Source organism: Micromonospora sp. NPDC049004 (assembly GCF_040649315.1).
Taxonomy (GTDB): domain Bacteria; phylum Actinomycetota; class Actinomycetes; order Mycobacteriales; family Micromonosporaceae; genus Micromonospora.
Window position 1 is genome coordinate 495,901 of record NZ_JBEZFG010000005.1, and the last position, 52,933, is coordinate 548,833.

52 protein-coding genes, 1 tRNA gene and 3 pseudogenes (1 of these 56 cut by a window edge) are annotated in these 52,933 nt (G+C 70.8%); 22 read left to right on the forward strand and 34 right to left on the reverse strand.

Features of this window, described 5'->3' with window-relative positions; all coding sequences use genetic code 11:
* The 9 genes and pseudogenes from AB0B97_RS18555 to AB0B97_RS18595 all read right to left on the reverse strand — a co-directional run.
* A protein-coding gene (locus AB0B97_RS18555) for a GvpL/GvpF family gas vesicle protein (RefSeq protein ID WP_234583337.1) crosses the window boundary here: on the reverse strand, nucleotides 1-208 show its beginning. Its footprint begins 548 nt before the window's first position; the window shows 208 of its 756 coding nt (coding positions 1-208); it begins with the start codon at nucleotides 206-208; the stop codon falls past the left edge of the window.
* A 169-nt stretch (nucleotides 209-377) separates the two neighbouring features.
* Nucleotides 378-596, reverse strand: a pseudogene (gene gvpJ / locus AB0B97_RS18560) (gas vesicle protein GvpJ); the annotation flags it as partial.
* Complete coding sequence (locus AB0B97_RS18565; RefSeq protein ID WP_357494872.1) at nucleotides 593-1,822, reverse strand: SRPBCC family protein; 1,230 nt, start codon at nucleotides 1,820-1,822, stop codon at nucleotides 593-595. The gene AB0B97_RS18565 and the pseudogene gvpJ, both read right to left, overlap by 4 nt.
* Nucleotides 1,823-1,824: 2 nt before the next feature.
* Entirely contained in the window at nucleotides 1,825-2,265 is a 441-nt protein-coding gene (locus tag AB0B97_RS18570; protein ID WP_357494874.1) for a hypothetical protein, read from the reverse strand.
* Nucleotides 2,266-2,545: 280 nt separating this feature from the next.
* The gene (locus AB0B97_RS18575; RefSeq protein WP_234583340.1) at nucleotides 2,546-3,055 is read right to left on the reverse strand and encodes a GNAT family N-acetyltransferase; all 510 of its coding nucleotides are present in this window, start codon (nucleotides 3,053-3,055) and stop codon (nucleotides 2,546-2,548) included.
* Between the two features lie 126 nt (nucleotides 3,056-3,181).
* On the reverse strand, nucleotides 3,182-4,072 hold the full coding sequence (locus AB0B97_RS18580; RefSeq protein WP_234583341.1) for a hypothetical protein: 891 nt from the start codon (nucleotides 4,070-4,072) through the stop codon (nucleotides 3,182-3,184).
* Nucleotides 4,041-4,640 (reverse strand): DUF3618 domain-containing protein, encoded by a 600-nt coding sequence (locus AB0B97_RS18585; RefSeq protein ID WP_357494876.1) that lies wholly within the window; start codon nucleotides 4,638-4,640, stop codon nucleotides 4,041-4,043. Before AB0B97_RS18585 ends, AB0B97_RS18580 begins: the two co-directional genes overlap by 32 nt.
* Nucleotides 4,641-4,664: 24 nt before the next feature.
* Complete coding sequence (locus tag AB0B97_RS18590) at nucleotides 4,665-5,060, reverse strand: phage holin family protein (RefSeq protein ID WP_234583343.1); 396 nt, start codon at nucleotides 5,058-5,060, stop codon at nucleotides 4,665-4,667.
* Nucleotides 5,057-5,734 carry a hypothetical protein gene (locus AB0B97_RS18595; RefSeq protein ID WP_357494878.1) on the reverse strand — a complete coding sequence of 226 codons (678 nt, stop codon included), beginning with the start codon at nucleotides 5,732-5,734 and terminating at the stop codon, nucleotides 5,057-5,059. The genes AB0B97_RS18590 and AB0B97_RS18595 overlap by 4 nt, the downstream gene beginning before the upstream one ends.
* A 279-nt stretch (nucleotides 5,735-6,013) precedes the next feature.
* Between AB0B97_RS18595 and AB0B97_RS18600 the strand changes: the two genes are divergently transcribed.
* Entirely contained in the window at nucleotides 6,014-6,229 is a 216-nt protein-coding gene (locus AB0B97_RS18600; protein ID WP_234583345.1) for a hypothetical protein, read from the forward strand.
* 11 nt (nucleotides 6,230-6,240) lie between these two features.
* Here the strand turns inward: AB0B97_RS18600 and AB0B97_RS18605 are convergent, their stop codons facing one another.
* The 4 genes from AB0B97_RS18605 to AB0B97_RS18620 form a co-directional block, all read right to left on the reverse strand.
* Entirely contained in the window at nucleotides 6,241-6,663 is a 423-nt protein-coding gene (locus AB0B97_RS18605; protein WP_357494880.1) for a DUF3263 domain-containing protein, read from the reverse strand.
* A gap of 112 nt (nucleotides 6,664-6,775) precedes the next feature.
* Nucleotides 6,776-7,792, reverse strand: a complete 1,017-nt coding sequence (locus AB0B97_RS18610) for an ABC transporter permease subunit (protein ID WP_234583347.1) — start codon at nucleotides 7,790-7,792, stop codon at nucleotides 6,776-6,778.
* Entirely contained in the window at nucleotides 7,789-8,799 is a 1,011-nt protein-coding gene (locus tag AB0B97_RS18615) for an ATP-binding cassette domain-containing protein (RefSeq protein ID WP_357494883.1), read from the reverse strand. The genes AB0B97_RS18610 and AB0B97_RS18615 overlap by 4 nt, the downstream gene beginning before the upstream one ends.
* A gap of 120 nt (nucleotides 8,800-8,919) precedes the next feature.
* Nucleotides 8,920-9,705, reverse strand: coding sequence for a DeoR/GlpR family DNA-binding transcription regulator (locus AB0B97_RS18620; RefSeq protein WP_357494885.1), 786 nt, complete (start codon nucleotides 9,703-9,705; stop codon nucleotides 8,920-8,922).
* Nucleotides 9,706-9,907: 202 nt separating this feature from the next.
* Here AB0B97_RS18620 and AB0B97_RS18625 point away from each other — a divergent pair, with 202 nt between their 5' ends.
* The 3 genes from AB0B97_RS18625 to nagA are packed head-to-tail and all read left to right on the forward strand — an operon-like array spanning nucleotide 9,908 to nucleotide 13,000.
* Entirely contained in the window at nucleotides 9,908-10,837 is a 930-nt protein-coding gene (locus AB0B97_RS18625) for a sugar isomerase (protein WP_234583348.1), read from the forward strand.
* Nucleotides 10,838-10,892: 55 nt separating this feature from the next.
* The gene (locus tag AB0B97_RS18630) at nucleotides 10,893-11,894 is read left to right on the forward strand and encodes an ROK family protein (RefSeq protein ID WP_357494887.1); all 1,002 of its coding nucleotides are present in this window, start codon (nucleotides 10,893-10,895) and stop codon (nucleotides 11,892-11,894) included.
* The gene (gene nagA, locus AB0B97_RS18635; protein WP_357494889.1) at nucleotides 11,891-13,000 is read left to right on the forward strand and encodes an N-acetylglucosamine-6-phosphate deacetylase; all 1,110 of its coding nucleotides are present in this window, start codon (nucleotides 11,891-11,893) and stop codon (nucleotides 12,998-13,000) included. Before AB0B97_RS18630 ends, nagA begins: the two co-directional genes overlap by 4 nt.
* Before the next feature lie 292 nt (nucleotides 13,001-13,292).
* On the opposite strand, the gene AB0B97_RS18640 is transcribed toward nagA, so the two are convergent.
* Nucleotides 13,293-14,516 (reverse strand): DUF4032 domain-containing protein, encoded by a 1,224-nt coding sequence (locus AB0B97_RS18640; RefSeq protein ID WP_234583351.1) that lies wholly within the window; start codon nucleotides 14,514-14,516, stop codon nucleotides 13,293-13,295.
* A 120-nt stretch (nucleotides 14,517-14,636) separates the two neighbouring features.
* Here AB0B97_RS18640 and AB0B97_RS18645 point away from each other — a divergent pair, with 120 nt between their 5' ends.
* The gene (locus tag AB0B97_RS18645) at nucleotides 14,637-15,374 is read left to right on the forward strand and encodes a phosphatase PAP2 family protein (RefSeq protein WP_357494982.1); all 738 of its coding nucleotides are present in this window, start codon (nucleotides 14,637-14,639) and stop codon (nucleotides 15,372-15,374) included.
* A gap of 9 nt (nucleotides 15,375-15,383) precedes the next feature.
* Nucleotides 15,384-16,628, forward strand: a complete 1,245-nt coding sequence (locus AB0B97_RS18650; protein WP_357494891.1) for an APC family permease — start codon at nucleotides 15,384-15,386, stop codon at nucleotides 16,626-16,628.
* Between the two features lie 108 nt (nucleotides 16,629-16,736).
* Here AB0B97_RS18650 and AB0B97_RS18655 read toward each other — a convergent pair.
* Nucleotides 16,737-18,467, reverse strand: a pseudogene (locus AB0B97_RS18655) (NAD-binding protein); the annotation flags it as partial.
* Nucleotides 18,468-18,573: 106 nt separating this feature from the next.
* Here AB0B97_RS18655 and AB0B97_RS18660 point away from each other — a divergent pair.
* The 4 genes from AB0B97_RS18660 (at nucleotide 18,574) to AB0B97_RS18675 (ending at nucleotide 22,622) form a co-directional block, all read left to right on the forward strand.
* Complete coding sequence (locus tag AB0B97_RS18660; protein WP_357494893.1) at nucleotides 18,574-19,056, forward strand: MSMEG_6728 family protein; 483 nt, start codon at nucleotides 18,574-18,576, stop codon at nucleotides 19,054-19,056.
* 30 nt (nucleotides 19,057-19,086) lie between these two features.
* The gene (locus AB0B97_RS18665) at nucleotides 19,087-20,640 is read left to right on the forward strand and encodes an FAD-dependent oxidoreductase (RefSeq protein WP_357494895.1); all 1,554 of its coding nucleotides are present in this window, start codon (nucleotides 19,087-19,089) and stop codon (nucleotides 20,638-20,640) included.
* A 66-nt stretch (nucleotides 20,641-20,706) separates the two neighbouring features.
* Nucleotides 20,707-21,963, forward strand: coding sequence for a hypothetical protein (locus tag AB0B97_RS18670; protein ID WP_357494897.1), 1,257 nt, complete (start codon nucleotides 20,707-20,709; stop codon nucleotides 21,961-21,963).
* A 215-nt stretch (nucleotides 21,964-22,178) separates the two neighbouring features.
* The gene (locus tag AB0B97_RS18675) at nucleotides 22,179-22,622 is read left to right on the forward strand and encodes an HNH endonuclease (RefSeq protein ID WP_357494899.1); all 444 of its coding nucleotides are present in this window, start codon (nucleotides 22,179-22,181) and stop codon (nucleotides 22,620-22,622) included.
* Between the two features lie 67 nt (nucleotides 22,623-22,689).
* On the opposite strand, the gene AB0B97_RS18680 is transcribed toward AB0B97_RS18675, so the two are convergent.
* From AB0B97_RS18680 to AB0B97_RS18690, 3 genes are all read right to left on the reverse strand, one after another.
* A complete protein-coding gene (locus AB0B97_RS18680) occupies nucleotides 22,690-24,210 on the reverse strand; it encodes a serine/threonine-protein kinase (protein ID WP_357494901.1) in 1,521 nt (506 codons plus the stop codon).
* Between the two features lie 344 nt (nucleotides 24,211-24,554).
* Nucleotides 24,555-25,328 carry an enoyl-CoA hydratase-related protein gene (locus AB0B97_RS18685; RefSeq protein ID WP_357494984.1) on the reverse strand — a complete coding sequence of 258 codons (774 nt, stop codon included), beginning with the start codon at nucleotides 25,326-25,328 and terminating at the stop codon, nucleotides 24,555-24,557.
* 139 nt (nucleotides 25,329-25,467) lie between these two features.
* Nucleotides 25,468-27,855 (reverse strand): M4 family metallopeptidase, encoded by a 2,388-nt coding sequence (locus AB0B97_RS18690; RefSeq protein WP_357494903.1) that lies wholly within the window; start codon nucleotides 27,853-27,855, stop codon nucleotides 25,468-25,470.
* A 168-nt stretch (nucleotides 27,856-28,023) separates the two neighbouring features.
* Between AB0B97_RS18690 and AB0B97_RS18695 the strand changes: the two genes are divergently transcribed.
* On the forward strand, nucleotides 28,024-28,569 hold the full coding sequence (locus AB0B97_RS18695; RefSeq protein ID WP_357494905.1) for a hypothetical protein: 546 nt from the start codon (nucleotides 28,024-28,026) through the stop codon (nucleotides 28,567-28,569).
* Nucleotides 28,570-28,577: 8 nt separating this feature from the next.
* On the opposite strand, the gene AB0B97_RS18700 is transcribed toward AB0B97_RS18695, so the two are convergent.
* The 4 genes from AB0B97_RS18700 to AB0B97_RS18715 all read right to left on the reverse strand — a co-directional run bounded on the left by AB0B97_RS18700 (nucleotide 28,578) and on the right by AB0B97_RS18715 (nucleotide 31,205).
* Entirely contained in the window at nucleotides 28,578-29,228 is a 651-nt protein-coding gene (locus tag AB0B97_RS18700) for a histidine phosphatase family protein (RefSeq protein ID WP_357494907.1), read from the reverse strand.
* 66 nt (nucleotides 29,229-29,294) lie between these two features.
* Nucleotides 29,295-29,714 (reverse strand): VOC family protein, encoded by a 420-nt coding sequence (locus AB0B97_RS18705; protein WP_030327852.1) that lies wholly within the window; start codon nucleotides 29,712-29,714, stop codon nucleotides 29,295-29,297.
* Nucleotides 29,715-29,748: 34 nt separating this feature from the next.
* Nucleotides 29,749-30,150, reverse strand: coding sequence for an AraC family transcriptional regulator (locus AB0B97_RS18710; RefSeq protein ID WP_357494909.1), 402 nt, complete (start codon nucleotides 30,148-30,150; stop codon nucleotides 29,749-29,751).
* On the reverse strand, nucleotides 30,147-31,205 hold the full coding sequence (locus AB0B97_RS18715) for a hypothetical protein (protein WP_357494911.1): 1,059 nt from the start codon (nucleotides 31,203-31,205) through the stop codon (nucleotides 30,147-30,149). The genes AB0B97_RS18710 and AB0B97_RS18715 overlap by 4 nt, the downstream gene beginning before the upstream one ends.
* Nucleotides 31,206-31,316: 111 nt before the next feature.
* Between AB0B97_RS18715 and AB0B97_RS18720 the strand changes: the two genes are divergently transcribed.
* The 4 genes from AB0B97_RS18720 (at nucleotide 31,317) to AB0B97_RS18735 (ending at nucleotide 36,514) form a co-directional block, all read left to right on the forward strand.
* Nucleotides 31,317-31,586: a hypothetical protein gene (locus AB0B97_RS18720; RefSeq protein WP_357494913.1), complete on the forward strand. Its 270-nt coding sequence runs from the start codon at nucleotides 31,317-31,319 to the stop codon at nucleotides 31,584-31,586.
* Nucleotides 31,587-33,690: 2,104 nt separating this feature from the next.
* Nucleotides 33,691-34,482: a hypothetical protein gene (locus tag AB0B97_RS18725; protein WP_357494915.1), complete on the forward strand. Its 792-nt coding sequence runs from the start codon at nucleotides 33,691-33,693 to the stop codon at nucleotides 34,480-34,482.
* A 968-nt stretch (nucleotides 34,483-35,450) separates the two neighbouring features.
* The gene (locus AB0B97_RS18730) at nucleotides 35,451-36,002 is read left to right on the forward strand and encodes a transposase (RefSeq protein WP_357494916.1); all 552 of its coding nucleotides are present in this window, start codon (nucleotides 35,451-35,453) and stop codon (nucleotides 36,000-36,002) included.
* Between the two features lie 47 nt (nucleotides 36,003-36,049).
* Nucleotides 36,050-36,514: a hypothetical protein gene (locus AB0B97_RS18735; RefSeq protein WP_357494918.1), complete on the forward strand. Its 465-nt coding sequence runs from the start codon at nucleotides 36,050-36,052 to the stop codon at nucleotides 36,512-36,514.
* A 140-nt stretch (nucleotides 36,515-36,654) separates the two neighbouring features.
* Here AB0B97_RS18735 and AB0B97_RS18740 read toward each other — a convergent pair whose 3' ends face one another.
* Entirely contained in the window at nucleotides 36,655-37,758 is a 1,104-nt protein-coding gene (locus AB0B97_RS18740; protein ID WP_357494920.1) for a hypothetical protein, read from the reverse strand.
* A 371-nt stretch (nucleotides 37,759-38,129) separates the two neighbouring features.
* On the opposite strand from AB0B97_RS18740, the gene AB0B97_RS18745 reads away from it, so the two are divergent.
* Nucleotides 38,130-38,693, forward strand: coding sequence for an HD domain-containing protein (locus AB0B97_RS18745; protein ID WP_357494922.1), 564 nt, complete (start codon nucleotides 38,130-38,132; stop codon nucleotides 38,691-38,693).
* On the opposite strand, the gene AB0B97_RS18750 is transcribed toward AB0B97_RS18745, so the two are convergent.
* Nucleotides 38,681-39,076 carry an NUDIX domain-containing protein gene (locus AB0B97_RS18750; protein WP_357494924.1) on the reverse strand — a complete coding sequence of 132 codons (396 nt, stop codon included), beginning with the start codon at nucleotides 39,074-39,076 and terminating at the stop codon, nucleotides 38,681-38,683. The two genes, AB0B97_RS18745 and AB0B97_RS18750, sit on opposite strands and share 13 nt — an antisense overlap.
* A 41-nt stretch (nucleotides 39,077-39,117) precedes the next feature.
* Here AB0B97_RS18750 and AB0B97_RS18755 point away from each other — a divergent pair.
* A pseudogene (locus AB0B97_RS18755) lies at nucleotides 39,118-39,708 on the forward strand (site-specific integrase); the annotation flags it as partial.
* 73 nt (nucleotides 39,709-39,781) lie between these two features.
* Here AB0B97_RS18755 and AB0B97_RS18760 read toward each other — a convergent pair.
* A tRNA-Thr gene (locus AB0B97_RS18760) sits at nucleotides 39,782-39,858 on the reverse strand.
* Nucleotides 39,859-40,200: 342 nt separating this feature from the next.
* Between AB0B97_RS18760 and ugpC the strand changes: the two genes are divergently transcribed.
* Nucleotides 40,201-41,292: a sn-glycerol-3-phosphate ABC transporter ATP-binding protein UgpC gene (gene ugpC / locus AB0B97_RS18765; RefSeq protein WP_357494926.1), complete on the forward strand. Its 1,092-nt coding sequence runs from the start codon at nucleotides 40,201-40,203 to the stop codon at nucleotides 41,290-41,292.
* A 170-nt stretch (nucleotides 41,293-41,462) separates the two neighbouring features.
* Nucleotides 41,463-42,044: a hypothetical protein gene (locus tag AB0B97_RS18770; protein WP_357494928.1), complete on the forward strand. Its 582-nt coding sequence runs from the start codon at nucleotides 41,463-41,465 to the stop codon at nucleotides 42,042-42,044.
* 51 nt (nucleotides 42,045-42,095) lie between these two features.
* Here the strand turns inward: AB0B97_RS18770 and rlmB are convergent, their stop codons facing one another.
* Nucleotides 42,096-43,229: a 23S rRNA (guanosine(2251)-2'-O)-methyltransferase RlmB gene (gene rlmB, locus AB0B97_RS18775; protein ID WP_357494930.1), complete on the reverse strand. Its 1,134-nt coding sequence runs from the start codon at nucleotides 43,227-43,229 to the stop codon at nucleotides 42,096-42,098.
* The gene (gene cysS / locus AB0B97_RS18780) at nucleotides 43,229-44,644 is read right to left on the reverse strand and encodes a cysteine--tRNA ligase (protein WP_357494932.1); all 1,416 of its coding nucleotides are present in this window, start codon (nucleotides 44,642-44,644) and stop codon (nucleotides 43,229-43,231) included. The genes rlmB and cysS overlap by 1 nt, the downstream gene beginning before the upstream one ends.
* Nucleotides 44,645-44,707: 63 nt before the next feature.
* Between cysS and AB0B97_RS18785 the strand changes: the two genes are divergently transcribed.
* The gene (locus AB0B97_RS18785) at nucleotides 44,708-45,364 is read left to right on the forward strand and encodes a helix-turn-helix domain-containing protein (RefSeq protein ID WP_234583368.1); all 657 of its coding nucleotides are present in this window, start codon (nucleotides 44,708-44,710) and stop codon (nucleotides 45,362-45,364) included.
* A 311-nt stretch (nucleotides 45,365-45,675) separates the two neighbouring features.
* Here the strand turns inward: AB0B97_RS18785 and AB0B97_RS18790 are convergent, their stop codons facing one another.
* Entirely contained in the window at nucleotides 45,676-45,903 is a 228-nt protein-coding gene (locus AB0B97_RS18790; RefSeq protein ID WP_357494934.1) for a hypothetical protein, read from the reverse strand.
* 297 nt (nucleotides 45,904-46,200) lie between these two features.
* Here AB0B97_RS18790 and AB0B97_RS18795 point away from each other — a divergent pair, with 297 nt between their 5' ends.
* Nucleotides 46,201-46,641, forward strand: a complete 441-nt coding sequence (locus tag AB0B97_RS18795; protein ID WP_234583370.1) for a DUF559 domain-containing protein — start codon at nucleotides 46,201-46,203, stop codon at nucleotides 46,639-46,641.
* A 154-nt stretch (nucleotides 46,642-46,795) separates the two neighbouring features.
* On the opposite strand, the gene AB0B97_RS18800 is transcribed toward AB0B97_RS18795, so the two are convergent.
* The 3 genes from AB0B97_RS18800 to AB0B97_RS18810 all read right to left on the reverse strand — a co-directional run bounded on the left by AB0B97_RS18800 (nucleotide 46,796) and on the right by AB0B97_RS18810 (nucleotide 50,328).
* Nucleotides 46,796-48,538 (reverse strand): S8 family serine peptidase, encoded by a 1,743-nt coding sequence (locus tag AB0B97_RS18800; protein WP_357494936.1) that lies wholly within the window; start codon nucleotides 48,536-48,538, stop codon nucleotides 46,796-46,798.
* 97 nt (nucleotides 48,539-48,635) lie between these two features.
* The gene (locus AB0B97_RS18805; protein ID WP_357494938.1) at nucleotides 48,636-49,358 is read right to left on the reverse strand and encodes an HAD family hydrolase; all 723 of its coding nucleotides are present in this window, start codon (nucleotides 49,356-49,358) and stop codon (nucleotides 48,636-48,638) included.
* A 13-nt stretch (nucleotides 49,359-49,371) separates the two neighbouring features.
* Nucleotides 49,372-50,328, reverse strand: coding sequence for a DMT family transporter (locus AB0B97_RS18810; protein ID WP_357494940.1), 957 nt, complete (start codon nucleotides 50,326-50,328; stop codon nucleotides 49,372-49,374).
* An 86-nt stretch (nucleotides 50,329-50,414) separates the two neighbouring features.
* On the opposite strand from AB0B97_RS18810, the gene AB0B97_RS18815 reads away from it, so the two are divergent.
* Nucleotides 50,415-50,960, forward strand: coding sequence for a CGNR zinc finger domain-containing protein (locus AB0B97_RS18815; RefSeq protein ID WP_234583374.1), 546 nt, complete (start codon nucleotides 50,415-50,417; stop codon nucleotides 50,958-50,960).
* Here AB0B97_RS18815 and AB0B97_RS18820 read toward each other — a convergent pair.
* From AB0B97_RS18820 to AB0B97_RS18830, 3 genes are all read right to left on the reverse strand, one after another.
* Nucleotides 50,927-51,511, reverse strand: coding sequence for a GNAT family N-acetyltransferase (locus tag AB0B97_RS18820; protein ID WP_357494942.1), 585 nt, complete (start codon nucleotides 51,509-51,511; stop codon nucleotides 50,927-50,929). The genes AB0B97_RS18815 and AB0B97_RS18820 overlap by 34 nt on opposite strands.
* Before the next feature lie 81 nt (nucleotides 51,512-51,592).
* Nucleotides 51,593-51,775 (reverse strand): DUF397 domain-containing protein, encoded by a 183-nt coding sequence (locus AB0B97_RS18825; RefSeq protein WP_234583376.1) that lies wholly within the window; start codon nucleotides 51,773-51,775, stop codon nucleotides 51,593-51,595.
* Nucleotides 51,766-52,578, reverse strand: coding sequence for a helix-turn-helix transcriptional regulator (locus AB0B97_RS18830; RefSeq protein WP_357494945.1), 813 nt, complete (start codon nucleotides 52,576-52,578; stop codon nucleotides 51,766-51,768). Before AB0B97_RS18830 ends, AB0B97_RS18825 begins: the two co-directional genes overlap by 10 nt.
* Nucleotides 52,579-52,933 lie beyond the last annotated feature (355 nt).

The following is a 52,933-nucleotide window of genomic DNA, read 5'->3' on the forward strand; positions in this document are numbered from 1 at the left end:
TCCCGTCGAGCAGCTCCTGGTACGCCCGCAGGTCCGCCGACTGGCCCAGCGGCGCGTCCAGCGGCACCTCGCTGACCAGGGCCGCGAGGTCTCCGTGCCGGATGACAGTCACCTCGCCGGGTGGGTCGCCGACCCCGGCCGCGTCGGGTGTCGCCTCCACGTCCGCCGGCACCAGCCCGTAGATGAACAGTCCCGTGTCGTCCGCCATGTCAGCTCCTCCCGAGGTCCCGCACCGTGCCGGTGGCGTCGTCGGTGACGTCCCGCACGGAGCCCGTGACGTCCCGGACCGAACCGGTGACCTCGCGGACCGCGCCGGTGACGCCACCGACGAGGCCGGCCAATCCCTCGCCCTCGCCCGGGTCGAGGTCGAGCCGGTCGACCGCCTCGGCGAACCGCAGGTACGTCTCGATACTCGCCACGGTCACCCGGGCGTTGATCTCCACGAGGGGAATGCCGATGACCCCGACCGTCACCTGCGCGTCGATCACGATGCCCTTGTCGAGCACCGTCTCCACGACGTCGGCGAGCCCGCCGGCGGCACCCCCCACACGTTCCAGGGCCCCGCCAACGGCGTCACCGCCGGAGGCGAGCGTCACTCCTCCTCCTCCCGGCGGCGGCGTACCACGGGTCGGCGCGGCGGCTCCGATCCCCGGCGCACCGGCGGCCGGGGCCGCTGCGGCTCCTCGCGCGGCTGCGGGCGGCGGGCCCGCTCGGGAGCACGACGACGGGGTGGCGGCGGCGGCTCCTCCTCGTCGGGCTCGTCCGCGTACCCCTCGTCGTAGCCGTCCTCGTACGCCTCGTACTCCTCGTCGTACTCCGGCTCGGCCGGTCGCCGGGGTGGCCGCTGACGCAGTCGCCCGCCGGGCCGGCGGCGCGGCTCCTCCTCGGGCGGCTCCTGGTCGGCGTACTCCTCGTCATCCGGCTCGGTCGGAGCCTGGCCGCGCCCTTCCCGGCCGCGCTCCCGCTGCTCGCGCTGCTCCCGGTCTTCGCGCAGGCCGGTTTCGTGGTCCTTGACCACCTGGGAGTCGCGGATCTCGCCGCGCCAGCCCTGCACCTGGTCCGGGTCGAGCGCCACCTCGGTCATGACGTGCCGGACGAAGTGCTTCAACTCCAGCCGCACCCGCCGGCCCTGGGCCCGCCACAGGTTGCCGGTGTGCTCGAAGAGGCCCTGCGGGTGGTACTCGAGCACCACCAGGATGCGGGTCAGGTCGGGGGTGATCCCGTGGAAGCTGACGGTGCCGTCGACCGAGCCCTTCTCGCCCTTCGAACGCCAGTGGATGAGCCGGTCCGGCACCTGGCGGATGATCGTCGACTCCCACGTCCGGTGCGACCAGAAGACCTGCGCCTTCCAGGTCATCTTCTCGGCCTCGTCGTTCTCCGCCTGCTCGACCTTCTTCATGAAGCTCGGGAAGTCGCCGAACTGCGTCCACTGGTTGTACGCGGCTCGCACCGGGACACCGACCTCGATCGTCTCGACGATGTTGGTGACCTTCTGCTTCTTGCCGCCCTTACCGCCCTTGCCGCCCACGCGGCCGAGAGCCGACATCACCTTCTCCTTACCGCCGGCCACCCCGGCATGCACCATCGCCTTCATCGGTGAGCCGCCCTCGGCCAGCTTCTGCGCGCCGGTGGCGGCGGCGATCAGGCCCGGTCCTCCGCCCTGGCGCGCGTACTCGCTCAGGCGGCCCGTCGCACCGGTGATCCGCTCCGTCACCACGCTCACCGCGCGATCGCCGATCGCCCCGGCCAGGTTGCGCACCTCGTCGGCCAACTGGCCGCGGAGCTTGTCGCCGAGGCCTCCCGGTTTGGTGTCTCCCGCCATGGTCACCGCCCCCGTCGCTGCCCGGCCGCGTCGTTCCGGTCGCTCGTCGCGCCGCGATCGGCGCTCTGGTTGCCGTTGCCGCTCCGACTGCCGTCACCGCCGTTGTCGCCGTCGCTGTTGCCGCTCTGGTTGCCGGTGCGGCGGCGCAGCGCGTCGGCGGAGCCGCGCAGCCGGCCGGTGAGCGCGTCGACGCCGCTGCCGGCCGCGGCGGTCGCGGCGGACCGACCGGCGTTGACCAGCGGCCCGCCCAGCCGGCTCAGGTTGCTCAACTGCGGGGACGACTGGAGGAGGTCGCCACCTCGTTTCAGCAGACCGCCCGGGTCGCGGCTCGCCCGGCCGGCGGCCACCGCCGCGGCCAGGGTCAGGGCGGTACGCAGTTTGCGACGGCGGCCCAGCAGGTAGCCGAAGCCCACCGCCAGCCCGATTCGTGTTCCGGTCTTCATCAGGTCTCCCTCGCTCCCCGGTGGGTCCGGGACCGTCTGCCCGCGCAGGGGCCGGAGAAGGGCTACCGGGGAATAGCGCGCGCCACGCCCTCGATCAGACGTCCCGTATCTGCGGACCCGGCGGGCAGTACCCGGGGGAATTGCCGCGAAACCGCTCCGACAATTTCCGTGAGCGCGGCACCGGAGACATTCGGAAAGACGGCACCCAGCGGCACAGACAGGACTTTCAGGCGCTCTTGAGCAGGGAGGACACCAACGACGACGAAAGAGTGGAGCAGTTTCAGAGAGCGGGAGGCGTCGAATCGAGGCAGATTTCGGCGTGCACCTTTCCGCCGTCCTCACGCAGTTTCGCACCGCATTTTTCGAGAACTGCTACCGCGCCGACATTGTCCGACGTCGTCTCGGCGACCACGGCTCGCATGCCCGCGCGGGCGGCGACGTTGAGCAGTTCCCGCAGGGCCGCCGCGCCGATCCCCTGACCGCGCGCCGACAGGCCGAGCCACATGCCGGTCTCCACCGTGCCCGGCTCGTCACAGCGCGTCATCCGGATCATGCCGACCACCTCGCCGCCGACGAGGATCGCGTACATCTGGGAGCCGGTCGGGCCGTCCAGACCGGCGAAACTCGCCCGGTGGAACTCACGGAACGCCTCCCGGCGGGCGAGCGACCAGCCAGCGGGAGCCTCGACCGGAGGCATCACCTCACCCGGCTCGGCCTCGGCAGCCGCTACGGAGAGCAATGGCTCCAAGTTCTGCTCGTCCACCGGCTCAAGCCGGACCGCACCCGCCACGTGCCGCAGTCTGCCGGCCTCATCGGCCGAAGTCCACCCCATTGGACATCCACTGGCGGTCCGGCTACCCGTACCGGCCGGTCGGCCGGTTAGGGTGTTTCTCCTCACGCTCCGTCGTCATCTGGCCTATGGGGCGACCACCCCGAAGTCGCAGAACACCACCGAGGCGTCGTCGGTGGGCTTGTGCCTTCGCAGCCGGTCGGGATGATCGCGCTCGGCGTCGCGGACCCGGCCCAGCAGCCCGGCTGGCCCCTCGACGCTCAGCAGGTCCAGCAACCCCGCCCAGTCGGTCAGCCCGAACTGCTCGACCGCACTGGACGCGCCGTCGCTGAGCAGCGCGGCCCGGCGCAGGGCAGCCGGACCGCGCCGGGGCGCCGTCCCGGTCACCGCGTGGAAGGCCGCGTCGGGGTCGGCGGCGGCCACCCAGTAGCCGTGGGTGCGGTTCATTCGTTCCCGTTGGACGCCTACCGCGTGCCGGAACCGCGCGACCGGGTCCGCCGCGCCGGCCGGCACGGTCGCGACCGTCTGCCGCAGCTCGGCCATCGCCGTGTCCAGCCGGTCGTCGGTCACCACGCTGACCTGCCCGCCGACGTCCAGCACCAACGGGCTGTCGCAGAGCACCAGGTAGTCCACCTGGTCGCCGCAGTCCCGCAGCAGGCAGACAGTGCTGGACGGGGTGCCCGGATGGTCGAGGTCGCACTGCCCACCGTGGTCGGCGCGGACGGCGAGGATGGCCGCTGCCAGGTTGCTCGTCAGGCGGGCCGCCGGACGGGCCGCCTCGGCCACACCGAGCCGGGCCGCCAGGTGTCGGACGTACCACTCCGGGCCGTGGACGCAGCCGGTGTCGAAGCCGTCCGGCACTGTCGCGCCGTCCAGGACGCCGACCAGCGGGCCGAACTGAAAGACCAGGTCCTCGTTGACCGACCGGCCCGGGGCCGGCGCGGACGCGGAGCGTACCCGCATCATCGGCGCCGGCCCCGTCGCATCAGCGCTGCCGAAGCTGGTCGGCGGACGCATGCGCCTGTCCCTGCACCTGACCGGCGGCCGAGCGACCCTGGTCGCGTACCGCGGACATCCCCTGCTGGGCGCTGGAGCGCACCGACTGGGCCGCCTGCTGCGCGGGCTCCCGCAGGTTGTCCTGCATCTGGTGGCCGACCTGGCTCGCCTGCTCGCGCAGCTCACCCGAGTGCTCGCTCACCATCTCCCTCGCCCGGCCGGCGAGTTGCCGTTCCCGCCCGCTCGGCGGAATCAGCGATGCGGCCAGCAGACCGACGCCGAAGGCGACCAGCCCGGCTGCCAACGGATTGCCCTGCGCCTGCTCGCGGGACTGCTGCCCGAGCGACCGGGTCTCGTCGCGGACGGAGCCGGCGGCGTACGACATCCGCTGGCCGGCCTCCTGCCCGAGGTGATTCGAGCTGCCCATCATCTTCTCCTTCGCTCGGGTGAGAGCGCCGCGAGCCTGCCCGACGCTGTCACCGGCGATCCGACGCGGGTTGACCTTGTCGGCCAGGGCGTCGACGTCACTGCTCAACTCGTTGCGGGTGGTCTCGATCTCCCGCCGGATCCGATCCGGATCACTGGACATGGTGTGCTCTCCCTACCGACTCGGTCACCGGCCCCGCAGGGCGTCCGGCAACTCCCGGGCGGTCTGCTTCGTTCGGGGCAGGACCGCACGTGCCCGCTTCAGCTGGGTCCGCGCGTTGAGGAACAGGCCACCGGCGACGGCGGCCCAGAGGATCGCGACGATCAGCGCCGCCCACCCCTGGTCCATCGCGTTGGAAAGCCCCCACCACACGGCGTACGACACGAAGAGCACGGCGAGGAACCCGGCCAGCCCCGCAGCGCCGAACATACCGCCGGACTTGCCCGCCTGGGTCACCTCCTCGCGCAGCTCGGCCTTGGCCAGTTCGACCTCCTTGCGCACCAGGGTGGACATGTCCCGGGTCACGTCGCCGAGGAGGTCGCCAACCGATGCCTGGGTCCGCTCCTTCTCCGGGGCGCTCACGGTGCCACCCCGCCGGGCAGGTCCGACTGCGGCCGACCGGCGGGCGAGACGTTCTGCGCCCGCGCCGCCCCCACGTACGGCTGCTGTTGACCGGTCTCCGCCGGTGCGCCCTGCGGGGCGGGCTGGGCTGCGCCCTGGGGCGCGGGCTGGGCGCTCGGCGTGCCCGGGCTCCCGCCGTTGCCGGAGGCCGACGCCGTCAGGCCACGGGTGAGCCGTCCGACCAGCAGCCCGGCCACTGCCGCGCCGGCCAGGAAGGTCCCCGGGTGGCGCCGCGCGTAACTGCGCACGTCGTCGAGCACCTCGCCGGGTTCACGCTCGTCGAGCCAGCCCGCGGCCTGCTGGGCGGCGTCAGCCACCCGCCGTACCGCCTGGCCGGCCAGCCCGGAATCACCGTCGCGCTCGGCCATCGACCCCAGTTCACGACCAACGTCGCGCAGGCCCTCGGCGGCCCGCCGCTGCTGCGTCTGTGCCTGCTCTCGAAGCTGTCCGCCGGCCTGGCCGGTCAGCTGCCGGGCCTGTCTGCGCGCCTCGGCGGCCACCTGCCCGCCCTGGTCGGCGGCGGTGTGGGCGACCTGCCCACCGGCCTGCGTGGCCTGGTGGCCGACTCGGGACGCCTCCTGCCGGGCCTGCTGCCCGCTACCGCTCGGTGTGCCGCTCTGGTTCGTTGCCGTCATGCCCCGCTCCCCTCCTGGGTGCTCGGTCGCCTGGCGACCCCGGAACGTCCGTCGCCTACCCGCCGGGCCCGCCGACATGCGAACCGGTCGACGCGCCGACGGGGAAAGACCACCGATCAGGGCCAACGGACCGCATCGGAGGCAGCACGGACGGTAGCGTCAGCAACAGCCATCTCCGGAGTCTCCGGACGACCGGACCCGGCAGGAACGGTGAGTCCGGCGGATCGCGGACGGCGGTGTCCGGACCGCGCAGACCGTCCACAGCGTCAGGGGGATCGCATGTTGAAGCGGTTGCACGAATCGGGGCTCAAGGCGGAACACATGTACATGGCGGGCTTCGCCAGCATCGGCCTGTCGTTCACCAGCTGGTTCCTGTCCAGGCACCTGGAGCGGGCCGGTGTGGCGCGCGCGGACCGGTGGGGCATCTTCATCGGCGAGTGGGCGCCGACCTTCTTCGCCATCGGCAACGGCCTGCAGGGGTACGAGAAGAAGTAGGGCCGGCGGGCTCAGCGACGGCGGTTGCGGGCGCGCGACGAGCGGAGCCGGCGGAGCCGGCCGATCAGTACCGGGTCGGCGGCGAGCGCCGCCGGATTGTCCAGCAGCCCGTTGAGCAGTTGGTAGTACCGGGTGGAGGAGACGCCGAAGGTGTCCCGGACGGCCTGCTCCTTGGCGCCGGCGTGCCGCCACCACTGCTGCTCGAAGGCGAGGATGGCCAGTTCGCGCGCGGTCAGGCCCGCCGGGGGCGCGGCCGGGGCGGTGGCCGTCTCGTCGTCTGCCGCTTCGGTGTCGGCCGGCGGGGCGTCGTCGGTGCTCTCGACGGGCGGTGCCGGGCGGGGGGTCGGGACGCTGGGCGCGACACCGCCGGCCAGCTCGCCCGGACGAGCGTCGGTGGACGGCTCGGGAGCGGTCGGCGCGGCGTCGGCGGGCATGACGTTCAGCCTAGCCAGGGCCGACCACTGTCGCAGCAGCCGGCACGGCCGGCTCCGCACGTCGGAAAACCCGACGGTGGGGCCGGCCGTGCCGTTGACTCCGTGACGTCGATCAGGTGATGTCGCGTCGACGCATCGTCCAGAGCGCCGCGCCGAGGATCACCACGACCCCGATCGAGAACAGTACGGACGACTGCTGCCAGGTGATGTCCATGGTGTCCGGCTTGCACTCCCCCGAGTAGGTGGCGTTGCAGGCATCCCAGTCCTGCAGCGTCACCTTCTTGGTCATCCACGCCAGGGCGTAGGTGGGCAGCAGCCACGCCTCGGCGAACTTCACGCTGGCCATCGACAGCAGAATGCCCAGGCCGAACTGGCCGACCACCATGAGCGCCACGACACCACCGAGGGCCATCGCGGTGTGCCGGCCCAGCGAGGCCAGCGCGAAGCCGATGGTGGTGAGCACGAGCACCAGCGCCACGCCGCGTACCCCGGTCAGGGCGAACGACTGCCAGGCACCCGAGGTCATCTTCTCGGTGCTGCCCCGGAAGCTGGCCACCGCCCAGAACCCGGCGAACCACAGCACCGCGGCGGGCAGCGTCACCGCCAGGATGCCGGTGAGCAGCGCGGCCAGCTTGGTGAGCAGTACGGTGAGCCGCTTCGGCCGCCAGAGCAGCAGGTTCATCATGCCGCCGGTGCTCCACTCGGCGCCGACGAAGGACGCGCCGATGACGAACCCGACCAGGGCGAGGATCGCCGCGAACGGGACCAGTGTCTCGTCGAACGTCTTGCGGAAGTTGAACGTCGAGGGCAGGAACCACTCCGCCTCGATCTGGTCCCGCGACGGCGCCGTGATCACCGAGCAGTCGTCGGGGTAGCGGCCGTCGTTCGGCGTGCCGGCCGTCTTGGCCTGCTCGCAGTTGACCCGCTCCTGCTCGCTCCAGCGGACCTGCTCCTGGTACTGCTGGTCGGCCTGACGCTCGGCCTTGGCGAGCTGACCGGCGTCGATCTTGTGGTTGGTGAAGAAGACACCGACCACTACCGCGGCCAGCACCAGCAGGCCGAGAAGCGTCATGTAGCGGGTGAAGCGCCGCTTGGTCAGCCGGCGCAGCTCCGTCCGAAAGAGGCTCACGCGCCCCACCCTCCCGCGGTGGCGCCGGGCTGACCCGTCCCACCAACCTTCGTGGACTCGTCGACCTGGCGGTGCTGGCCGGGGACCGGCGCGGTGGCGGTCAGTTCGAGGAAGACGCTCTCCAGGTCGACCGCGATCGGGGCCAGCTCGCTGACGTACAGGTTGTGCTCGGCGAGCAGCCGGGTCACGGTGGCCGGCTTGTCGACACCGCTCAGCATCAGGTGGTCCGCGTGCCCGGTGACCCGGATCCCGGCCCGGGTGAGGGCCTCGGTGGCCGTCGGCAGGTCGCTGACCGCCTCCAGGCGGACCCGGACCGCGCCGGACGAGTGCTGGGCGAGCACCTCGTCGACCGGGCCGAAGGCGACCCGTCGGCCGAGCGAGATGATGGTGACCGAGTCGCAGATCAGCTGGATCTCGCCGAGGATGTGGCTGGACAGCAGCACTGTCATCCCGGATTCGGCGAGCGTCCGCATCAGCGTGCGCATCTCCCGGATGCCGCCCGGGTCGAGGCCGTTGGCCGGCTCGTCGAGGATGAGCAGCGTCGGGTTCTTCAGCAGGGCGGACGCGACGGCGAGCCGCTGCTTCATGCCCAGCGAGTACGTCTTGACGCGCTCGCCGGCGCGGTCGCGCAGCCCGACCAGCTCCAGCACCTCGTCGACCCGCGTGGCGGGCACCTCCCCGGCCCCGGCCAGCAGGGACAGCGTGTCCCGGGCCGAGAAGTGCGGGAAGAACTGCGGGCTCTCGACGATCGCGCCGACGTTGCCGGCGACGGTGGGCAGCGCGGCGGGAACCTCGTGCCCGAGCAGCGTCATCCGGCCACCGTCGGGCCGGATCAGGCCGAGCAGCGTACGCAGCGTGGTCGTCTTGCCGGACCCGTTGGGGCCCAGGAAGCCGTGCACCTGCCCCGCGTCGACCCGCATGTCGAAGCCGTCGAGCGCGTTGCGGGTGCCGCGTCGACGACTCTTGTACGTCTTACGTAGACCTTCGATCTCCAGGACAGCTGGCAAGCTGCACCTCCCCCGATGGTGGGCGTGACAGCCGACACCATACGCGGTATGCAGCGCCGCGCAATACCCGGTATGCATCGACACGCCGATCGATGCGTTTCAGCTACGGAGTGTCACCATTCAGGCGCAGACGACCTGCACGCCGGCCGCCCGGAAGGCGTCCACGAGCTCCGGGGCCGCCCCCGAGTCGGTCACCAGCGTCTCGACCCGCTCGACCGGGCAGATGCGGGCGAAGGCGTGACCGCCCAACTTGGACGAGTCCGCGATGATCACGACCCGCTTGGCGCGGGCCACCATCAGGTTGTTCATGGCCGCCTCACCCTCGTGGTGCGCGGCGGCGCCGAGTTGCGGGTCGATCGCGTCCACGCCGAGCAACGCGACATCCAGGGTGACCTCCCGCAGCAGCGCACCGCCCAGCGGGCCGACCAGCTCGAACGACTTCGGCCGCACCACCCCGCCGGCGACCACCACCTTCATCCGCGACCGCACGAGCAGCTCGTTGGCGATGTTCAGCGCGTTGGTCACCACCGTGAGCTGGGCACCCTCGGCGCTGGTGTTCAGGTCCGGTCGTACGGCGAGGGCCCGGGCCACCTCCGTGCTGGTGGTGCCACCGTTGAGGCCGACCACGGTGCCGGGCGTGACGAGCGCCGCGGCGGCGGCGCCGATCCGCTGCTTCTCAGCCGAGTGCTTGGCCGTCTTGTAGCGCAGCGGCAGGTCGTACGAGACACCGTTGGCGACCGCGCCACCCCGGGTCCTGGTGATCATCTGCTGCTGGGCGAGCTGGTCGAAGTCACGTCGGATGGTGGCCTGGGAGACGTCCAGCCGCTCGGCGGCCGCCTCGACGCTGACCCGGCCGTTGTCGGTCAGCATCTCCAGCAGGGCGTTCCATCTGGCGTACCGGTCCACCGCGGGGGCCCTCCCAGCAACTGCACGCTCGGTGATTGATTGCGTGCACACTAGTGCGCGAAACTAGCCTGGCGCAAAAGGCTCATCTGCGCGATCGGCCGGGCGGTTGCCACGACGACCCCGCTTCGCGCAGAATAACGCGCGAAATACGGGTGTAACGAGCCGTATTGCGCAGACAGGTCGGCCCGGCGAGGAGTTTCCCATGGCGTACGTGGACGCGGAGATCGCGAGCCAGCCCGACTGTTGGCGGGAGGCCGCCGAGCTGTCCGGTGCCGTACGCGGCGACCTTCCCCGCCCCGGCGAGCGGGTCGCCGTCGTCGGTTGCGGCACGTCGTGGTTCATGGCGATGGCGTACGCGGCCCGCCGCGAGCAGGCCGGCCAGGGCGAGACCGATGCGTTCCAGGCGTCCGAGTTCCCGGCCGGCCGCCACTACGACCGGCTGATCGCGATCACCCGCTCCGGCACCACCACCGAGGTGCTGGAGCTGCTCGCCGCGCTGCGCGGACGTACACCCACCACAGTCATCGTCGGCGACCCGGCCGCGCCGGCGGTCGACCTGGCCACCGCTGCGGTGACCATGCCGTTCGCCGACGAGCGGTCGGTGGTGCAGACCCGTTTCGCGACGACCGCGCTGGCCCTGCTCCGGGCACACCTCGGCGACCCGGTGACCGCGCTCGCCGCCGACGCCGAGGTGGCGGTGCGCTCCCCGCTGCCGATCGACCCGGCCACCATCGGCCAGGCCACCTTCCTCGGCCGGGGGTGGACGGTCGGCCTCGCCCAGGAGGCCGCGCTGAAGTGCCGCGAGGCGGCCACCTTCTGGGCCGAGGCGTACCCGGCGATGGACTACCGGCACGGCCCCATCTCGATCGCCGCACCGGGGCGGCTCGTGTGGGCGTTCGGCGAGCTGCCCGAGGGGCTGCCCGAGGACGTGGCCGCGACCGGCGCGGCCTTCGTGCACAGCCGTACGCACGGCTGGCGCACGGTGCTCGGCAGCTGGTCCGCCGGTCGTACGCCGGTGGACCCGATGGCCGACCTGATCCTGGCCCAGCGCTTCGCGGTCGCCCTGGCGACCAGCCGGGGCCTCGACCCCGACGCGCCCCGGCACCTCAGCCGGTCCGTGGTGCTGGCATGAGCGCGAGGAGTGAGCCGGGGTTGCGAGCCCCGCAGTCGCGAACCGAGCCTGCGCCGTGAGCGGTGCCGTGAGCGATGACCGGGTGGTCGTGGCGCTGGACGTCGGCGGCACCGGCATGAAGTGCGCCCTGGTCCGACCGGACGGCGTCGTCGTACACACCGAGCGACACCCCACCGACGCCGCGCGCGGCCCGGCCCCCGTGCTCGACACCATCCTCGACGTGGCCGACGGGCTGATCGGCAAGGCCCGAGCCGACGGCCTCACCCCGGTCGCGACAGGCATCGCCGTCCCCGGGGTGGTGGACGAGGCGCGCGGGGTCGCGGTCTGGTCGGCGAACGTGGGCTTCCGGGACGTACCGCTGCGGGACCTGGCCGTGACGCGGCTCGGGCTGCCCACAGCGCTCGGCCACGACGTGCGCGCCGGCGGCCTCGCCGAGGCCCGGCTCGGCGCCGGGCGCGACGCCGACCACGTGCTCTTCGTGGCGATCGGCACCGGCATCGCCGCCGCGTACGTCGTCGACGGCTCGGCCGCCGTCGGCGCGCACGGCGCCGCCGGGGAGATCGGCCACATCCTGGTCCGTCCCGACGGCCCGCGCTGCGGCTGCGGGCGACCCGGTTGCCTGGAGGCGGTCGCCTCGGCGGCCGCGATCGGCCGCCGCTACAGCGAGCTGGCCGGCGACGGCGCGGAGCAGACGCCCGGTGCCGCCGTGACGGCCGCCATGGTGGCCGAGCGGGCGGCCGCCGGTGAGCCCCTCGCCAGCCGGGTCTGGCAGGAGGCGGTCGAGGCCCTCGCCGACGGCCTCGCCACCGGGCAGGCGCTGTTCGACGTGTCGACGATCGTGCTCGGCGGCGGCCTGGCCCAGGCGGGCGACGGCCTTCTCGGCCCACTGCGGGCGGCGCTGCACGAGCGGATGACCTTCCACCGGGAGCCGCGGCTGGTCGCGGCGGCCCTCGGTGACGAGGCGGGCTGCCTCGGCGCCGCCCTGCTCGCGCTGGACGCCGCGGGCGTCCGTGACACGGACGCCGCCCGCGTCCTTGACCATCAGGAGGAGCGATGACCGTACGGGTGAACGGCAAAGTGGTGACCCCGACCGGTGTCATCCGGCAGGGCTGCGTCGAGTGGGACGGCGACCGCATCACGGCCGTGGCCGAGTATCCGTCGGTCCGCGACGGACACTGGATCCTGCCGGGCTTCGTCGACATGCACACCCACGGCGGCGGCGGGCACACCTTCACCACCGGGGACGCCGACCAGGCGCGCGCCGCGGCCGGCTTCCACCTGGCGCACGGCACCACGACGCTGCTGGCCAGCCTGGTCAGCGCGCCCTTTGCGGTGATGCGCTCGGCCACCGAGGCGTTCGCGCCGCTGGTCGACGAGGGCGTGCTGGCGGGCGTCCACTTCGAGGGCCCCTACCTCTCCGCGGCCCGTTGCGGGGCACAGAACCCGGAGTACCTGCGCGACCCGTCGACGGACGAGCTGACCGAGCTGATCGAGTTGGGTCGGGGCGCGATCCGCATGGTCACCCTCGCCCCGGAACGCGACGGCGCGCTGGAGGCGATCAAGCTGCTCACCACCCACCGCGTGGTGGCGGCCGTGGGCCACACCGACGCCACCTACGAGCAGACCGGCGCCGCCATCGCTGCCGGCGCGAGCGTGGGTACGCACCTGTTCAACGGCATGCGGCCCGTGCACCATCGCGAGCCGGGCCCGGTGGTGGCCATGCTCGACGCGCCGACCGTGATCTGTGAACTGGTCGCCGACGGGGTGCACCTGCACGACGGCATCCTGACCTTCACCACCGCGACAGTCGGCCCGGACCGCGCCGCGCTCATCACCGACGCGATGGCCGCCGCGGGAATGGCCGACGGCGAGTACGAGTTGGGCGGTCAGGCCGTCACGGTGACCGACGGGGTGGCCCGACTCGCCCGCGACGGCGCGATCGCCGGCAGCACACTGACCATGGACGCGGCGCTGCGACACGCCGTGCACGCCGGAATCCCGATGGCCGACGCCGCCCGGATGGTGGCCACCACCCCGGCCCGCGCCATCGGCCTGGGCGACCGGGTCGGTGCCCTCCAGGTCGGCCTCCGCGCCGACCTGGTCGTGCTCGACGACGACCTCAACGTGGTGCGGGTGCTGCGCGGCGGCTCCTGGGTGGAGTGACGCGCCTGGGCTGCCCCTCCCGTCGCGCTCGCCGCGCGCTCCCGGACGGGCAACGCCCCTTGCTACTGCACACGCTGTCGAGCTGCCCCATAGGTGGGGCTAGGACCTGGGGCGGCGACTGCCCCATATCTGGGGCAGCTCGACAGGACGCGTCTCCATCCCTGTCGAGGGGCTGGCCGTCCGGGACGTGTCGGACTCAAGGCTCCGGTCGCGACGACCGCAACAGCACCAGAGGGCGACGGGCGGCGACAAGCGGCGGCCAGCACGGCGGCGCCGTGAAGCGGAGGCCGTCTCAGCCCAGGGCGGGGACGTCGACGCCGAGCACGGCCTGTTCGTCGGGGCGGTGCACCAGCACGTCGGACAGGTACGACTGCACTGCGGGCGCCATCCCGACGTCCCGGCCGGCCTGCTCGGAGAGCAGCCACTTGTGCTCGATGATCTGGGCGAACAGCTCCTGCGGCTCCAGCTTGCGGCGCAGGTGCGCGGGCACGGCCCGGACCACCGGCTCGAAGACCTCGGTGAGCCAGCGGTGCGCCGCCTGCTGCTCGTCGGTCAGATCGCTCTCCGCCCGGTACGCGTCCAGGTCGTTGAGCAGCTTGCGGGCCTGGTTCTCCTCGGCGTCGAGACCGGTCAGCCGCAGCAGTCGCCGGGTGTGGTAGCCGGCGTCGACCACCTTCGGTCGCACCAGGTAGCGCCCGTCGTCGATTGTCGACATGGCGACCTCGGCCACGTCGAAGCCCAGCTCGTTGAGCCGGCGGATGCGGCCCTCGATGTCGTGCCGCGCCTCCCGTTCGACCGCCTGCTCGTAGGTGATCTCGTGCCAGAGCCGCTCGTAGCGCTGCACGACCTCCTCGCAGACCACCTCCGGGTCGATGGACTCGTGCAGCAGGCCGGCGGCCTGGAGGTCCAGCGCCTCACCGAAGATGTTCACCCGGGCGATCTCCAGGTCCTCGCCGCGCTGCCCGTTGGAGAGCGAGTTGTGCAGGGCGCCCGTCTCCGCGTCGACCAGGTAGGCGGCGAACGCGCCCGCGTCGCGGCGGAACAGCGTGTTCGACAGCGAGCAGTCGCCCCAGAAGAAGCCGGTCAGGTGCATCCGCACGATCAGGGCGGCGAGCGCGTCGAGCAGCCGGCTCATCGTCTCGGGGCGCAGGGTGTGCGAGAAGAGCGCCCGGTACGGCAGCGAGAACTGCAGATGCCGCGTGATCAGCACCGATTCGAGGGGCTCGCCGTCGTCGGTCTGCCGGTCGGCGACCACCGCCACCGCCTCGACGGACGGGAAGTCGATGCGCTCCAGGGCCCGCAGCAGGTCGTACTCCCGCTCGGCGATCCGCTCGCGGGTCTCCTTGAAGGCGTAGACGTAGTCACCCAGGCGGACAAAGCGGACGATGTGTCGGGAGATGCCCTGGGGCAGGGCCACCAGGTGCTGGGCAGGCCACTCCTCCAGCGGTGTCGACCAGGGCAGGTCGAGCAGCGCCGGGTCCACGAGGGCAGACGTGATCCGCACGGGCACAAGCATGACGGGTCGCCCCCCGCATCCGCCTCACATCGTGGCTCGGCCCACAACGCCGAACACCCCGGCCTCGCGTCGGCCCGGTAGCGTGGTCGCGTGCTCAAACCCACGGCGGTACGACGTGACCTGCGGCTACGGCCCGTCCGCCCGGCCGGTTGGTGGTTCGACGCCCTGCTGCTGGCCGCCCTGGTCGGGTTGACCGTCGCCCTCGTCGCCCACCAGCTCTTCGGGTTGGACCGGGCCGTCGCCGACTGGGCCGAGGCGCACCGGCCGACGGTCGCGTACTGGGTGGCCCGGGTGTTCAACCTGCTCGGCCAGGGCACCCCGCTGACTCTCATCGCCGCCGGGTTGGGCGTGCTGCTGGCCGTCCGGCTGCGGTCGGTGCGGCCGATCCTGCCGCCGGTGGTCGGCTTCGTGCTGACCTACCTGACGATCGGCCCGCTCAAGGTCTGGACCGCCCGGGCGGCACCGAGCGCCAGCGTCAAGGAGCCGTTCCTGCCGCCCGAGCAGACCCTGCCGCTGTTCCACGACGACCTGCCGGTGCGGTTCGCCCAGTCCTACCCGTCCGGGCACGTCGCCAACGCGATCGTCTGGTACGGCGTCATCGCCCTGCTGCTCGCCCCCCTCGCGCGCAGCTTCGGCCGGCACCTGCCGCCCCGGCTGGTCACCGTGATCCGGGTGGTGCCACCGTTGGTGGTCCTCACCACCACCACCTATCTGGGCTGGCACTGGCTGACCGACTCGGTGGCCGGGCTGCTGCTCGGGCTTCTCCTGGACCGGCTGCTGCACCGGGTGCCCTGGGACGATCTGCCACTGGGCGGCCGGCTACGCCACTGGGACCAGCCGTTCACCTCGTACCCCTAGGGTCGAAGCGTGGATCAACTGGCGCGGCGGCTCGGCGTACACGATGCGGTTGTCATCGGGTTGGGCTCGATGCTCGGCGCGGGCGTCTTCGTGGTGTTCGGTCCGGCCGCGGCGGCGGCCGGCGGCGCCGGCCTGCTGCCCGCGCTGGTGCTCGCCAGCTTCATCGCCTTCTGCAACGCGACCAGCTCGGCCCGGTTGGCGGCCCGCTACCCGGAATCCGGTGGCACCTACGTCTACGGCCGGGAACGGCTCGGACCGTTGGCCGGCTTCGTGGCCGGCTGGGGTTTCGTGGTCGGCAAGACGGCGAGCTGCGCGGCGATGGCGTTGACCATCGGGGCGTACCTGTGGCCGGGGCAGGCGCGGTTGGTCGCGGTCGGCGCAGTGGTCGCGGTGACGGCGGTGAACCTGCGCGGCATCGGCAAGACCGCCACCGCCACGAAGGCCCTCGTCGGCGTGGTGCTCGTGGTGCTGACGTTTGTCGCTGTCGTCGGCGTGGTGGGTGGGCCGGTGCATCTGGATCGGCTCGGCGACCCCGGTGGCTCCGGCCGGGGTGTGCTCACCGCCGCCGGGCTGCTGTTCTTCGCCTTCGCGGGCTACGCACGGATCGCCACGCTCGGCGAGGAGGTCCGCGACCCGCAGCGGACCATCCCCCGCGCGGTGCCGCTGGCCCTCGGCGCGGTGCTCGCGATCTACCTGGTGCTGGCCGTGGTGACGCTCGGCGTGCTCGGCGCCGACCGGCTGGCCGGTTCGGCTGCGCCCCTGGTCGACGTGGTGACCGCCGCCGGCCTGCCCGGTCTGGCCTGGGTGGTCCGCGCCGGGGCCACGATCGCCGTCGTCGGGGTGCTGCTGTCCCTCGTCGCCGGGGTCGGCCGGACGACCCTCGCGATGGCCCGCCGCCGCGACCTTCCCAGTGCGCTGGCCGCCGTGCACCAGGTGCACCAGGTGCCGCACCGCGCCGAGCTGGCAGTCGCCGCCGTGGTGATCGTGGTGGTGCTGCTCGGTGACGTCCGCGACGCGATCGGCTTCTCCAGCTGCACGGTGCTCGTCTACTACGCGATCACCAACGCGGCGGCACTCACGCTCGGCCGGGATCGGGATCGGGAGCGGAAACTACCGGTGCAGGTGCTCGCCGGCCTGGGGCTTGTCGGTTGCCTGCTGCTGGCGGTCAACCTGCCGCTCAGCAGCGTCCTCGCCGGGTTCGGGGTGCTCGTCGCGGGCGTCGTCGGGTACGGCCTGCGGCAGCGGAGTCGCTGAGAGGTCCGCCGGGCGCGGCACCGACGACGGGATCGATTCGCCGCCGGGCGCCGACCCGGTCGGCCGGGGAATTGGACCGGTACGGGCGGGCGGGGCGCACTGGGTGGTCAGCCAGTCCAGGCCACGCCGGCGGGCGACCACGGTGAGCCGGTCACCGGCGAAGATCACCTGTCGCGGGTCGAGGTCCCTCCACCAGATCGTCTTCGCCCCACCGGCGGCCGTCCGGGCGATCAGGCGGACCTGCCCGTTCCGGGAGACCGCCTCCAGCGGTGCGCCGTCCAGCTCCGAGCCCGCGGCGACCGGCACCTCGGCGACCGGCAGCGCATGCCTGTCGACCGGGATCGTCGTGATCACCGCGCGTTCGGTGAGCGCGCCGATGAAGGCCGGCGCCGCCAGGTAGGAGACCGATCGGGACACCCCGAGAGCGAAGGTCTCCTCCACCCGTTCGGCGAAGTCACCGTCGAAGAGCCGCAGCACCACCCGCAGGTCGTCGCGGAGATCGCGCGCGGCCAGGGCCGCCTCCAGGTTGGCGACGTCGTCGGTGGACGCCACCACCAACGCCTGGCAGTCGGCCACCGACGCGGCGGCCAGTGTCTCAGGCAGCGCGGCGTCGCCGACGATCAACGGCACCTCCAACTGGCGGGCCAGCGCCCCGCCGCGCGGCTCCGGATCCTTGTCGATCGCCACCACCTCGACGTCGTACTCGCGGAGCTGTGCCATCACCCGTGTGCCGACGTTGCCCAGACCGATCACCACCACGTGCCCGGCGCGAGCCGGTTGCAGCCGGCCGGTGTGCAGGGCCAGCCGGGCGTTGACGATGCCGTCCACGACGACCGCGGTGATCAGCGGGATCAGCGCCAACCCGGCCAGGTTGAGCACCACCTGCATGATCTGCGCGTCGGCCGCCTTGTCGGTGTCCGGGTCGGCACCGCTGAGCGTGGTGACCAACGTCAGGTAGAGCGCCTCCAGCGGTGAGACGTCCTCGGCGCGGGAGATCAGCGCTCCCAGGACCGCGATGACCGCGAGAACCAGCATCACCGCGATGCCGATCTTGCGGGTGGCGAAGCCGCGTACGGCCCTCATCAGCACCGCGATCGGGCGGCGCCGCCGCCGCGCCCGGACCAGCCGCCGGGCGGCGACCTCGGTGCCCGGCGGCTGCCCGGTCACCTCCGCGAGCACCAGGTCGGCAGGGACCCACTCGTCCGGCAGCAACTCCACGCCCTGCTGCTCGGTGAGGTGGGCCAGCGCGCAGACCACGTCCTGCTCCCGCACGTCGGCACGCCGCGCCACCCGCAACGTCTTGTCCCGATGCTGGAAGGAGCTGGGGTCGACCTCGCCGAGCGCGGCGGCCACGAACGCCGGCGCGGCCATCTCGGCGTCGGAGAGCACCTCGACGGGCGCCTTGAGCAGCTTGCGTACGCCGTCGGCGAGAGTGCCGTTGAACATCCGCAGCACCTGGCGCACCCGCTGGTCGACGGCCTGGGCGCAGAGCGCGGCGTGCAGGTTGCCGACGTCGTCCTGGTGCAGCAGGGCCAGACCGGTCGCCCCGGCCAGCCCGGCGGCCTCGAAGGTCGCCACGTCCAGGCGCTCCGAGCGGACCACGCGGACCCCGCGCAGCCCGGCCACGTCCGGCCCGTTGCGGCGGTAGCGCTCCGGCAGCACGACCGTCACCCGGACGCCGCCGGCCGGGAGGTCGGATTCGACCATCGCGCGGGCCACGTAGTAGGCGAGAGCGTCCTGACCGCAGATCACGTAGTGCGGACGCGGGTCACCGGCGGCGCGTAGCCGCCAGTTCCACTCGACCGCCCGTCGCGCCCGGTCCCGCCACGGCTCCGCCATGCCCGGATCGTAACCAGCACGACCACACTGGGCGACCCCGCCCGGATCATCCCGGCCGCGCACGGAGACCAGGCATGTCGACAGGGGCGGCGGGTAGAGCAGCGGGATGCAGACCTTCCTGCCGTACCCGGATTTTCTGGCCAGCGCCCGCGCGCTGGACCAGAAGCGGCTGGGCAAGCAGCGGGTGGAGGCCATCCAGGTGCTGCGCGGGCTCACCTGGCCGGGGTACGGGTGGCGCAACCATCCGGCGGTGAAGATGTGGGCCGGGTACGAGGAGGCGCTCACCCGCTACGGGCTGGACATGTGTGCCGTCTGGACCGAGCCGGGACGCGCCGACACCTGCGCCACCACGCTTACCGTCGACCTTGCCGCCGCCTGCGGGGCCGGCGTCGTCCGCACGCAGGACGAGCTGGCCCGCGCCGGTGACCTGCCGCCCTGGCTGGGCCGCGACGACCTGCACCTGAGCCACCGCTCGTCGCTGCTGCGCAAGGACCCGACGCACTACCGCCCGATCTTCGGCGCCGACACCCCCGACGACCTGGAGTACGTCTGGCCCGCGTCCGACCGCGAGCGCCGCTGCCTGCCGTAGGGGAGACTGGGCCCGAAGAGGGAGGTGCGCGTGGCGCTGTCGCGTGTGGTGGGTCGGCTCATCGGCGTACGTCAGCACCAGGTGGACCCGGGTGGAGGTGGCGCCGACCGCGTGCCGCGACCGGTCGCGGCGGTGGTTGTCGGCGGCGGGATCGCCGGCATGTCGGCGGCGGTCGTGCTCGCCGAGCGGGGTGTTGCGGTGACGGTGCTGGAGGCGGCGCCCACGCTGGGCGGGCGGCTCGGCGCGTGGCCCGAAGCGCTCGGCGACGGCGAGCAGCAGAACGAGCACGGGTTCCACGCGTTCTTCCGGCAGTACTACAACTGGCGCTCGATCCTCCGTCGGGTCGATCCCGACCTGGGTTTCCTCAAGCCGATTCCGGGTTACCCGATCCTCAGTGCACGGTGGCCGACCGAGGAGTTCGGCAGGCTGCCGCCCGCGCCGCCGGCGAACCTGCTGGCGCTGCTGCTGCGCAGTCCCAGTCTGCGCCTGGCCGACCTGCGGTCGATGGACCGGGACGCGGCGTTGCCGCTGCTCACCTACGACCCGGTCCGCACCTACGCGGAGTTGGACGACACCACCGCCGACGAGCTGCTGGCCTCGCTACGGCTGCCGGACCGGGCGCGGGCGATGCTGTTCGAGGTCTTCTCGCACTCGTTCTTCAACCACGAGGCGGAGATGTCGGCGGCGGAGATGGTAGCCCAGTTCCACTTCTACCTGCTCGGCAATCCGGAGGGGCTGGCCTTCGACTGCCCCGACGAGGACTACGCGACGGCGATCTGGCAGCCGCTGACGAGGCACGTGGAGAAGCACGGCGGTCGGGTGGTCACCGGCTCCGGCGCCACGGGGGTGCACCGTGACGGCGAGGGTTGGCGGGTGACGACCACCGACGGTGGCAGCCACCCGGCGGCCCACGTGGTGCTCGCGGTGGATCCGCCGGCGCTGGCCGCGCTGGTGGCGGCCTCCCCCGACCTGGTCGGGCGGGCACCGGAGCTGGCGGCGCGGATGCCCCGCTTCGGCACGCCCGGCCCGCCGTACGCGGTGGCGCGGTACTGGTGCGACGGGGACGTGTCGGCCGACCGCGCCGTGTTCAGCGGGGTGTCGCGCCAGCCCACTCTGGACTCGGTGACGCTCTACCACCGGCTGGAGAACGAGTCGCGCCGTTGGGCGCGGCAGACCGGCGGTTCGATAATCGAGCTGCACGCGTACGCCTGTGAGCCCGGCGTGCCGGCCGAGGAGCTGGCCGAGCGGATGCGCCGCGAGCTGGTGGCGCTCTGGCCGGAGGCGGCTGACCTGCGGGTCCGGGAGCTGCGTGCCCGGGTGGAGGCGCAGGCGCCGGCGTTCACGCCGGGCAGCCACGCCTGGCGGCCCGGGGTGCGCACCGAGGCGTCCGGCGTCTATCTGGCCGGTGACGGTATCGCCACGGACTTCCCGAGCGCCCTGATGGAGCGGTCCGCGGCCACCGGGATCATCGCGGCGAACCACATCCTGCGCGCGGAGGGCGCCGCGGCCGAGCCGGTGCGCTCGATCCGGCCCCGGGGCCTGCTGGCCGGGCGGAGCACCCCAAACCGACAAAAACCAACATAAGCGACGCTACGCTGCCGTACGCTCGAATGATCATCCGTCGATCGGCCGGGCGGGAGGGCAGCAGCGATGTCACCACTGCACCGCGCCGGCCCGGCGGACGTCCGGCCGGCCGACGAGACCATCCGGGACGACGCGTACCCGATGCTCCGCGACGAGCGCGCCTGCGTCGTCATCGCGCTGCGGCTGGGCTGGTGGATGGCCGACGCGTACCACCACGGGCAGCACGCCGAACCCGGCCCGACCGTCCCGGCCCACCCACCGGCCAAGCTCTCCAACCTGACCGAGATGTCACTCCCGCGCCGGATGCGGATGTACCTCGACGGCGTGGACGTCGCGCTGGCCCAGATCTCGGCGCTCACCCGGCACACCGGACCGCTGCCGGACACGTCCGCAGCCCGGACCCGGCTGCCCGACCTGGACCGGCTGCCCGAGGCGGAACAGTCGGACACCGCCGACACCGAACCGCTGCTGCTCGCCCTCGACGACCTCAACGTGGACGTGCTGCGCTGGGCGATGGCCACCAACCTCCGCGTCGGGCTCGCCTACCGGCTGGGCCGGTCCCTGGCCGACACGGTCCGGCCCGGCGACGCCGCCCAACTGCTGCGCCGCTTCGACGGCCGGCAGATCCAGATCAGCCGGTGGCTGGACGAGTTGGCCAGCGTGCTGCCGCCGTACTCCGCCGCTGTGGTGCGCCGCTCGCTGGCTGCCTGGGCGGTCGCCGTGGAACGGGCCGGCCGGGGCGATCCGGCCGAACCCGAGCCGGCCGAGCTGAGCCGCGAACTACGCAACCAGGGTGACCTCTGGCGCGGCGTACTCACCGGCGGCCTGCACCCGCGCGACCTGCTCGACGAGGAGGACTACGCGGTGGTCGCCCGGAACCTGATCATCCGGGACCGGCGACTGGTGGCCCAGGCCGCCCGGGGCATCTTCTGGCCGGTGCTGGTGCCCCTGCTGGTGGTGCTCTTCGCGGTGGTCGGGGTGAGCGCCGCCGCCGCGGCCGGTTCGCCGACCACGCGGGCCACCGTCGCTCTGCTCGGGCTGGGCGCCGGGCTGGCCGCCATCTGGCGTTCCGTCTCCGGTCCCGCGCTGGCTGTCGCGGGGGAGGTCAACCGGCCGCTGCTGGACAGCGAACTCACCGCGCGGATGGCCCTGCGGCTGGACCGGCCCCTGGCCAACGCCCGTCGCGCGGCAGGGGTCGCTCCCCCGACCCGGCGCGCTCCACGGACCCGGCGCGCTCCACGGACCCGACGTCAGCGTCGTCCCGCGGAGCCGGGCGGCCCATCGAAATACGTTGCCCCGCTCTCGGGTGCCGACCTACCGTGATCGCGCAAGGTCAACCACCGCCGCGGGAGCCGATCATGACGATGTCGCACGTCACCACCGTGCTGTCGTCGACGCTGCCCGGCGACGGTTGGCGAGCGGAAGGCCCCCGGACGGGCCGGCCCGACTGACGCGTTCCCGTACGCGCCGAGCCGCCCCGTCCGAACGCCGGACCGGGCGGCTCTTCGCTGTCCGTCACCAGCTGAAAGGAGTCCCCGGTGGACGCCGTCCTCGTCATCAACGCCGACCTCGGCCCGTTGCACCGGGTCACCGTTCAGCACGCCGTCCGGATGCTCTGCCGCCGGGTGGCCGAGATCCACGAGGCGGAGCCGGACCAGGTGATCGGCGTCTTCCCGCTGCCCCGGGTGGTGCGACTGGTCCGCTACGTGGTCACCCGGTGGCGGTTCAACTCCGGGCCGGCCTGGTCCCGGGCCGGGGTGCTCCGCCGCGACGAGCGCTGCTGCGCGTACTGCGGCGGGATCGCGTCGACCATCGACCACATCCTGCCGCGCTCACGGGGCGGCCGGAACACCTGGCGAAACACCACCGCCGCCTGCTACGGCTGCAATCAGCGCAAGGGCGACCGCACCCCGGCGGAGGCGGGCATGCCGCTGCGCCGGGAGCCGGTGAACCCCGGCTGGGCGTCGCTGGCGGGGCGGTGACCGACCGGCCGGCGGGAACGGGGGGCCGCGTCGGGGTACGCCCCGGCGCGGCACCCGCCGGCCCCGGTCAGAGAGCCCGTTCCTTGACCTTCGGCACCGGACGGCCGCTCGCGCAGTGCGCACGGATCTCGCTGCTGTGCTCGGTCGAGGTCAGCTCGACCTGGACCTGCTTCGCCGGACCCGGGTCGTAGGGCTCCGCTCGAAAGCCCGACGCGGGCGTCACCGTGACAAGTTCGGCAGATCCCCCGAGGCAGCGGACGGTGACCGTCCCGCCCTGAGCCTGCACCGGGACCAGCACGGGGTCGGTGGGCGTCGGCGTGGGCGTGGGCGTGGGCGTCGGTGTGGGCGGGGTCGGCGCCGGCGTGGACGGTCCGTCCGAACCCGTCGCTGAGCTGGCCCGGGGGACGGCCGGGGTCTTCCGGGCCGACGGGCCGGCGGACGGACGGGTCTCGGACGGTTCGGGCTGTTCGACGGTCTGCGGCAGCCCCACAGTGGTGGTGCCACCCGAGCCGATGCCGGTTCGTGGCACGGTGCCGTCGTGCTGCCGGGTGGCGTAGTCGCCCAGCGAGCCGGCCACCGCCACCGCGGCGATCACCGCGCTGCCGACCGCCAGCACCACCCGGTGCCGACGCCAGAACTGTCGCCGGGAAGCACGGGTCGGGTCGGGGATGACCCCGGCGGGGGGCTCGGGCACGTCGTCGACCGGCGCACCCCCGGTGGCCGCCGAACCGACCCCGGACGCTCCGCCCGGGGCTGGGGCCACATCCGCGGTCGCCGGCCCGGCGGCAGCTCCGAGCAGGATGCGGGCCGCATCGGCGGCCGAGGGCCGGTCGGCGGGATCGCGGGCCAGGCACCAGCGGTAGAGCCGATGGATCTCGGCGGGCACTCCGTCGATCTCGGGCAACGGGTCCGGCTCGACGTGGACGTGGGCGCGGAGCATCGCGGTCTGCGCCTCGGGAGCCCAGGGCAGCCGACCGGTGAGCGTCCGGTGCAGGAGCAGGCCGAGGGCGTACACGTCGCAGGCCGGCAGGACCTCGCCGGCCGCCAGCCGCTCCGGGGCGAGGTAGGCGGGCGTACCGAGCAGCCGACCATCGAAGTCGATCTCGGGGTCGCCGACGGCCGCCGCGATACCGAAGTCGAGCACCTTCGCGCCGGTGGGGGTGAGCATCACGTTGCTCGGTTTCACGTCGCGGTGCACCAGCTCCTGGGCGTGCGCGGCCTCGAGGGCTGAGGCCACCTCCGCGCAGACCCGCAGCGCGGCGCGCGGTGGCAGCGGACCGGCCGCCAACCGTTGTTCGAGGGTGACGCCGTTGAGCAGTTCCAGCACCACGAACGGCACCTGGACGCCGTCGACGACCGACTCACCGAAGTCGTAGACGCTTGTGACGTACGGGTGTGACAACCGGGCTGCCGCCTTGGCCTCGGCCCGGATCCGCTGTCGGGCGTTGACGTCCGAGCCGACGAGCACCTTCACCGCCACGTCCCGTTCGAGCACCTCGTCGTACGCCCGATGGACCGCGGACATGCCGCCGCTGCCGAGGCGCTCCAGGAGCCGGTAGCGGCCCGCAAGCAACCGATCACGCTGCACGACCGACAGCCTGCCGTACCGCACCGGCCCGGCACCACCCGGGATCGAGGTTTCGCAATGAATGGAACTCCGACCGAGGCATGGCCGACCCGGCGCGCGGGGTCCGCGGATACCTGGGCACGTCCTTTGCTCTGCTTCAGCGGAGGCAACACTCACGGGCCGTAAGTGTTGCCTCCGCTGAAGCAGAGCAAAGGGAAGAGAGGGGGTGCTACCGGGCCGAGCCAGCACCGGGATCCAGCGCGGCGGGCGGGCCTACCTCAGCGATGCCTCGGCCGGCGGCGACGACGACGGCGGCGGCGGCGATGGCGGCGATGGCGATGGCGGCGACGCTCAGGCGACCAGTCTCAACGCTCTGTCGGCGCGCGCCAGGCGAAGCGGGGTGTCCTGCGCTCGGCGATGGCCGCGACGCCTTCGCGGGCCTCGCCGCTGTCCGTCACCTTCCGGTGCCACCAGGCGATCCGTGCCGGTCCGGCCCGGTCGTCGACGATCTCCTTGGCGGCGGCGACGCTCAGCGGCGATCGCTGGGCGATCGTGGCGGTGAGGTCGTCCACCCGGGCGGCGAGCCGGTCGCCCGGCAGCACCTCGTCGACGAGGCCGATCCGCAGGGCACGGTCGGCGTCGATCAGCTCGGCGGTGAACAGCAGGTGCTTCGCGGCCGACGGGCCGACCAGCCGGGCCAGCCGCCGCGTCGTCGGTGCCGGGTAGACCAGCCCGAGCCGGGCCGGCGGTACGCCGAAGCGAGCGCCATCCGAGGCGATCCGCAGGTCACAGGCGACCGCGAGTTGAGCGCCACCCCCGACGCAGGCGCCCCGGATCGCCGCGATGGTCGGCTTGGCGAAGCCGGCCAGCCGCTCCTCGGCGGCCACCGCGATGCTGGTGTCACCGGCGTCGAGCAGCTCGGCCAGGTCACCGAGGTCGGCGCCGGCGCAGAAGGCGCCGCCCGCGCCGGTGAGCACCAGGGCACGTACGTCGGGGTCGGGCTCCAGCCGGTCGAGCAGTTCGGGGAGCTGCCGCCACATGGCGGCCGTCATCGCGTTGCGACGGGCCGGGTTGTGGATCACCACGGTCGCCACCGGCCCGGTCACCGCGACGGTCAGTTCCGCGTCCGACACGTTCACCCCGAGTTCCATGCTGCAACGAATCTTGGACAGTTTCCGTCCTGAGCTGACGGCAACTGTCCAAGATTGCCAGAAACACGACGGCGCGGACCCGGCGGCCACCGTTGGGGATGGCCGCCGGGCCCGCGTGCCGGTCAGGTCAGGACACGTTGAGAGCGGTGTCGTCGACCACGAAGGACGTCTGCAACGAGGAGTCCTCGACGCCGGTGAACTTCAGGTTGACGGTCTGGCCGGCGTACGCGGCCAGGGAGAAGGACTTCTGGCTGTAGCCGGTGGCCTTGTTCAGGTTGGAGTAGGTCGCCAGCGTGGCCAGCACCGTCCCGCCCGAGTTGAGCACCTGCACGCGCAGCGTGTCGTACGCCGTGCTCGTGGTGGTCTCGGCCGAGTCGATGTGCAGCCAGAAACTGACCGTGTACGACGAGCAGCCCGCCGGGAGGGCCACCGACTGGGCGAGCGTGTCGGTGTGGCTGGTGCCGTACCCGTTCAGCCATGCCTTGTACGACCCGCCGTGGGCCGCCTGGCTGCTGGAGTTGGTGATCACGCCGGAGCTGGTCGTCCAGCCGGTCGAACCGGACTCGAAGCCCGGGTTGGCCAGCTTCTGGCCCGCCGAGGTGCAGCCGCCCCCGGTGCCGTTCACGGTCAGCGTGTAGGTGGCGCTGCGGGTGACCGCTCCCACGCCGTTGACGGTGACCGAGTAGGTGCCGGGGGGCGTGCTCGCCGAGGTGCTGATGGTGAGGGTGGACGAGCCGCCCGAGGTCACCGAGGCGGGGCTGAACGCGGCGCTCGCCCCGCTGGGCAGGCCGGACGCGGAGAACGTCACGGTCTGCGCCGTACCGCTTGTGGTGGCGGTCGACACGGTGGTGGAGGCCGCGCTGCCCGGGTTCACCGAGCCGGCGGTCGGCGACAGCGACACGGAGAAGTCGTTGCCGGTCGAGCAGTTCGAGTCGCTGCCGGCCACGTTCACGGCCGTCCAGGCGGCCTGCACGGCCTTGTACTCGGTGGAGCAGCTGCCGTACAGGTCGGTCGCGGCCCGCAGGCTGTAGGCGCGGGCGGTGTTCGCCGGGTTGCTGGTGTTGACGTACGACGTGTTGGAGGTGAAGTAGACGTCCAGAGCCCGGTACCAGATCTTCTCCGCCTTGGCGCGGCCGATGCCGGTGACCGCCGGAGCGGAACCGCAGACCGGCGAGGTGCCGTACGAGGTGGCGCCGGTGCCCTCGGCGAGGTTGAAGAAGAAGTGGTTGCCGACGCCGGAGGAGTAGTGCACGTCCTTGCTCTTGGTGCTGGTGGACCAGCAGCTGTCGGACGAGCCGTCCAGCGACGGGTTGTACATGTAGCGCAGCGGGGTGCCGTTGCCGTTGATGTTGATCTTCTCGCCGACCTGGTAGTCGCCCGGGTCGCTCGGCGCGGCGGCGTAGAACTCCATCATGTTGCCGAAGATGTCACTGGTGGACTCGTTGAGGCCACCGGCCTCACCGGAGTAGACCAGGCCAGCGAGCGCCTCGGTGACGCCGTGGCTCATCTCGTGCCCGGCCACGTCCAGCGAGACCAGCGGTCGGGCGTTGCTGGAGCCGTCACCGTAGGTCATCTGGGCGCCGTCCCAGAACGCGTTGACGTAGTTGTTGCCGTAGTGCACGCGGCTGGGCACACCGCTGCCGTTGCCGAAGATGCCGTTGCGGCCGTGCACGTTCTTGAAGTAGTCGAAGGTCTTCGCGGCACCGAAGTGCGCGTCCACGGCGGCCGACTGCCGGTTGGAGTTGGCGCCGGTGCCCCACGCGTTGTCGGCGTCGGTGAAGGTGGTGCAGGTGGAGGTGCCGTTGTTCATGTCGCAGGTGCGGCCGTTGCCGCGCACCGGGTCGATCATCTGGTACGTGCTGCCGGAGAGCGTCGTGTCGATGCTCACCGAGCCGGTGTAGATGCCCTGGCCGCTGCCGGTGACCGACTCGATCTCGTCGAACGAGCCGACGGTCGCGCCGGAGGTGGCGTCGGTGATCACGTGCAGCCGCGACGGCGTCTGCCCGTCCGGCTGCCAGCCGCTGACCACCGTCTCCCAGGCCAGCCGGCCCTTGCCGGAGCTGGCGTCGACGAACAGTTCCGGAGCGCCCACGGCCTCGGCCTTGCCGTTGAACCCGGCGCGGGCCGCCTTCTTCGCCGCGTCCGCGGTGATCCGGGCCGTGGTGGGGACGGTCAGTGGCGCGGCGAGTGCAACCGAACTGCCGGCGTAGGTGCCGTTCGGCGCGGTGTGGATGACGAAGTCACCGCCGTACACCCGAAGCCCCTGGTAGGTGCGGGTGTAGCGGGTGTGCGCCGCACCGGAGGCGTCCACCCGGGTGCTGCGCACCTGGTAGGACTCGGCGCTCGAACCCTGGACGGCGCCGGGGTTCGTCCGCAGGACGGTCGCCGCTCGGGCCGCGGCGGAGGCGTCCGGCGCGGGAGCGGTGGGTGGGGCGGCGTGCGCCGCGGTGGCGACGCAGGTCAGCAGGCCGCTGGTGAGCAGCGCTGCGCTGACGGCCGCGAGGGGTCGTTTCACGTGCCCTCCTGAAAGGAGAAAGGGTGTGACGGGGGTAGTCACGCATGTAGATATAGCGATGTGTTGAGGAAAAGAGAAGCCTTGGACCGCTCCCAGACATTGAGACTGGCCGAACGGATGAGGGCCTTGACAAGGGAACCAACGCCGGCAATGACACGTCCGACGGACATGAGACCCGCCTCGACGACCGGCGTCACGATCGCGCTCCTGGCCGCCCTCCTGGCCGGCTGCACCGGCACCGACCGGGCTGCCGCCCCCACCGACCTGCCCTCGGGCAGCGGCGCGACCGCAGGCCCGGACCTCACGAACATCCCCGCACCGAGCGGCCCAGTCCCGAGCGGCCCCGGGCAGAGCGGCCCGAAAGCCGACGACCGGGCGCGCGTCGCGCTGTTCCGCTCCGGCGGGTTCGCCGGGCGCGGCGACAACATCACCGTCGAGCCGGACGGGCGGTGGACCGTGGTGGACCGGGCCGGCAGCCGTCGTACCGGAAAGCTCGACGCCGCCGACCTCGGCCGGCTACGCGGCCTGGCGGCCGACCCCCGACTGACCACCGAGGCCCGCCGCACGGCCACCGCGTCGAGCTGCGCGGACGCGTTCACCTACCGCCTGAGGATCGGCGCCGTCGAGACCGGGTACGTCGACTGCCCCGCCGATCCCGCGCCGCCGCCGGCGACCCGTGCGCTCGTCGAGCTGCTGCTGCGGGTCACCGGCTGACCGGCGGCTCAGACCAGGTAGTCCGGGGGAAGACCGGTGCCGCGCAGTTCCGCCGGCAGGTGCGCCACGTCGTTGACGGTGATCAGGTTCGGCGGCCCCGCCACGCCGTACCGGATCACTGTCAACCCCGCGTTGTGGTGGTTCAAACCCAGCCACCGCCGCTCCGGCGCGTCGAGGGCATGCCGGACCAGCCAGGCGATCAGGAAGGTGTGCGTCACCACCAGTTCACGAACCGGCTCGCCGTCGGCTGCACCCTCGTCGGCAACCGCCGGGCCGGTGAAGCGCCGCACCGCCGCCGCCGTCACCCGCGGCCCGTCGGCCCGCTCGGCCGTCGAGAACCCGGCCAGGAAATTGGCGTACGCCGACGGCAGCCCGGCCGGGTCCGTGTCGTGCGGGAGGTGGTCGCCGGCCAGCTCCGTGGCGTACACCGGAACGCTTGGCAGTGCCGCGGCGACCACCTCGGCGGTCTGCGCGGCCCTGCGCAACGGCCCGTGGTGTACGGCGGCGAACGGTCGACCCCGCAGCCGCTCACCGAGCAGCGTGGCCTGCCGCCGGCCGCGCTCGGACAGGCCGGAATCCGGCTCGGTCGAGTCCGTGTCGGCATGCCCGGTGAGGTCCTGTTCGGCGTGCCGGGCCAGGTACAGCAACCGCGTTCGCATGCCGTACACCCAAACACACCCGAGGGCGCGGGACCGGCCCGCGCCCTCCGGTTTTCGATCTTGACGTTACGCCCGGGGGAACATCTGGCCGATACGGATCTTGTTGCCGAACGGGTCCCGGATGCCGAAGTCGATCCCGTACGGGCGCTCGGTCGGCTCGTCGGTGATCTCGACGCCCTTCGCCACGAGATCCTCGTGGGTCTTGCGGGCGTCGTCGGTGGTCATGAAGAGGTACCCACCCAGGGCGCCCTTGGTGAGCAGCTCCCGCACCTGCTCGGCAGTCGCCGGGTCGAGCGCCGGCGGGCCCGGCTTCTCCAGCAGGATCTCGCGCTCCGGGTCACCGGGCAGGTTCACCGTCAACCAGCGCATGAAGCCGAGATCCTGATCGGTGTTGACCTCCATACCGAGCTTGTTGACATAAAAGTCCAGCGCCGCGTCCTGGTCGAGGACGTAGATCTGGGAGCGGCTGATCGCGTTCATCGTCATGCCATGACCGTAGAGGGTGGCCCTGACCTGCTGCTTATCCAAAACTGCTGGGACGCGTCCACGCCTTGGTGAAGCAGGACGGCACGTTGCCCGTCGCCGCGCGGCGACGCCGGAAATCCGTGGGGGACTCCCCCACGATCTGCCGGAACGTCCGACTGAACGTGCCCAGGCTGCCGAAGCCGACGGCGTAGCAGATGTCCGTGACGTCCCGGTCCGTCTCCACCAGCAGCGTCATGGCCCGCTCCACCCGGCGGCGTTGCAGGTAGCGGTGTGGCGTCTCGCCGAACGTGGCCCGGAACGTGCGGATGAAATGCGCCTCGGAGACGTGCGCGATCCGGGCCAACGCGGGGATGTCCAGTGGCTCGGCGTACGACCGGTCCATCGCGTCGCGCGCCCGCAGCATCGCCCGGTTGGACTCCTCCACGGCCCGGCTCACCGCAGGCCGCCCGGCGGAAGGACCGACGTCTGCGCCACGTCCTGGTCGCGCAGCTTGGCGTAGACGACCTCGGACGTGAACCCGCCGATGAACCCGATGGCCAGGACGAAGAAGACCAACTGCCGCGCCGCGTCACCGTCGAGCAGGCCCGGGTTCGTGGCGATCTGCGCCGCGACGAACAGCAGGAAGGCGATGACACCGGCGGCCGAGCCCAACGCCGCCGCCCGCAGCCAGCTGCCACCGCCGTCGTACGCGTTACGCACGATCGCACCCCACACCGAGGCGAACAGCGGGGCGGCCACGAGAACCGCGACGTTCTGCCAGCCGCCGGCCGGAGCGGCGTACGCCAGCGGGATCGTGGCGAGGGCGAGCAGCAGGAGGACAAGCGCGGTGACCAGGCCCGCCACCGTACGCCGCCCGGCAGCCCGCTCGGCCTCGCGGGAGGCGCGTTCCTGCTCGGCTCGGCGCTGCACCTGGGCGCAGAGCGCGGTGACGATCGGCTCGGCGGCGCCCGGCTGCCACGGCCTGGCGAGCACCGCCACCTCCTCCTCGGTGGCGACGCCGCGTTCGCCGCTGAGGCGCTGCCAGACCTTCTCCGCGCCTCCACCGAACGCGGCGACCGCCGCCACCGGGATGCGCCGGGACAGACCGATGAGCCCGGCGATGAACGTGGAGCGTTCGCCGCCCACCAGCAGCAACGCGTCGGCCGTCAGCAGCGACCGGTAGAAGCTGACCTCCCAGTCGTCGGTCGACTCGGGCACGACCGTGAACAGCTCCGGGTGCCGCTCGGCCTCCGCGAAGCCCGCGTCCTGCTGGTAGCGACCACGGACCAGGATCGACCCGGGCGTCGCCCGGCCGGAGCTGATGTAGCCGCGCACGACGTCCCGTTCCAGGTATTCCGGATCACCGGAGTACACGACGATGCGGCAGCCCTGGTTGGCGAGTGCCGCGCCCAGTTCCGCCGCCGCGGCGGGAGCGGCTCCCGGGTCGCGTACGGCGGGCGAGTAGGAGCGGTTGACCTGGGCACTGCCGGCGATCGCGACGACCGGGCTCATGCGACTCCTCGACGGTCGGTGATACCCGAACTATAGGAGCGGCCGACCACCGGTGCCCCTGCCGACGGCACCGCCAGTGACCGTGACGAGCATCTGGCACGATCAACCCGCGTGGACCTGAGCGACCTGCAACTGAACCTGAGACAGCTGCTCAACCAGTGGGACCCGATAGGCGTCGCAGAGACCGCTCCGGACGAGTACGACTGCATGCTCGGCCCGTTGCTGGCGAGGTTGAGAGGCGGCGCGGGCCGGTCCGAGATCAGCGAGTTCCTGTGGCACGAGCTTGAGAACCATTTTGGGCTTGATCCCACCTGTCACGAGGTCGAGTCCGCCGCGGATCGACTCGTTGTCTGGTGGGCCACCGCCAGACCGGCTCCCTAGCGACAGCCCCTTGCGGTGTCCCAGTCAACCGACGCGCGAAGCCGACTTATGGCCCTGAGCACCTCGTCCCGATTGCTGGCGGCCTTGAGCCAGTTCGGCAGCCGCGCCACCAGCGTCATGCCACCCGGCTGCGGGCCCCGCTCGCGCAGTCGCGCACCGACGTATTCCTGCAAGAGGTCGAGGTGAGTACGGTTGAGCGCCCAGAGCGTCTTCCCGCCGCAGCACTGGACCGTCAGCCACAACGGCAAGCCGAAAAACGGATCTACCGGACCGCCCCAACACGACTCCCGAGATCCCTGTGGCGACCAGGACGCCGAGTACGCGCACCTCGTGCACGAGAGCCGACGGGGCCACGAGGGCACCCGCTTGTCGGCCGTTGGCCGTGCAGCGTTGATCGCCCGATGCCCGCAACGCGGACAGACGACGTAAATGTCCTCGGCCGCCATCTCGTACAGGCTGACCAACGGATCGCGGAAGCGATCCTGCCCCCCACCCTGCCGCTCGTCCACGACACAAACCATGCCGCACGTTGTCCAGCCGGGCGCGACACCCACGTGCCGGGCTGATCTGCCACGACGGTTCTGAGACCCGACATCGCCGGCAGCCCGGGAGGCTCCAATGAGCCCCGTGCCGCAAGCCGGTCGACTGCCCACCGGGAAGGCGCTGGTGGAAATGGAGCCCCCGGCCGGGATCGAACCGGCGACATCTCGCTTACAAGCTCTGTGCACGTCGTCCACGCTCGTCCGGGAACGGCTGCACGCTCGGAGCTTCGTCCATGCCCGAACTCGTCGGCGTGCTTGCGTCCGGCGTGGTTGCTGTCAGCGTTGCTGTCGACAGCCACTCTGCCGACAGGCATCGAAGGGGTCGAGTAGCCTAGGCTCCGTGACCACCAAGTATCTGACTCCTCGGCTTAGAACCCGCCTACCCAGGCGGGGCAAGTCCTGGGAGTCGCGTTGCTTGAAGTCAGTTCGTCGATCGCTGGTGGAGCTGCACCGTGGGCTCTTGCCGCCCTCGTTCTCGCTCCGTGCGTCCGGTATCTGCTGATCTGGATCATCTCGCTGTGGTCCTTAAGGGCAGACGAAGATGGGCGGAGTTACGCGCTCCGTCTCCTCAAGCTACTTCTTGCTGGCCAGGGCGGACCTGCCACTCGAAGCAGGCAACGGCGTGATGATGCCTAGCGGGTTGCACCCCCCAGAGCCCATGGGTGGCAGCACCAGTTCAATAACTACAGGTAAGCCGGGGCGACTCTCACTGGTCACCCGGTTGGCTACATGAAGTCACCTCAGCAAACGTCGTCGTCGCTGGTCGTACTTGGTCATGCGTATCAGACGGTTGACGGCCTGTTGACGGCCTGGCGGGACCAACTGGCTAGGGCTCCCGACATCGGCGAATGTCGGAGGCAGTCACACCCTTACGGCGGGTTTGGAAAGTGCTGAGCCCTTCTACCCTTCTACTACGCAAGCAGGTCGTAGAAGTGCTCAGACCCCTATCGCCGAGGAAGTGACATATGGGGTGGTTGCCACGCAAGGTGCTCCTTCGGCCAGTCCAAGCCGGCGTGGACTGGCCGATCGATCGGCTCACGAGGCTACGCAACCGCGTGACTTGGAGCCCGGGCTGATGAGTCGCCAGACATCGCCCCTCATCACACCCGCCAACGTCAGAGCGCTGCTCTCGCCGCTGGCGAAGGCGGTGACAGTAGGCGGCATCAGGTGGGCTCCCCTCCGAGGACTCAGCAAGGAGGGCACCGTGAGCGTCCGCACCACCCTGCCGGTCTTGTCCCCGTGCCTGCTGCGTCTCGTGGTGAACCCCCTGGCACCAAGCGAGCCCACGCTCCAGTACTTGGTTGGCGCAGGGCGAGACAAGTTCTCTGCCCGCCGCCTGTGCGTCAACACGGAGCATCGGCCCCTCAGTGGCACGCACAAGCACAAGGTAGAGCCCGGTTCGTCGGATGAGGGCGTCTACCAGCCTGTAGATATTCCTGAAGTTCCGCTTCAACCCAGGGTCGCTCCGGGTACTTACCGTGGGATCCTTGAAGCATTCGCCAACGAGTGCTTCATCGCGATAGCACCCGATTTCACCTGGTCAGAGCCGTGAGGAGGGCAGCGTGGACCCGACAATGACCGTGGGCGCGATCCTACGAACGATCAACGATCAAACCGTCGTACGGCCCTACGGCGATGGTCTCCTAGTAGATCTCCCGCTGACCTACGGTGACGGCGATGCCGTTCGAGTGCTCGTGGAGCCGATGGGCTCCGGCTTCCGCGTGTCAGACCGGGCAGTTGCTGCGACTCAGCTGTCCATGGCGGGCGTGAACGTGGCAACGGGACGACCTGCGGAGGCATTTGCAGAGACCGTGCGCAACGCAGGTTTGAGTGGGCTGAACACCGCCCCGGGAGAGCTTGCGACTTTTGGCACAGCACAGGAGCTCGGGCGCCTCGTCTTGGATGTGGCTCAAGCATCAATGCGGGTAGAGCAACTTCGCTGGCTGGCGGTTCGCCACTCTCTCACTAGGTTCCCAGACCGCGTCGTTGACCGCGTCCGAAGTTGGGCGCAGGACAGTCGCCACGTTCAGCGCGAAGCCCTTGTCTCGTTACGGTCCGGAAGGAAGCGTCAGGTTACGTTGCGGGTGTCCAGCAGGAGTCGCTCAGCCTATATCCAAGCGGTCAGCTCGCGCGATCGCGACCAGGCGGCCGAACACTGCTACTACATCTTCGACCTCTCAGATGTACCGAAGGAGAACCGCATCGCGGCTCTCGACGGTGGCCGTGAGGATTGGCCCAGTGAGATCATCAGCGAGTTGGCGTCCGTAGGAGATGTCGAGTTCTTCGCTGACCCGCTCAGTCTTGAACGTCAACTTGACAAGGTCGTGCCACCGCACCCTGCGTTACAGATGTAGTTGCTAACGATTCATACGAGACCCTCGCCTGTGAATTCTGCGTGCTCCGTTCAAGTGCCGCTGCCTGGCGATTGAAGTGCCCTTGACCCTCAGGCAATAAACGCGGCCTCGTGATCTGGCATGAGGCGAGCGCTGAGCTGCAAAGAGAGTCCTACACCGTCCTCCACAGTACGTGGGCGTCCGTTACGGTCGTCACTCGGTTAGTCACCCATCCGTGACGCCGGGAACGACCTCGTACACATGGCCTCGACATCGCGTAGCCCTTCATCCTCCTCATAGATGCAGGATGCGCAGATGGAAAGGTCCCGATCGCCGAGCCTCGGGTGAGCCTGCGGCACGTGCCCGCACTCGGGACAGGGCCGAACTTCCTCGCTGGTCACGTAGCGATCCTTGCAGGTGTGCGCGCTCAGCTTGGGAATCGCCTTGAATCACGATCCCTGCGCCTGGCGTTGGCTGTTCGTAGAAGCAGGGGTGAACTTGCTGCACTCTGGAACGGACCTCGGCTGACCGGTGTTGACCGTTGCGTCGGACACGGAACGGGCACGGCACGAGCGCCAGCCTGCGTCGGGGTCACCGCTTGCCACTTCGGCCAATCGAACATCCGTGCAGGACTGTCCAAGGTAGCTATAACCTTGAAGTCGCGGCGTATTATTAGCATGAGCCAGGACTTGCGGAATCGCGCACGAACCGGTCGTTCGAGGAAGTCAACTAACGCGCCTTGCAGCCCTAAGGCAAAAAGATATGGAGGGCGGCGGGCAAAGCGTGAGGGGTGACGCATCTTTGATAGGGCGACAGCATCCTCTTTCGCAACCCTCACCCGAAGCTGCATATCCGTGTAGCAATATTCGGCCGCTTCTACATACAGCCTCACAAGCCTCCACGGGAGACGCGCTTTTAGTAATGCCACTCTCGCGTCTTGCAGGCGGACCATCAGTTCGGAAAGCGAATTTTCGACGGTTTCCGGATCCGTGAGAGAACTGGTGCGCGGGCTGGCCGGCAAGAAACGCATCCGCGTCTGCGCCGCTCTGAGGCCCGGCACGATGTCTGATCCGGCGACAGCCACCAAACTCGCGCTGCGCAGCCTCGCCCGACGCTGGCTCGCCCTCCAAGCCGAGATCGACGATCTCGACAGCCACTTGGCCGCCCTCGTCACCGCCACCGCCCCGGATCTGGTCGCGCTGCCTGGCGTCGGAGTCGACACCGCTGGGCAACTCCTCGTCACCGCCGGCGACAACCCTCATCGCCTGCACTCCGAAACGGCTTTCGCCCGGCTCTGCGGCGTCGCCCCCATCCCGGCCAGCTCCGGACGCACCGACCGCCACCGCCTACACCGCGGCGGCGACCGCGACGCCAACCGCGCCCTCTGGCGCATCACCCTCGTCCGCATGCGCTGCCACCAGCCCACCAAGGACTACGTCACCCGCCGGATCAGCGAGGGCAAGACCAAGACCGAGATCATGCACTGCTTGAAACGCTACATCGCCCGAGACGCCTACCGGCTGCTCACGAACTCCGCTTAGCCAACATTGGTCTCGACACCACTGGCCAGATCCGGCACGCTGCACCGGTGGTGATCGACACCACCGGCACGTTCTGGCGCGGCGACGACTTCACCGACCTCGCCGACTACCTCCGCGAGTACCAGCCCGGCGGCTACCCGGTGGCTCGGGTCAAGGAGATGATCTGCCAACAGTGCGACGGCAAGACCTTCACGGTCCTCGCCGACGACGAGAACGGATGCGTACAGACACAGTGTCTGACCTGCGGCGACCACGCCTTGATCGCGGACAGTGCCGACCACTGGCAAGACGCCGACCCTGAGGAATGTGCCTGCCCATGCGGCGGTGAAGCCTTCCAGGCCGCGGTCGGGTTCGCCCTGCGCGCAGACGGTGAAGTCCGGTGGGTCAGCGTCGGGCTCCGATGCACCCAGGATGGCACCCTTGGCGTCTACACCGACTGGAAGATCGACTACTCCCCGACCGGCCACCTGCTGACCGACGCGGCAAGACCCGCGCGCCACCCGCTCTCTTGACAGAAATAGGAGCGTCCACTTCGCCGGCAGCCGTCCGTCCTCGTCGCTGATGCGCGACAGTCACAACTGAGCGTAGTGACGAGTGTGCCTTGCCGACCAGCCCACATAGCGGGCCGAATCTGGTTCGAGAGAGCCGACGGCTAACGTCTTGCGCACTTAGCTACAAAGGCATAGTGATGCGTTAGGGCGTCGCTGCCGGCCTGAGTGTTGCGGAGGGATCTTCTTACGGCTTCCAGTCCAATCGAGAGAGAGCCGGTTCCTAGCGACCCTGCGAGCATTGCCACCTCGGACGCAACGTTCGCTTGACCGATGATAGGCAGGACTGATACCGCACCGATCCCCCCGATAGCGAAGGACGCCAGGTGGGTGCGAAGGCGTGCCATTGAGTTGGTTCGAGCAACCGCCTCCCTAATCCTGGCCGCCCTCTCTTCCATCAGAGCCCGAACTTCCTCGATGCCCTCACCCTTCAAATCGTCAATGCTATTCATTGCGATCATGCGACGGGTTGCAGTGCGGAGATCGCATCGCCACTGTTCAAATGAGTCATCCTGACGAATCCGCACTAGTTGCCGCAGGTCTAGGTCCGCAGTGTCTGGGACAATTTCTTCGAGTAAGGCGGCGAGATGTACTGCCTCTGACCGATCAGCGAGCAGACTCTGGCGGTCGGGGCCGAGCAGCTCTTGAAGTTCCCCGTACTCTGCGTCGTTGTTCGCGAAGACATCGACAGCGCATCCTGAAGCTAGCGAGAAAATAATCCGCTGCCGAAGTTCGTGATTCAGATTGTTTACTGCCGGCTGCCCAACCTTCTCGGCAAATGCATCCAGGAGCCACGGCTCGTAATAGTTGCCATCCGAGCCGATAATTACGACCGTACCGGCCTCAACGAGTTCCTTCAACGACAGAAGAAGGTGGAGCGACGTTAATAGGAGGTCACGACACCACTCAAGCGACTTGCCCCGAATCGATGCCGAAGACAGCATCAGGAGTGGACTGTTGATGACAATTCTGTGAACGTATAGCAGTGCGGTCAGGCCATCGTCGTACGCTAAGGAAAGTTCTCGTCCTCTACTGGTTGCCCGCCAGTGGCTTTGAGGTATGAAATACGAAAGTTCTCCCGGCTGGCGAACTGGCAGAACGTCCGAGTGGGCCCTTAGGTACCAGGCCTCGACAAGCCGAGGGATGATAGATGCGGCGTTTCGAATCGCAGAGTCGATGGAGTCAGGCGACAATTCGTCACCCAGCACGTCTCGCACGATTGATAGGTCGTCACTCAAGTGCTTCACCTCAACTAGTCCAGACGCGCACCATATTTGCATCTTGCATCCATGCAAGTGATAGACCATGGTCTCCGACGGCACGCCAGCATGTGCGCTTAGGGCCACCCCTCGTCTGGTAGCCCACATCTTGACACGGTAGACGAGGCACTCAACTCGGCGAATCCGTGGGTATTGGCGCCGGCCCACTGCCTAGTCTCCCTGGCGCATGTCACTTTCGACTGACGGAGAACTGTCGTGCGTCTCTTGTCCGACGACGTCGTCGGCAGCTGCCGGCCTCGCCTGGTCGGCCACTAGACACGGGATGGTGCACGGGCTGGGTGGCTCCGTACCCTGTCGGCATGGCCGCCCTCGTCGACACCGCCCGGGAAGTTGCACGTCGCCTATTGGAAACGCCGTTGCCCCGTCGATGGAGTCACGTCCAGGCGGTCGCTGCCAAGGCGGACAGGATCAGCGCTGCGATCCCGGCAGAGGATCGCAAGGCGCTTGTAGCGTCGGCGTGGCTGCACGATGTGGGCTACAGCCCTGAGCTGGTCGACACTGGCTTCCACTCGCTCGATGGTGGCCGTTGGTTGCGCCGGGAACAGTTCAACGAGCGCATTGCTGCCCTGGTGGCTCATCACTCCTGCGCTTGGCTGGAGGCCGATGAGCGCGGGCTGGGCGAGGTGCTGGCTGCCGAGTTCCCTCGGGAGGAAACCGCCGCAACCGATGCTCTCTGCTGTGCCGACATGACGACCGGACCAGATGGTCAAGACTTCGAAGTGCTGGACCGGCTGGCAGAGATTCGGTCCCGGTACGGGCCGGAGCACTTGGTGACCCGGTTCATCGGCAGGGCCGAACCGGAGATGGTCGCTGCCGTGCAGCGGACTCAGCGCCGGCTCACCGGCGTCCGTCAGCCGATGTAGGGCTCGGAGCGTTCCTCGTAGCCGTGGCTGATGCGGAGCCGGGTCGACGGGTGGACGTCGAGCGCCGCCAGCTCGTCGCGGGCCACCCACCGGACTTCATGTGACTCGTCGCTCGGGGTTGGCGTACCGCTGATCGGTTCGGCGCGGAAGCAGAGCGAGAACTGCTGCCGCACCTCGCCATCTGAGTACTCGATGATGTGACCGGGGTCGGAGTAGACGCCGACCATCCCGGTCACCTCAACACTGATGCCGGTCTCCTCGCGGGTCTCTCGGACCGCCGTCTCCGCGACGGTTTCGCCGATCTCCTGGCCACCGCCTGGCAGGGACCACAGGCCGTTGTCGGTACGTTGGATGAGCAGCACCTGGCCATGCTCGTCCCGCACGAACGCCTCGCAACAAGGTCGGCAAAGGGCTCTCCGTCGACCAGGTACGGAAGATCCTGGACACCGCGACGGGCCATCGGCTCCATGCGCTCTACGTCGTGGCGGCGACCATGGGCCTTCGTCGAGGTGAGCTGGTCGGCCTCCGTTGGTCGGATCTCGACCTCGACGAAGGCACGCTACGGGTGCAGCAGACCGTGCAGCGAGTCGCCGGACAGCTCCACGTCCAGGACGCCAAGACCGAAGACTCAGAGGCGGTGTTGCCGCTGCCCGAGGTCACCTGGTTGACGCTGCTCGAACACCAGGAGCGGCAGCAGACCGAGCGGGAAGCGCTGGCGGAGGTCTGGGAGGAACACGACCTCGTGTTTCCCTCGGAGCGGGGCACTTCGATGGAGCCCACCAACCTCAGCCGCTCCTTCGCCCGGCTCCGGGAAACCGCCGGACTGCCTGGTGTTCGCCTGCACGACCTACGGCACACCGTGGTTTCGTTGCTGATGGAGCTGGGCGTCCCGCCGCACGTCGTCCAGGCCATCGCCCGGCACGCCGACGTGAAGATCACCCTCAAGGTCTACGCTCACGCCAACCTCGACGCGATGCGTCAGGCACTCGGCAAGCTCGACGGGAAGCTCTCGTGAGTGCCGTTGCTGTCAGCGTTGCTGTCAACCGGCCCGCTTGCGGCAACGCCCATCGGGAAAAGCCTTGTGGATATGGAGCCCCCGGCCGGGATCGAACCGGCGACATCTCGCTTACAAGGCGAGTGCTCTGGCCAGCTGAGCTACAGGGGCGCGTGCGTCGAGGTCAGCATAGCGACTGACGTCCGGATATCCCGCTCGCGAGGGCTCCCGAGCACGGGAAACGTCAACAACCCGACGCCCCACCGCCTTGAGGAGACGTCGATTGATACCTGCCCGTGCCCGAGTGCCCGGAATGCGTGGGCAATGGATCACTTCCGAGGGCCCCTCACCTTGGCAGCGCGGTGAAAGCCGTTTACGGTGCAGTGACACGGACGACACCACGGCCGCCCCCGCGGCCGACCCGCCGTCCGCTGACCGGCACGGGTACGTGCCGGTCGCTCCTTCACTCGGATCGTCCGGCACGTTCCTGCCGGTGAAAGGAAGCGCACCACCATGGCTACGGTCACCTATTCCAAGGCATCCCGGATCTACCCGGGCACCGAGCGTCCCGCCGTCAACGAGCTGAACCTCGAGATCGGCGACGGCGAGTTCCTCGTTCTCGTCGGCCCCTCCGGTTGTGGCAAGTCCACCAGCCTGCGCATGCTCGCCGGCCTGGAGGACGTCGACGCCGGCTCGATCTACATCGACCAGCGCGACGTCACCCACCTGCCCCCGAAGGCCCGCGACATCGCGATGGTCTTCCAGAACTACGCCCTCTACCCGCACATGACGGTGTACGAGAACATGGCGTTCGCCCTCAAGCTGCGCAAGACCTCCAAGTCGGAGATCGACCGGCGGGTCAAGGAGGCGGCCGGGCTGCTCCAGCTGGAGGAGTACCTGAGCCGCAAGCCGAAGGCGCTCTCCGGCGGTCAGCGTCAGCGTGTCGCGATGGGCCGGGCGATCGTCCGCGAGCCGCAGGTCTTCCTCATGGACGAGCCGCTGTCGAACCTCGACGCCAAGCTGCGCGTGCAGACCCGTACCCAGATCGCGTCGCTCCAGGCCAAGCTGGGCGTCACCACGGTCTACGTCACGCACGACCAGGTCGAGGCCATGACCATGGGCCACCGGGTCGCCGTGCTGCTCGACGGTGTGCTCCAGCAGGTGGACACCCCGCGGGCGCTGTACGACACCCCGGCCAACGTGTTCGTCGCCGGCTTCATGGGCTCTCCCGCCATGAACATCAAGACCGTTCCGCTGAACGAGCAGGGCGCCGAGTTCGCCGAGCTGCACATCCCGCTGACCCGCGAGCAGGTCGCTGCGGCCCGCGCCGAGGGTGGCGACGGCAAGGTGACCGTGGGCTTCCGCCCGGAGGACTGCGACCTGGTCAGCCCGACCGAGGGCGGCATGCCGGTCGTCGTCGAGCTGGTCGAGGACCTCGGCTCGGACGCCAACGTCTACGGGCACGCCGCGCTGGGCGGCAACTCGGAGCGCTTCGTCGTCCGCACCGACCGGCGCACCATGCCGAACATGGGCGACACCGTGTTCGTCAAGCCGCGCACCGGCCGCAGCCACGTCTTCCACGCCGCCACCGGCGGCCGGATCTGACGTAACGCCGTACCGGAAAGGGGCGGTCCGCTTCGGCGGGCCGCCCCTTTCGTCGTACCCGGGGAGGGTTTCTCACCCCCAGGTGCCAGCACCAATGTGGCTCCGCGGGGTGACTCGGCAGGGCGGGCCGCGCCCGTAGCGTCGCGGCACGCCCAACCCGAGGAGACGCCGTGTCCGCCACCGTTCACCCGATCACCAGTTCCCGGCTTGGCCGGACGGCCCGCCTGACCGGCCGCAGCCTCGCCTACTGCGCGGCGCTGGTGCCGGTCGCCCTGCTCGCGCTGGTGACCGCCCCGGTGGGTGGCGCCGGTGCGGCCGCCGCGCGGTGGCGCAGGCTCCGCACCGGACTGCTCGGAGCACCCCCGGTGCCCGCGCCCGACCGGCGACCCGGCCCGTTCAGCGTGCTCGGCCACGGGCTGCTCAGCCTGCTGCTCGGCCTCGTGGCCCTGCTGCCGCTCGGTGTTCAACTGCTGATGGTGCTGCGCGGCGTGCTGTACGGCATCGTCGACCGCGGCCCGTACGACCACTCCTGGGGTGGTCCGACCCGGGCCGGCGCGTGGGTGGCGCACTTCCTCGTCGGCCTGCCGATGGCCGCCGCAGCCCTGCTCGCGTTGATCGGCATCGCCGCCGTGCACCAGCGGCTGACCCGACGTCTCGACGGGGAGCGCGCCCCGGGGTGGCTGATTCCGGTCACGCTGCTGATCGCGGTGGCCGGGGCGCTGCTCTTCGTCGCCTGGCTCCACCAGATCTGACGACGAGGCCCCCTCCCGCACACCTGCGGGAAGGGGCCTCGTCGACAGTCGTTACAGCTCGACCGAGCGCCGGCGGGCGACCTCGGCGAGGGTGACCGCGGCGGCCACACTGGCGTTGAGCGACTCCACCTCGGAGATCATCGGGATGCTCACGGTCAGGTCGCAGGTCTCGCCGACCAGCCGGGACAACCCGCGCCCCTCCGAGCCGACCACCACCACCAGCGGCCCGACAGCGGCCTCCAGGTCGTACAGGTCGGTGTCGCCGTCGGCGTCCAGGCCGACCACCATGAAGCCGGCGTCGCGGCACGCCTTCAGCGACCGGGTCAGGTTGGTGACCTGGGCCACCGGCACCCGCGCGGCCGCGCCGGCGCTGGTCCGCCAGGCGGTCGCGGTGATCCCGGCAGCCCGCCGCTCGGGTACGAAGACACCCTGCGCGCCGAACGCGGCGGCCGAACGGATCACCGCGCCCAGGTTGCGCGGGTCGGTGACCCCGTCCAGCGCCACCAGGAGCGGCGCCTGCTGCTCAAGGGCCGCGGCGACCATGTCCTCGAAGGGCTGGTACGCGAAGGGCGGCACCTGCAACCCGACGCCCTGGTGCAGCACGCCGCCGGTCATCCGGTCCATCTCGGCGCGGCTGATCTCCAGGTTGGCGATGCCCCGGTCGGCGGCCGTCCGGATGATCTCGTTGATCCGGTCGTCCATGTCGATGCCCTGGGCGACGTAGAGCGCCGTCGCCGGCACCTGGGCGCGCAGCGCCTCCAGCACCGGGTTGCGCCCGACCAGCAGCTCCGGGGTGTCCTTGGACGGGTTGGACTTGCGACCCGGCGCGACCCGGGGGCCGCTCCGGCCGGCGGTCGGCCGACCACCCCGACCCGCGGCGCCACCCCGACTCGCCGGTACGCCCCGGCCACCGCCCTTGCCCCAGGTGGTGTCCTTGCTGCCCGGCTGGCCGATCTTGGGGACACGCCCCTCCTCGGCCGCCGCCCGGCGCTCCTTGTCCTGCTTCCAGGCGGTGCGCTGCGGCAGCTTCTCGGTGCCCGAGTAACCCTTGTGCCAGGGTCGCTCGTCGGCGGGCAGGGTGCGCCCGCGTCCGGCGAGGGAGTCCTTGTTCTTGCCGCCGGAGCCCTTGGGGGCGCCCGCCTTCGGCGTCAGTCGCCGGCCACGGCGCTGCGAGTTGCCGGCCATCAGTCCTGCTCTCCAATAGTCCAACGGGGGCCCTGGGGGGTGTCCTCGACCGCCACGCCGGCCAGCTTGAGCTGGTCGCGTACCGCATCGGCGGCGGCCCAGTCCTTGCGGCCCCGGGCCTGCGCGCGCTGCTCCAGGGCCAGCGCGATCAGGGAGTCCACCACGGCGCGCAGATCGTTCGAGCTGCCGCCGCCGGTCCAGGCCTCGTCGAAGGGGTCGATGCCGAGGATATCCAGCATCGCCCGTACCGCGGCCAGGGTGGTGCGGACGGTCACATCGTCGCCGGTGCTCAGCGCGGTGTTGCCGTCGCGCAGGTGCTGTTGCAGCACGGCCAGCGCGGCGGAGGTGTTGAGGTCGTCGTCCATGGCCGCGACGAAGCCGGCCGGCAGCTCACCGAGCTGCCCGGGGCCCACCCGCTCGGCGGCCCGCTGCACGAAGCCCTCGATCCGCCGGTACGCGGTGGCCGCGTCGCGCAGCGAGTCCTCCGAGTAGTCGATCACCGAGCGGTAGTGGGCGGCGGCGTAGTAGTAGCGCAGCTCCACCGGCCGCACGCCGAGCGAATCCACGTACGCCAGGTCGAGCGCGTTGCCGGCGGACTTGCCCATCTTGGCTCCGCCGATGCTGAGCAGCCCGTGGTGCACCCAGTAGCGGGCGAACGGCAACCCGGCCGCCTGGGACTGGGCGATCTCGTTCTCGTGGTGCGGGAACGTCAGGTCCAGACCACCGCCGTGGATGTCGAACTCCGGGCCGAGGTAGCGCCAGCACATCGCCGAGCACTCGATGTGCCACCCCGGGCGGCCCAGCCCCCACGGCGACGGCCAGTACGCGTCCGCCGGCTCGTCCGGCTTGGCGCCCTTCCAGAGGGCGAAGTCGCGCGGGTCCCGCTTGCCCCGGTCGGGGGCGTCCCCCGCCGACTGCATCGCGTCCGGCGACTGACCCGACAGCGACCCGTACGCCGGCCAGGACGCCACGTCGAAGTAGACGTCGCCGGAGCCGTCGGTGGCCGGGTACGCGTGCCCGTCCGCGATCAACTTCGTGATCAGCTCGTGCATCTCCGGGATGTGCCCGGTGGCGCGCGGCTCGTAGGTGGGTGCCAGCACGTTCAACGCCCGGTACGACTCGGCGAGGATCAACTCGTTGGCGTACGCGATCGACCAGAACGGCAGACCCCGCTCCCCCGCCTTGACGAGGATCTTGTCGTCGATGTCGGTCAGGTTGCGGATGAACGTGACCTCGTAGCCGGCGGCCAGCAACCAGCGACGCAGCACGTCATAGTCGACGCCGGACCGAAGATGACCGATGTGCGGCGGCGCCTGGAGGGTGAGACCACACAGGTAGACCCCCACCTTGCCGGCTTCCCGCGGGACGAAGTCCCGCACCGATCGGGTGGCGGTGTCATACAGGCGTAGCGTCACCGTACAAGGGTAGCCGTCCGCGCCTGTGCGGGTCCGCCGGTGCCGGGTCGTACGCTGCGTGCTGTGGATGAGACGGCGGGGTCCGGCCGGGCCGGGGAGACGTCCCAGACTCTCGACCGGGGTCTGCGACTGCTGCACCTGGTCGCCGACGCGCCGGCCGGGTTGACAGTCACCGAGGTGGCGACGCGACTCGGCATCGGCCGGGCGGCCGTCTACCGGCTCGTCGGCCCGCTGACGACGCACGGGATGCTGCGCCGCGACAGCGACGGCCGGCTCCGCCTCGGCGCCGGGGTGCTGCACCTGGCCCGACGCGCCCAGCCGCTGCTCGCCGAGGGGGCGCTGCCCGCGCTACGCCGGCTCGCCGAGCAGGCCGGCGCCACGGCACACCTGACAGTGGTGGAGGGCGGCGAGGGCGTCGCCCTGGCCGTGGTCGAGCCGAGCTGGACGTCGTTCCACGTCGCGTACCGGACCGGGGCGCGGCATCCCCTGGACCGAGGTGCCGCGGGTCGGGCGATCCTGGCCGGTCGGGGCGGCGCCGCGGAGCCGGTGAGCAGCAGCGGCGAGCTGCAGTCCGGGGCGTACGGGGTGGCCGCGCCGGTGCTCGGCGTGCCAGGTCTGGAGGCCAGCGTCGGGGTGGTCGCGCTCGCCCCGCTGGACGTCGACCTGATCGGTCCCCAGGTGCTCGCCGCCGCCACAGCCGTCACCGCCGCCCTCCGCTGACCCACCCGACCCTTGATCAACTCCACATCGCCGATATGGCGGCATCGCCAGCCTTGGACAGCGCCATAACGCCGCACTGGTGATGATCTCGCCGTATAACACGTCCATCGGGCTCGTGGCAGTTGTCCACAGGCACCTGCGGGGCGACCATCCGCCGCTGTCCACAGGGGTATCGGCCAGCACCTCGAGCGTCAGACGCTGGCCGCATGCCTCCGCACCCTCACCGGCCTCCTGCCCTTGCCTGGCAGGTGTTTCGTGGCTCCGCAGCGATTCGGCGGGGCTTGATCACCAGACATCAGTTGCGCGGCTCGTCATGGGTCCGACTCCGCCACGACGTGTACGCGGACGCGCGTCTCGAACGCACGCACGAGCTGGCCTGCCGTGCCGCAATCCTTCGGCTGCCGTCGCAGGCGATGATCGCCGGGCCCTCGTCGGCCTACCTGCACGGGATCGAGCATGCCGCCGGGTTCGATGACGACGTGCACGTGCTGCTGCCGAAGGTCGCCCGCGTCGACTCTCAACGCGGCCTTCACGTGCACGTGGTCAAATTCGATTCCGCTGCGACGCCCGGCCCCGCTCTGTCCATCGCACAACGGCCGGCTGTGGCGAGGGACGCCCTGCCCGACGCACGGCCGTCGACGCCACCGCTCCGGCGGACGCCAGCCTCACCGCCGACGCCAGTGTCACGGCGGACACCAGCCTCGCCGCCGACGCCGCTCAACGCACTGCCCGGCGAGCGGGGCGCTGCCGCTCTCCGCCGGACCGATCCGGCATCTGCGGCGTGGGAGACGGCGGTCTGGTTGGACCCGCTGCGTGCGATTGGAATTGTCGACTCGTTGCTCGCGACCGGTCTGACCACCCCGGCGGCGCTGACCGCCGTCGCCACCGCCAATGCCGACCGACCCGGCGGACGACGCGCGTGCTGGATCTTCGACGTCGCCGATGCAGGAGCGCAGTCACCACCCGAGTCGCAGCTACGGGTGCGTCTGATGCTGGGCGGGCTCCCCCGACCGGTCACCCAGCACCCGATCCGGCTGCCCGGCGGGCTGGTGCTCCATCCCGACCTGGCCTGGCCCGAGTTCCGGGTGGCGGTGGAGTACGACGGCCGATGGCACGCCGACCCGGAGCAACTGCACCGCGATCGTCGACGGCTCAACCTTCTCGTCGGTGCGGGGTGGTTGGTGTTGCACGTGACGAGCAGACGGCTCCAGAAGGAGTTCCCCGCCGTGCTCACCGAGGTTCGGTCGGCCCTGATCTCCCGCGGCTGGCGGCGCTGATCGCCACCAACCGTGATCGACTCCAGGTCGCCGAAATGGCTGTATCAGACGGACGGGATACCCCCACCTCCGCGACCTGGAGTCGATCAAGCCCGAGGCCCGGACGCCGACGAGGCCCGGTCGACGAGCGTCGACCGGGCCTCGCGGTGGTGACTTACGGGCGGGCGTTCGGCTTGAGCGGGGTCTTCACCGCCGCGTACGCGTCGACGATTCCGTACCCGTAGAAGCCGTTGAAGTTGACCCCACCGGCGCAGTACGCGTCGTAGGTCTCGTCCCGGCCCTCGTTGCGGTACTGCTGGAGGCGCGGCTCCGGGCAGGCGTGCTCGGCTGCCGTGCGGTAGAGGTGCTGCTCGACCACGTCCGGCGACATGCCGAAGCCACCCCGGCCCTGCGGCTTGCCGTACCGGCTGACGATCAGCGCGGCGACACCGGCGGCGTGCGGGGACGCCATCGAGGTGCCCTGGAGGTAGGTGTAGTAGCCGCACTCACCGTTGGGCTTGCACTGCTTGAAGACGCTCGTGGCGACCCGCGGGTCGATGTTGCCGTTCGCGTCCACCTTCGGGTCCGGGATGGTGGTGGAGATCGGCTCCTCCTGGAGCACCTTCAGCGGGTAGCTGGAGAGGATCCGGTTGCCGGGGGTGTTGTACGTCGGGGTCCCGAACCCGTCCCGGGCCCACCCACCCGGCGCGGCGACGGAGATCTGCTCGGTGCCGTAGTTGGAGAAGTCCGACTTCTTGCCCGACGGACCGACCGACGACACGCCGATCACGTGCGGGCCCTCGGTGGGCAGGTCCCAGCAGCTGTTGTTGTCGATCGGCCGGGGGTACGGGTCGGCGCCGTAGTCCGGGCTCGTGGTGTCCGTACGCGGTGCGCCCAGGTCCTCGTTGCCGTTGCCGAGCGCGCCGACCAGGGTGACGCCCTTATTGTGCGCGAAGATCAGCGCCCGCTTCATCGCCTTGATGATGGCCCGCTGCTCGGCCTGCGCCTGCGCCGAGTCGGCCGGGTTGGCGGTGCAGTTGTAGAGCCACGGGTCGACGTAGAACGACATGTTGACCACGTCGATCCCGGACCGGCCTGCGTAGATCAGGGCGTTGACCACCGGGTTGAGGAAGAAGTAGCCGGAGTCCTGGCCACCCTTGAGCTCGACCAGGGAGACGTTCGGGGCGACACCGGAGAGGCCGAAGCCGTTGGCGGCGGCGCCGATGGTGCCGGCCACGTGGGTGCCGTGCCCGCCGTCGTCGGTGCCGACGGCGTCGAGGCAGCTCGGCACCTCGCACGGCCCGTCCACATCGGTCATGTCGGGTGCGAAGTTGCGCGACAGCGACCAGTTGAAGTTCGGCGCGATGTCCGGGTTGCTGGCGTCGACGCCGGTGTCCAGGACGCCGACGGTGACCCGACGGTCGCCGGGCTCGACCTTGCGGGCCTCGTCGGCCCGGATCATCTTCAGACCCCAGAGCTTCTCGTCGAGCGGGTCCAGCTTGGCACCCTTCTTCCCGGCACCGGCCGCACCGGCAGCGCCGGCCGCGCCAGCTGCGCTCGCAGCACCGGCCGCGCCAGCAGCCTGCTCCTGCTCGACCCGGTCCAGCTTCGGCTTGCGGCCGATGGCCTTCTGCTCGGCCGCGCCGATCAGGCTCGGGGCTGCCGTCGCCCTGGCCGCGAAGTCGGCCCGATCACTGGTGACCTGGAACATGCCGACCTCGTCGGACCGGGACACCACGGTGCCGCCGGCCGCCTGGATGGCGGCGACAGCCGTGTCGGCGGCGAAGCCGTCCTCGGCCACGACAGTGAAGGTGCGGGAGGTGCTCGGCGCGGCGGTGGCCGGTACACCCAGGCCCGCTGCCGTAAGTGCCAGTGTTGCCGCGGTCGCGACGGCACCGGCGGTGAAGCGCTTGCTCACCACATCGGATCCTCTCGTTGAGGGACGTGGCAGCCATCACACAACACCTGCCGGCTTTACGCCAGGTGAACGTCCGTTATGGCGGTGAATCTCTCCTTCATCCGCCCAGCTCGATGCCCACGTCCACCCGGTCGGCCGATCCCGTCGCCAGTTCCGACAGGACCATCGGCAGGTCGGCCAGGGTGGCCACCTCCGCGTCGGGGGTGACCCCGGCCGGGCGGGGCAGCCCGTACCGGTTCAGCCACACCGACCGCAGGCCGGCCCGTCGGGGTGCCACCACGTCGTGCTCCCACGAGTCACCGACGTACACGATCTGCTCGGCGGGGACCCCGGCGGTCGCGACCACCGCCGCGTAGAACTCCGGGGCGGGCTTCTTGGGCAGGCCGTTCTCGTGCGCGTACATCTCGAAGGCGAACTCCCCGGCGAGCCCGCAGCGTTCGGCGCGGCTGTTGCCGTTGGTGGCGAAGCCCAGCGTGTACCGGGTGCGCAGCGCGGCCAGGGCCGGCGGGACGTCCGGGAAGGGTCGGGTGAGGGCGAAACGGCGGGCGAAGAAGAGGGCGGCGATCTCGTCCAGGTGGTCGTCGAGCCCGGCGCGGGCCAGCGACCGGGCCAGCGCGGCGCGGCGGATCTCCAGCACCGGAGCGACGCTCAGCTCGCCGAAGACGGCATCCCAGTCGGACTCCAGCTCGGCGAGCGTCACGTCGGCGGCGTCCGGCGTTCGACGGCGCATCTCGTCGAGGACGGTCACCAGCCCGGCGGTCACCGCCGGCCGCAGGTCCAGCAGGGTCTCGTCGGCGTCGAACACCACTGTGGTCAGCACGGGTACCACTCTCTCACCGGGTGGTTGCCGCCAGCGCGGGCTCACCGGGGGCGGGCGCGGGCGTACCGCGCAGTTCGTCGAGGCGCACCAGGGCGACCCCGGCGATGATCAGCGCGCCGCCGAAGAGCTGCCACGCGGTCGGCAGTTCGTCGAGGAACAGCCAGGCGATCAGCACCGCGAACAGCACCTCGGTCAACCCGACGAACGACGACAGCCGGGGCCCGAGGATGCGGGTGCCGGCGATGCCGGCGAGGTAGGCGATCACGGCGGCGACCAGGGTGAGCCCGACGATGGGCAGCAGCCAGGAGGTGCGGTGCCCGGCGAACGCGACATCGCCGAACGTGGCGCGCAGCGGCAGCAGACCGGTCAGCCCGACGAGGAGCAGCACGGCCGCGCCGACGGCCATCCCGCCGCTGGCCATGGCGACCGAGGGCAGCCGGGGGTCGACCCGTCCGGCGAGCACGAAGTAGCCGGCCAGGCCGAACGCGGCACCCAGCCCCCACAGCACGCCGACCGGGTGGAAGCCGGCGGTGCCGGTGATATCCAGGACGAAGGCCAGCCCGCACAGGGCGGCGGCCGAGCCGGCCACGGTGAGCCGCCGGGGGCGTTGACCGTGCCGCAGCCACATCCAGCCGACGACCAGGATGATGCCCAGGTATTCCAGCAGGAGCGCGATGCCGACCGGCAGGTAACGCACGGCGTTGAAGAAGCACACCTGCGCCAGGGCGACCCCCAGCAGCCCGAACATCACGACCGCCGCGCTGTTGCTGCGCAGCACGTGCCACCTGCCACGCAGGGACAGCACTGCGGGGATCGCCAGCACCAGGGCGGCCACGCCGACCCGCGCGATCACGGCGGCCTCGGCCGACCAGCCGGCTTCGATGAGCGACCGCGCGAAGGTGCCCGAGGTGGCGAACGTGACTGCGGAGAGCAGCGCCAGCGCAGCGCCGGCGGCGGGTCGTGACTGCATCTCGCGCTCCTCGGGGACGACACGGTGTCATGAGCAAACTATCCTTGTGCTCATGACGCTAGGCGGCCACCGTGACAGGAGTCAAGTTGCTATTCGCTCATGACACCGAATGTTCGTTGATCGCCGCCACCGCGTTGGTCAACACCGCGGGCCGCGACGGCGAGCTGCTGCCCGACGTCGCCGCGCTGGACGCCTTCTTCACCCGGCACGCCTACAGCGGGCGCCACGAGCACACCGACGCCGAGCTGCGCGCCGTGCGGCAGTTGCGCCCCCGGCTGCGCCGGATCTGGCACGCCGAACCGCCCGAGGTCGTCGCCATGGTCAACGCCCTGCTGCTGGAACACCGGGCGTTGCCGCAGCTCATCGAGCACGACGACGAGCCGTACCACCTGCACGCCGTGCCCCGCGACGCGCCGCTGGCCACCCGGATGGCGGTGGAGGCGGCGATGGCGATCGCCGACCTGGTCCGCATGGGCGAGCTGAGCCGGTTGCGGATCTGCGAGTACCCGGACTGCGACAACGTCGTCGTCGACCTGTCCCGCAACCGGTCGCGGCGGTTCTGCGAGGCCGGCTGCGGCAACCGGGCCGCCGTGACCGCCTACCGCGCCCGCAGGGCCGCCGGCAGGTCCTGAGGGACGTCGGCCCGCAGCTCGTACTCCACCTCGCCGTGCTCGGTCCCCGGGATCGGGTCGTCGAACTGGAGGTGGAAGGTGCGCACGTGGCGCAGCCCCGCCTTCACCATCACCCGCCGGGACCGCTCGTTGACAGCCATCGTCTGCGCCCACACCCGACGCACACCCACGACGTCCAGGGCGTACCGGACCAACGCCCGCGACCCCTCGGTGGCCAGGCCGCGCCCCCACGTCGCGCGGCGCAGCCGGTAGCCCAACTCGGCCTCGGCGCCGTCCTTTGACGGATCGAGGGCGAACCAGCCCAGGAAGTCACCGGTCTCCCGATCGAGGGCCGCCCACCGACCGAGGCCGGGATGCCTGTCGTACTGGGCGAGCAGCTTCGGCAGGTGCTCGCCCTGAACTGTGGCGCGCGGGGTGGCGACGCCGCCGGTGAGGAAACGCATCACCTCGGGATCGCTGTCCAACTCGACCAACGCGTCCACATCGGCAACGGTCAACCGCCGGAACCGCAGCCGCTCGCTCCCTGGAGGAACCAGGTCGTCGCCATCCATGGCTGGATCATTGCGCCCGCCCGACGACCCCGTCGAGGCCTTTTCCGACCCGCGATCACCGTCGCGCGCCAGGCCGTCGCGTCAGCGCGGGGGCGCGACCACGAAGAGCCGCCAGGAGTACGCGTCGACCACGAGCACGGGCCCGTCCGGGTCCTTGCTGTCTCGCACCCCGACCACGCCCCCAAGGTTCGTAGCCACCTCGACGCAGTTGCCGTCCTGGTTGCTGCGGCTGCTCTTGCGCCACCGAGCGTCCGTCAACTCCACGATTCGGCCACCTCGCTCATCAACTCGATGGAAGCCTGCGGGGGCAGGGCTTCGCCCAAGGTAGCCTCCCAGACCCGCTGCAACCGCGCCAGATCCTGCTCCTGGTCCAGCTCCTGGCCGCGAACCTGGCTGTCCAGGTAGGCCACTTCCGTGCCGTCGGGCAGGGCCGCGAGCGCGAACGGTCCGCCGAGCCCCGGGTACTCCTCGGCGGATCGCGGCACCACGTGCAGCCGGACCCGAGGGTGCCCCGTGGCGATGCTGGCCAGGTGCAGCGCCTGATCGCGCATCACCTTCCGCTCGCCCACCCGCCGCCGCAGCACTGCCTCGTCCAACACGGCCACGATCTGCGGCGCACGTTCGCTGTGCAGGACGTCCTGGCGGTCCATTCGCTCGGTCACTCGGCGTTCGACCTCGTCAGAGGCAAGCAGGCCGCCAGCTTCGAAGACCGCGCGCGCGTATCCCTCGGTCTGGAAGAGCCCCGGTACATACCGGGGCTCGTACCAGCGGACCGTGCGCGCCTGCTCCAGGAGCGCCTGCCAGCCGCGTAGCCACGGCTGGGTCCGGTCCATGCTTACCAGCTCGCTCGACATGCGGGTGAAGAGGCCGCCGGTGTCCAGGGCACGGTCGACGAGTTCCAGGTACTTGCCGGTTGGCGGCTGCTGGCCCAGCTCGACGGCGCTGACCATGGACGGCGAGTAGTTGACCGCCTTGGCCAGCTCGTCCTGACTCCAACCCCGGCGGACGCGCGCCCGGCGCAGCTCGGTGACCAGGAACGCCGCCGCCGTCATCTGCCCATCGGCCATGACCTGCCGCCTCTCCACCCCGTCGACGATCAACTCCAGCCGGCCGCCAGCGGCATCACCACCGGAAACAGGACGGCTGTGACGACCCGGCAAAACCCTTCCGACCGTAGTCGCCCGATCACCAGACTGTGAAGTGCGGCACCGCTCCCCGTCCCCCGGGCCCGGCGGCGTCGCGCGGGACCGCCCGAACCCCCGTGCCGGGCGGTCCCACCCCCAGGCTGGGCGAACTATTCGAGATCTTGGACAGTTTCCGTTAGCCAGGCGGGCTCAACCGGTGGTTGCAACACCGAGTAGCTGGGCCATTTTCTCACCGGGGGTGGCCCAGCCGAGGGTCATGCGGGGGCGGTCGTTGAGT

Bases quoted from the DNA above. Each gene is read 5' to 3' on its own strand.
- AB0B97_RS18660 (WP_357494893.1), top strand. From the start codon at position 18,574: ATGCAGACCTTCCTGCCGTACCCGGATTTTCTGGCCAGCGCCCGCGCG.
- AB0B97_RS18605 (WP_357494880.1), bottom strand. From the start codon at position 6,663: ATGCCCGCCGACGCCGCGCCGACCGCTCCCGAGCCGTCCACCGACGCT.
- AB0B97_RS18585 (WP_357494876.1), bottom strand. From the start codon at position 4,640: ATGTCCAGTGATCCGGATCGGATCCGGCGGGAGATCGAGACCACCCGC.
- AB0B97_RS18595 (WP_357494878.1), bottom strand. From the start codon at position 5,734: ATGACGGCAACGAACCAGAGCGGCACACCGAGCGGTAGCGGGCAGCAG.
- AB0B97_RS18810 (WP_357494940.1), bottom strand. From the start codon at position 50,328: ATGCAGTCACGACCCGCCGCCGGCGCTGCGCTGGCGCTGCTCTCCGCA.
- AB0B97_RS18600 (WP_234583345.1), top strand. From the start codon at position 6,014: ATGTTGAAGCGGTTGCACGAATCGGGGCTCAAGGCGGAACACATGTAC.
- AB0B97_RS18695 (WP_357494905.1), top strand. From the start codon at position 28,024: ATGAGACCCGCCTCGACGACCGGCGTCACGATCGCGCTCCTGGCCGCC.
- nagA (WP_357494889.1), top strand. From the start codon at position 11,891: ATGACCGTACGGGTGAACGGCAAAGTGGTGACCCCGACCGGTGTCATC.
- AB0B97_RS18820 (WP_357494942.1), bottom strand. From the start codon at position 51,511: ATGGATGGCGACGACCTGGTTCCTCCAGGGAGCGAGCGGCTGCGGTTC.
- AB0B97_RS18580 (WP_234583341.1), bottom strand. From the start codon at position 4,072: ATGCGTCCGCCGACCAGCTTCGGCAGCGCTGATGCGACGGGGCCGGCG.
- AB0B97_RS18830 (WP_357494945.1), bottom strand. From the start codon at position 52,578: ATGGCCGATGGGCAGATGACGGCGGCGGCGTTCCTGGTCACCGAGCTG.
- rlmB (WP_357494930.1), bottom strand. From the start codon at position 43,229: ATGGCCGGCAACTCGCAGCGCCGTGGCCGGCGACTGACGCCGAAGGCG.
- AB0B97_RS18705 (WP_030327852.1), bottom strand. From the start codon at position 29,714: ATGACGATGAACGCGATCAGCCGCTCCCAGATCTACGTCCTCGACCAG.
- AB0B97_RS18565 (WP_357494872.1), bottom strand. From the start codon at position 1,822: ATGGCGGGAGACACCAAACCGGGAGGCCTCGGCGACAAGCTCCGCGGC.
- AB0B97_RS18715 (WP_357494911.1), bottom strand. From the start codon at position 31,205: ATGAGCCCGGTCGTCGCGATCGCCGGCAGTGCCCAGGTCAACCGCTCC.
- AB0B97_RS18640 (WP_234583351.1), bottom strand. From the start codon at position 14,516: ATGCTTGTGCCCGTGCGGATCACGTCTGCCCTCGTGGACCCGGCGCTG.
- ugpC (WP_357494926.1), top strand. From the start codon at position 40,201: ATGGCTACGGTCACCTATTCCAAGGCATCCCGGATCTACCCGGGCACC.
- AB0B97_RS18625 (WP_234583348.1), top strand. From the start codon at position 9,908: ATGGCGTACGTGGACGCGGAGATCGCGAGCCAGCCCGACTGTTGGCGG.
- AB0B97_RS18745 (WP_357494922.1), top strand. From the start codon at position 38,130: ATGGCCGCCCTCGTCGACACCGCCCGGGAAGTTGCACGTCGCCTATTG.
- AB0B97_RS18570 (WP_357494874.1), bottom strand. From the start codon at position 2,265: ATGAAGACCGGAACACGAATCGGGCTGGCGGTGGGCTTCGGCTACCTG.
- AB0B97_RS18700 (WP_357494907.1), bottom strand. From the start codon at position 29,228: ATGCGAACGCGGTTGCTGTACCTGGCCCGGCACGCCGAACAGGACCTC.
- AB0B97_RS18670 (WP_357494897.1), top strand. From the start codon at position 20,707: ATGTCACCACTGCACCGCGCCGGCCCGGCGGACGTCCGGCCGGCCGAC.